Source organism: Leifsonia sp. NPDC056824 (assembly GCF_042789575.1).
Lineage (GTDB): Bacteria > Actinomycetota > Actinomycetes > Actinomycetales > Microbacteriaceae > Leifsonia.
Window position 1 is genome coordinate 1623190 of record NZ_JBHUAV010000001.1, and the last position, 43465, is coordinate 1666654.

The 43465-nt window shown below is 71.7% G+C and carries 54 protein-coding genes and 1 tRNA gene (1 of these 55 cut by a window edge); 33 read left to right on the forward strand and 22 right to left on the reverse strand.

Annotated features, from left to right (window positions below; all coding sequences use genetic code 11):
* Together treZ and treY are read right to left on the reverse strand one after the other, a co-directional pair.
* Positions 1-466: the beginning of a malto-oligosyltrehalose trehalohydrolase gene (gene treZ / locus ACFRFH_RS08130; RefSeq protein WP_382462476.1), read on the reverse strand. 1214 nt of this gene lie to the left of the window's left edge; the window shows 466 of its 1680 coding nt (coding positions 1-466); its start codon is at positions 464-466; the stop codon falls past the left edge of the window.
* On the reverse strand, positions 463-2775 hold the full coding sequence (treY, locus tag ACFRFH_RS08135; protein ID WP_382462477.1) for a malto-oligosyltrehalose synthase: 2313 nt from the start codon (positions 2773-2775) through the stop codon (positions 463-465). Before treY ends, treZ begins: the two co-directional genes overlap by 4 nt.
* Before the next feature lie 183 nt (positions 2776-2958).
* Between treY and ACFRFH_RS08140 the strand changes: the two genes are divergently transcribed.
* Complete coding sequence (locus ACFRFH_RS08140) at positions 2959-3132, forward strand: CsbD family protein (protein ID WP_382458322.1); 174 nt, start codon at positions 2959-2961, stop codon at positions 3130-3132.
* 60 nt (positions 3133-3192) lie between these two features.
* On the opposite strand, the gene ACFRFH_RS08145 is transcribed toward ACFRFH_RS08140, so the two are convergent.
* Positions 3193-3591, reverse strand: coding sequence for a RidA family protein (locus ACFRFH_RS08145; protein WP_382462478.1), 399 nt, complete (start codon positions 3589-3591; stop codon positions 3193-3195).
* A 164-nt stretch (positions 3592-3755) separates the two neighbouring features.
* Between ACFRFH_RS08145 and ACFRFH_RS08150 the strand changes: the two genes are divergently transcribed.
* From ACFRFH_RS08150 to ACFRFH_RS08160, 3 genes are all read left to right on the forward strand, one after another.
* A complete protein-coding gene (locus ACFRFH_RS08150) occupies positions 3756-3929 on the forward strand; it encodes a hypothetical protein (RefSeq protein WP_382462479.1) in 174 nt (57 codons plus the stop codon).
* A 108-nt stretch (positions 3930-4037) separates the two neighbouring features.
* A complete protein-coding gene (locus ACFRFH_RS08155) occupies positions 4038-4574 on the forward strand; it encodes a DUF6611 family protein (RefSeq protein WP_382462480.1) in 537 nt (178 codons plus the stop codon).
* 10 nt (positions 4575-4584) lie between these two features.
* On the forward strand, positions 4585-4857 hold the full coding sequence (locus ACFRFH_RS08160) for a hypothetical protein (protein WP_382462481.1): 273 nt from the start codon (positions 4585-4587) through the stop codon (positions 4855-4857).
* 10 nt (positions 4858-4867) lie between these two features.
* Here ACFRFH_RS08160 and ACFRFH_RS08165 read toward each other — a convergent pair whose 3' ends face one another.
* The gene (locus ACFRFH_RS08165; RefSeq protein ID WP_382462482.1) at positions 4868-5812 is read right to left on the reverse strand and encodes an NADP-dependent oxidoreductase; all 945 of its coding nucleotides are present in this window, start codon (positions 5810-5812) and stop codon (positions 4868-4870) included.
* 72 nt (positions 5813-5884) lie between these two features.
* Positions 5885-6835: a helix-turn-helix domain-containing protein gene (locus tag ACFRFH_RS08170; RefSeq protein ID WP_382462483.1), complete on the reverse strand. Its 951-nt coding sequence runs from the start codon at positions 6833-6835 to the stop codon at positions 5885-5887.
* Positions 6836-6921: 86 nt separating this feature from the next.
* On the opposite strand from ACFRFH_RS08170, the gene ACFRFH_RS08175 reads away from it, so the two are divergent.
* The 5 genes from ACFRFH_RS08175 (at position 6922) to ACFRFH_RS08195 (ending at position 9438) form a co-directional block, all read left to right on the forward strand.
* Positions 6922-7143 (forward strand): hypothetical protein, encoded by a 222-nt coding sequence (locus ACFRFH_RS08175; protein WP_382462484.1) that lies wholly within the window; start codon positions 6922-6924, stop codon positions 7141-7143.
* Between the two features lie 50 nt (positions 7144-7193).
* Positions 7194-7838, forward strand: coding sequence for an HAD-IA family hydrolase (locus ACFRFH_RS08180; protein WP_382462485.1), 645 nt, complete (start codon positions 7194-7196; stop codon positions 7836-7838).
* A gap of 144 nt (positions 7839-7982) precedes the next feature.
* Positions 7983-8345, forward strand: a complete 363-nt coding sequence (locus ACFRFH_RS08185; RefSeq protein ID WP_382462486.1) for an ArsR/SmtB family transcription factor — start codon at positions 7983-7985, stop codon at positions 8343-8345.
* Positions 8342-8818 (forward strand): SRPBCC family protein, encoded by a 477-nt coding sequence (locus ACFRFH_RS08190; RefSeq protein WP_382462487.1) that lies wholly within the window; start codon positions 8342-8344, stop codon positions 8816-8818. The genes ACFRFH_RS08185 and ACFRFH_RS08190 overlap by 4 nt, the downstream gene beginning before the upstream one ends.
* 5 nt (positions 8819-8823) lie before the next feature.
* Positions 8824-9438: a dihydrofolate reductase family protein gene (locus tag ACFRFH_RS08195; RefSeq protein WP_382462488.1), complete on the forward strand. Its 615-nt coding sequence runs from the start codon at positions 8824-8826 to the stop codon at positions 9436-9438.
* Positions 9439-9448: 10 nt separating this feature from the next.
* On the opposite strand, the gene ACFRFH_RS08200 is transcribed toward ACFRFH_RS08195, so the two are convergent.
* The 3 genes from ACFRFH_RS08200 to ACFRFH_RS08210 form a co-directional block, all read right to left on the reverse strand.
* Positions 9449-9766, reverse strand: coding sequence for a DUF4190 domain-containing protein (locus tag ACFRFH_RS08200; protein ID WP_382462489.1), 318 nt, complete (start codon positions 9764-9766; stop codon positions 9449-9451).
* A gap of 341 nt (positions 9767-10107) precedes the next feature.
* Positions 10108-10180, reverse strand: a tRNA-Arg gene (locus ACFRFH_RS08205).
* Between the two features lie 70 nt (positions 10181-10250).
* Positions 10251-11030: a dienelactone hydrolase family protein gene (locus tag ACFRFH_RS08210; protein WP_382462490.1), complete on the reverse strand. Its 780-nt coding sequence runs from the start codon at positions 11028-11030 to the stop codon at positions 10251-10253.
* Between the two features lie 171 nt (positions 11031-11201).
* Here ACFRFH_RS08210 and ACFRFH_RS08215 point away from each other — a divergent pair, with 171 nt between their 5' ends.
* The 4 genes from ACFRFH_RS08215 (at position 11202) to ACFRFH_RS08230 (ending at position 13623) form a co-directional block, all read left to right on the forward strand.
* A complete protein-coding gene (locus tag ACFRFH_RS08215; RefSeq protein WP_382462491.1) occupies positions 11202-11495 on the forward strand; it encodes a GNAT family N-acetyltransferase in 294 nt (97 codons plus the stop codon).
* Between the two features lie 38 nt (positions 11496-11533).
* Complete coding sequence (locus ACFRFH_RS08220) at positions 11534-12508, forward strand: zinc-binding alcohol dehydrogenase family protein (RefSeq protein ID WP_382462744.1); 975 nt, start codon at positions 11534-11536, stop codon at positions 12506-12508.
* 82 nt (positions 12509-12590) lie between these two features.
* A complete protein-coding gene (locus tag ACFRFH_RS08225; protein WP_382462492.1) occupies positions 12591-13028 on the forward strand; it encodes a hypothetical protein in 438 nt (145 codons plus the stop codon).
* A gap of 229 nt (positions 13029-13257) precedes the next feature.
* Positions 13258-13623: a hypothetical protein gene (locus ACFRFH_RS08230; protein ID WP_382462493.1), complete on the forward strand. Its 366-nt coding sequence runs from the start codon at positions 13258-13260 to the stop codon at positions 13621-13623.
* Between the two features lie 22 nt (positions 13624-13645).
* Here the strand turns inward: ACFRFH_RS08230 and ACFRFH_RS08235 are convergent, their stop codons facing one another.
* The 4 genes from ACFRFH_RS08235 to ACFRFH_RS08250 form a co-directional block, all read right to left on the reverse strand.
* Positions 13646-13900 (reverse strand): hypothetical protein, encoded by a 255-nt coding sequence (locus ACFRFH_RS08235; protein WP_370055887.1) that lies wholly within the window; start codon positions 13898-13900, stop codon positions 13646-13648.
* A 62-nt stretch (positions 13901-13962) separates the two neighbouring features.
* Positions 13963-14595: a response regulator gene (locus ACFRFH_RS08240; protein WP_382462494.1), complete on the reverse strand. Its 633-nt coding sequence runs from the start codon at positions 14593-14595 to the stop codon at positions 13963-13965.
* On the reverse strand, positions 14592-15707 hold the full coding sequence (locus tag ACFRFH_RS08245; RefSeq protein WP_382462495.1) for a sensor histidine kinase: 1116 nt from the start codon (positions 15705-15707) through the stop codon (positions 14592-14594). The genes ACFRFH_RS08240 and ACFRFH_RS08245 overlap by 4 nt, the downstream gene beginning before the upstream one ends.
* 9 nt (positions 15708-15716) lie before the next feature.
* Positions 15717-16157, reverse strand: coding sequence for a hypothetical protein (locus ACFRFH_RS08250; RefSeq protein ID WP_382462496.1), 441 nt, complete (start codon positions 16155-16157; stop codon positions 15717-15719).
* 146 nt (positions 16158-16303) lie between these two features.
* On the opposite strand from ACFRFH_RS08250, the gene ACFRFH_RS08255 reads away from it, so the two are divergent.
* The 3 genes from ACFRFH_RS08255 to ACFRFH_RS08265 all read left to right on the forward strand — a co-directional run bounded on the left by ACFRFH_RS08255 (position 16304) and on the right by ACFRFH_RS08265 (position 17513).
* Positions 16304-16567: a type II toxin-antitoxin system Phd/YefM family antitoxin gene (locus tag ACFRFH_RS08255; protein WP_382462497.1), complete on the forward strand. Its 264-nt coding sequence runs from the start codon at positions 16304-16306 to the stop codon at positions 16565-16567.
* Entirely contained in the window at positions 16564-16824 is a 261-nt protein-coding gene (locus ACFRFH_RS08260) for a type II toxin-antitoxin system RelE/ParE family toxin (RefSeq protein WP_382462498.1), read from the forward strand. The genes ACFRFH_RS08255 and ACFRFH_RS08260 overlap by 4 nt, the downstream gene beginning before the upstream one ends.
* A gap of 80 nt (positions 16825-16904) precedes the next feature.
* Positions 16905-17513 (forward strand): dihydrofolate reductase family protein, encoded by a 609-nt coding sequence (locus ACFRFH_RS08265; RefSeq protein ID WP_382462499.1) that lies wholly within the window; start codon positions 16905-16907, stop codon positions 17511-17513.
* A gap of 10 nt (positions 17514-17523) precedes the next feature.
* Here ACFRFH_RS08265 and ACFRFH_RS08270 read toward each other — a convergent pair whose 3' ends face one another.
* Genes ACFRFH_RS08270 through ACFRFH_RS08280 form a run of 3 tightly spaced genes read right to left on the reverse strand, consistent with a single transcriptional unit; the run spans position 17524 to position 18711 of the window.
* Positions 17524-17961, reverse strand: a complete 438-nt coding sequence (locus ACFRFH_RS08270; RefSeq protein WP_382462500.1) for an SRPBCC domain-containing protein — start codon at positions 17959-17961, stop codon at positions 17524-17526.
* Positions 17958-18332, reverse strand: a complete 375-nt coding sequence (locus tag ACFRFH_RS08275) for an ArsR/SmtB family transcription factor (RefSeq protein ID WP_382462501.1) — start codon at positions 18330-18332, stop codon at positions 17958-17960. The genes ACFRFH_RS08270 and ACFRFH_RS08275 overlap by 4 nt, the downstream gene beginning before the upstream one ends.
* Before the next feature lies 1 nt (position 18333).
* Positions 18334-18711: a VOC family protein gene (locus ACFRFH_RS08280; protein WP_382462502.1), complete on the reverse strand. Its 378-nt coding sequence runs from the start codon at positions 18709-18711 to the stop codon at positions 18334-18336.
* Between the two features lie 80 nt (positions 18712-18791).
* On the opposite strand from ACFRFH_RS08280, the gene ACFRFH_RS08285 reads away from it, so the two are divergent.
* The 16 genes from ACFRFH_RS08285 to ACFRFH_RS08360 all read left to right on the forward strand — a co-directional run bounded on the left by ACFRFH_RS08285 (position 18792) and on the right by ACFRFH_RS08360 (position 34955).
* On the forward strand, positions 18792-19562 hold the full coding sequence (locus tag ACFRFH_RS08285; protein ID WP_382462503.1) for an IclR family transcriptional regulator: 771 nt from the start codon (positions 18792-18794) through the stop codon (positions 19560-19562).
* A 103-nt stretch (positions 19563-19665) separates the two neighbouring features.
* Positions 19666-20841: a 4-hydroxybenzoate 3-monooxygenase gene (locus tag ACFRFH_RS08290; RefSeq protein ID WP_382462504.1), complete on the forward strand. Its 1176-nt coding sequence runs from the start codon at positions 19666-19668 to the stop codon at positions 20839-20841.
* Between the two features lie 8 nt (positions 20842-20849).
* Complete coding sequence (gene pcaH / locus ACFRFH_RS08295; protein ID WP_382462505.1) at positions 20850-21611, forward strand: protocatechuate 3,4-dioxygenase subunit beta; 762 nt, start codon at positions 20850-20852, stop codon at positions 21609-21611.
* The gene (gene pcaG, locus ACFRFH_RS08300; RefSeq protein WP_382462506.1) at positions 21604-22167 is read left to right on the forward strand and encodes a protocatechuate 3,4-dioxygenase subunit alpha; all 564 of its coding nucleotides are present in this window, start codon (positions 21604-21606) and stop codon (positions 22165-22167) included. Before pcaH ends, pcaG begins: the two co-directional genes overlap by 8 nt.
* Positions 22160-23323: a lyase family protein gene (locus ACFRFH_RS08305; protein ID WP_382462507.1), complete on the forward strand. Its 1164-nt coding sequence runs from the start codon at positions 22160-22162 to the stop codon at positions 23321-23323. The genes pcaG and ACFRFH_RS08305 overlap by 8 nt, the downstream gene beginning before the upstream one ends.
* Positions 23320-24498, forward strand: a complete 1179-nt coding sequence (gene pcaC, locus ACFRFH_RS08310; protein ID WP_382462508.1) for a 4-carboxymuconolactone decarboxylase — start codon at positions 23320-23322, stop codon at positions 24496-24498. Before ACFRFH_RS08305 ends, pcaC begins: the two co-directional genes overlap by 4 nt.
* Positions 24491-25273 carry a CoA transferase subunit A gene (locus ACFRFH_RS08315; protein ID WP_382462509.1) on the forward strand — a complete coding sequence of 261 codons (783 nt, stop codon included), beginning with the start codon at positions 24491-24493 and terminating at the stop codon, positions 25271-25273. The genes pcaC and ACFRFH_RS08315 overlap by 8 nt, the downstream gene beginning before the upstream one ends.
* Before the next feature lies 1 nt (position 25274).
* Positions 25275-25943, forward strand: coding sequence for a CoA transferase subunit B (locus tag ACFRFH_RS08320; RefSeq protein ID WP_382462510.1), 669 nt, complete (start codon positions 25275-25277; stop codon positions 25941-25943).
* Complete coding sequence (locus tag ACFRFH_RS08325) at positions 25936-27150, forward strand: acetyl-CoA C-acetyltransferase (protein WP_382462511.1); 1215 nt, start codon at positions 25936-25938, stop codon at positions 27148-27150. The genes ACFRFH_RS08320 and ACFRFH_RS08325 overlap by 8 nt, the downstream gene beginning before the upstream one ends.
* 170 nt (positions 27151-27320) lie before the next feature.
* Positions 27321-28088: an ABC transporter ATP-binding protein gene (locus ACFRFH_RS08330; RefSeq protein WP_382462512.1), complete on the forward strand. Its 768-nt coding sequence runs from the start codon at positions 27321-27323 to the stop codon at positions 28086-28088.
* Entirely contained in the window at positions 28070-29641 is a 1572-nt protein-coding gene (locus tag ACFRFH_RS08335; RefSeq protein WP_382462513.1) for a transporter, read from the forward strand. Before ACFRFH_RS08330 ends, ACFRFH_RS08335 begins: the two co-directional genes overlap by 19 nt.
* Positions 29642-29643: 2 nt before the next feature.
* Entirely contained in the window at positions 29644-30045 is a 402-nt protein-coding gene (locus ACFRFH_RS08340) for an SRPBCC domain-containing protein (RefSeq protein ID WP_382462514.1), read from the forward strand.
* Positions 30046-30067: 22 nt separating this feature from the next.
* Positions 30068-30625, forward strand: a complete 558-nt coding sequence (locus ACFRFH_RS08345) for a dihydrofolate reductase family protein (protein ID WP_382462515.1) — start codon at positions 30068-30070, stop codon at positions 30623-30625.
* Between the two features lie 211 nt (positions 30626-30836).
* A complete protein-coding gene (locus tag ACFRFH_RS08350; protein ID WP_382462516.1) occupies positions 30837-32567 on the forward strand; it encodes an ABC transporter ATP-binding protein in 1731 nt (576 codons plus the stop codon).
* 1 nt (position 32568) lies between these two features.
* Positions 32569-34581, forward strand: coding sequence for an ABC transporter ATP-binding protein (locus tag ACFRFH_RS08355; protein WP_382462517.1), 2013 nt, complete (start codon positions 32569-32571; stop codon positions 34579-34581).
* Between the two features lie 77 nt (positions 34582-34658).
* A complete protein-coding gene (locus ACFRFH_RS08360; RefSeq protein ID WP_382462518.1) occupies positions 34659-34955 on the forward strand; it encodes a hypothetical protein in 297 nt (98 codons plus the stop codon).
* Between the two features lie 227 nt (positions 34956-35182).
* On the opposite strand, the gene ACFRFH_RS08365 is transcribed toward ACFRFH_RS08360, so the two are convergent.
* Complete coding sequence (locus tag ACFRFH_RS08365; protein WP_382462519.1) at positions 35183-35464, reverse strand: Fe-S cluster assembly protein HesB; 282 nt, start codon at positions 35462-35464, stop codon at positions 35183-35185.
* 137 nt (positions 35465-35601) lie between these two features.
* Between ACFRFH_RS08365 and ACFRFH_RS08370 the strand changes: the two genes are divergently transcribed.
* The gene (locus ACFRFH_RS08370; protein WP_382462520.1) at positions 35602-36426 is read left to right on the forward strand and encodes an aldo/keto reductase; all 825 of its coding nucleotides are present in this window, start codon (positions 35602-35604) and stop codon (positions 36424-36426) included.
* A 368-nt stretch (positions 36427-36794) separates the two neighbouring features.
* Here ACFRFH_RS08370 and ACFRFH_RS08375 read toward each other — a convergent pair whose 3' ends face one another.
* The 6 genes from ACFRFH_RS08375 to ACFRFH_RS08400 form a co-directional block, all read right to left on the reverse strand.
* A complete protein-coding gene (locus ACFRFH_RS08375) occupies positions 36795-38942 on the reverse strand; it encodes a S9 family peptidase (protein WP_382462521.1) in 2148 nt (715 codons plus the stop codon).
* A gap of 114 nt (positions 38943-39056) precedes the next feature.
* The gene (locus ACFRFH_RS08380) at positions 39057-40022 is read right to left on the reverse strand and encodes an ROK family protein (RefSeq protein ID WP_382462522.1); all 966 of its coding nucleotides are present in this window, start codon (positions 40020-40022) and stop codon (positions 39057-39059) included.
* Entirely contained in the window at positions 40019-40765 is a 747-nt protein-coding gene (locus ACFRFH_RS08385) for a copper homeostasis protein CutC (protein ID WP_382462523.1), read from the reverse strand. Before ACFRFH_RS08385 ends, ACFRFH_RS08380 begins: the two co-directional genes overlap by 4 nt.
* Positions 40762-41751, reverse strand: a complete 990-nt coding sequence (locus tag ACFRFH_RS08390; RefSeq protein WP_382462524.1) for an asparaginase — start codon at positions 41749-41751, stop codon at positions 40762-40764. The genes ACFRFH_RS08385 and ACFRFH_RS08390 overlap by 4 nt, the downstream gene beginning before the upstream one ends.
* On the reverse strand, positions 41744-42676 hold the full coding sequence (locus tag ACFRFH_RS08395; RefSeq protein WP_382462525.1) for an amino acid ABC transporter permease: 933 nt from the start codon (positions 42674-42676) through the stop codon (positions 41744-41746). The genes ACFRFH_RS08390 and ACFRFH_RS08395 overlap by 8 nt, the downstream gene beginning before the upstream one ends.
* Positions 42673-43317 (reverse strand): amino acid ABC transporter permease, encoded by a 645-nt coding sequence (locus tag ACFRFH_RS08400; protein WP_382458369.1) that lies wholly within the window; start codon positions 43315-43317, stop codon positions 42673-42675. Before ACFRFH_RS08400 ends, ACFRFH_RS08395 begins: the two co-directional genes overlap by 4 nt.
* Between the last annotated feature and the right edge of the window lie 148 nt (positions 43318-43465).

Here is a 43465-nt window from a genome sequence, read left to right on the forward strand (position 1 = left end):
CCGCGAACCAGAGCACCCCGTCGTAACCCCAGCCGTGCGGCCCGTTGAACGCGTTGACCGGCAGCAGTTCGACGGCCTCCACGCCGAGGTCCACGAGGTGGTCGAGCCGAGAGGCTGCGGCGTCCAGTGTGCCCTCGGGGGTGAAGGTGCCGAGGTGGAGCTCGTAGATCACGCGACCGCTCAGCGTGCCGGGCCGCCAGTCGTCGTCGGTCCAGGCGAAGGCGTCGGGGTCCCAGGTGCGACTCAGTGCGTGCACGCCGTCGGGCTGCCGCCGCGAGCGCGGGTCGGGGAACGGGCCGGCTCCGTCGACCACGAACCCGTAGTCGAGAGCGGCTGTGTCGTCGAACGGAGCGGGCAGGCTCCACCAGCCGTGCTCGTCCTTCTGGAGTGGATGCCTCCCGGCGCCCGCGACCTCGACCTCGACCGCATCCGCGCCCGGTGCCCACACCGGGAAGGTGGCGCTCATCGGACCACCGCCAGCAACGCGACCGGGTAGCGATCGAACAACTCGGCGAGCCGTACCCTGCCGCTCACCTCGCGTCCGGTCAGCTCGTCCCGATAGGCCGCCGTTCCCACGTCGACCGTGGTGTCGCCCCACCCTCCCGCGTGAGCCAACCCGACCGGGAGCCGGGTGGCCAGCGTGACGGCGCCGCCGCGTTCGAACGCGACGAGGTGCTCCGCGCGCTCGCCCTCCGCGGTCAGGGGCCGATACTCCGCGAAGAGCTCCGGCCGTTCGCGGCGCAGCCGCAGCGCCCGGGAGGTCACGAGCAGTTTCGCCGCTCCCGACGAGTCGATGGGCGGCAGCCAGCCGTCGTCGAGGTGGGCGAGCAGCCCGCCTGCGGCGTCGAACTCCACCGGGCGGCGGTTGTCCGGGTCGACCAGCGACCGCTCCCAGCGCTCCGAGCCCTGGTAGACATCGGGGATGCCCGGCATGGTGAGCTGGACCAGCTTGGCGCCGAGGCCGTTGCTCGCACCCGGCCCTTCGACGATCGCGGCGATCGCCGCGACCTCCGCCGCCACGCGCGGGTCGTCGAACGCCGCGTCCACCAGTTCGCCTATCGCGTCCTCGAATGCCGCATCGGGGTCGGTCCAGCTCGTGTTCGCGCCGGCCTCCCGCGCGGCCTTGAGCGCGTAGGCCTGGAGGCGCTCCCGGGAGGCGGGCCACGCTCCGACGATCGACTGCCAGAGCAGGTTCTCGAGCGACCCGTCGCCGATCGACACGCGGTTCCGGACCGCCGCGAGGAACCGGCCCCAACGCTCCGGCAGTTCCGCGAGCACGGCGATGCGCGCCCGGGTGTCCTCGCTGCGCTTGGTGTCGTGCGTGCTCAGCGTCGTCAGCGAGTACGGGAGGTCGGCCAGGCGCCGCTGCTGCACGCGGTGGAAGTCGGCCACGTCCATGGCGAAGTCCGACGGGTCGCCGCCGACTTCCGTCAGCGACACCAGCCGGGTGTACCGGTAGAAGGCGTTGTCCTCCACGCCTTTGGCCATGATCGCGCCGCTGGTCTGCTGGAAGCGCGCGGAGGCCGGCGCCAGGATGCCGTCGGAGTCGGGCGCGAACGCCGTGCCGAGTGCCTCCAGCGCGTCGGCGAGGTCCGGTCGCGTGGCGGACGCGGCGTCGAGCGCGGCCCGCAGCTGGTCGTCGCCGAACGGGAGGTAGCTCCGGTAGACCGGGAAGCCTGCGGCCAGTTCGGCCACGGCGTCGGCGAGGGAGTCGGAGTCGGCTCCCTCCTGGCCCAGGTCGCGCACGACCCGCAGCACCTCCGACCGCAGCAGGCCGTCGGCCGCCGCCCGCTTGCGGCGGTGCACCAGCCCCGACCAGTCCCTGCTCTCCTCGCGTGCGTCGTGCTCCTCCGCCAGCGCCGTCAGCGGCTCGTCGCCCGCCGGGTCCACGAACACGCGATCCACGAGCCCGAGCGCGTCGTACCCGGTGGTGCCGGCGATCGGCCAGCTCGGGATGCGCTCGTCGCCCTCCAGGATCTTCTCCACCCAGACCGGGCGCCCGTCGGCCAGATCGGTGAGCCGATGCAGGTAGTCGCCGGGGTCGCGGAGGCCGTCCGGGTGGTCGACGCGCAGGCCGTCCACCAGCCCGTCGCGCAGCCAGCGACCGATCTCGGCATGCGTGTCGTCGAAGACCTGTGGGTCCTCCACCCGCACGCCGGCCAGCGAGTTCACCGCGAAGAACCGGCGGTAGTTCAGCTCGGCGTCGGCCCGCCGCCACGAGACCAGCTCGTAGTGCTGGCGGGCGTGCACCTCCCGTGGCGACGCGAACTCGGTCCCGGGAGCGATCGGGAACCGGTGATCGTAGTAGCGCAGCTCGCCGTCCACGACGCGCAGCGCGTCCTCCTCGTCCGGTCCGTCGCCGAGCACCGGGAGGCGCAGCCGGCCGCCGCCGAAAGCCCAGTCGATGTCGAAGTGCCCGGCGTACGCGGACTCCTGACCGAACCGGAGGACATCCCACCACCACGGGTTCTCGTGCGGCACGGCGACGCCGAGATGGTTGGGCACGATGTCGACGATCACCTGGAGGCCGCGGAGGTGGGCGGCGTCCGCGAACTCCCGCAACGCCTCCGGGCCGCCGCGCGCCTCGTCCACCCGCGTCGGGTCGACCACGTCGTAGCCGTGCGCGGACCCCGCGGCCGACTGGAGCAGCGGCGACAGGTAGACGGCGCCGACGCCCAGACGGCGCAGGTAGTCGAGGACCTGCGCGGCGTCCCTCAGCGTGAAGTCGGGAGTGATCTGGAGGCGGTAGGTGCTTTTCGGTACGTCGTGGCTCACAGCAAGGATTCTTTCGCGCAGCGCACCCCGCAGGAAGGGGCTGGACTTTTCTGTGGAGAACTCGCGCTTGCGCACGCTCTGTGGAGGAGTGAGGGGATTGAAAAACCCGTCCGGGTGTGCACCCTGGACCGCTCCACGACACCGTGGGAACGTCGTGGCGACCTGATCGAAAGGGGACAACCAATGGGACTCGACGACAAGATGCAGAACGCCGCGGAGAACGCGGGCGGCAAGGCCAAGGAGGCCACCGGCAAGGCGACCGGCAACGAGCGCCTGGAGGCCGAGGGCAAGGGTGACCAGGCCAAAGCCGACCTCAAGAACGCCGGCGAGAAGGTGAAGGACGCCTTCAAGCACTGACGTCCTCCACGAGAGCCCCCGCCCCCGTCCATGGGGGCGGGGGCTCTCGCGTTCAACAGGTCAGGAGGAGACCGCCGCGATCGCGCTGATCTCGATCAGCGCTCCCGGCACCCCGAGCCCCGCGACGCGCGACCCGGTCACGAGCGGCGGCGCTCCCTCCCGGCCGAGCTGGGGTGCGATGGCCCCGTACGCCGCGCGGAGGTCGGCCGAGGCATCGATGAGGACGAACCACTGCACCACATCGTCGAGTGTCGCTCCCGCCGCCGCGAGGGCGACCTTCGCGTTCTCGAGGGCACGCGCGGCCTGTGCGCCGACCTCCGGCGACACGAGCGCGCCGGTCTCGTCGACACCGTTCTGGCCGCCGAGGTAGACGGTCGCCGATCCGGCGGGGACGACGGCGACGTGGCTGAAGGCGGGACTGCGGACGAGCCCGTCCGGCTGGAGGAAGGTGACGGCCATGGCCTCATCCTGCCAGCGACCACCGACCGCCGTACAGGAGTCCGCCGTTGCCGCCCCAGGCGAAGTCGAAGCGCGATAGCGGAGGTGAAATCCTGCATGTTTGTTCACGTCCGACCGCGGATGTGACTGCACAGGGACGGCGCCGGCACCCGATACTCGCATCCATGAAACCGCAGCCTCGTGACGCCTCGTCCGCCGGGCCGACCGTGCCGCACGTCGAGCGCGCGACCAGCGTGGTGACCGGTCAGCCGATCCTCATCCGCTGCGAATGCCCGCTGGGACGCGACCACACCTATGCCGAATGGCAGGAGCGATTCGGCGGCGGTACGACCGAATGACGGCGGAAGGCTCGGAGCCGTCAGTGGATCGTCTGGTTCCTGCCGCATCGCGCATGGATTCCGTGAGGATGCGCGCCACCGCGCCCGAGCCGGCGTAGACCGATATCCGTGACGACGATCGAGCGACCTCCCGCGCGCGGCAGGGCGAGGCGATTCTTCGAAGGCGCCCACCGCTGGGGCTGGTTCGAGGAGACCTCCGCCCTGTACACCGCGCGCACCGGGGTGTGCGCGCGCCGGCTGTTCGTCTACCCGCCGGGAACGACCTCCGCCGAGCGCCGCGCCATCGTCTTCCGGCGGCGCTGGCCGACCGTCGGCGGCCTGCTCGCCCTCATCCCTGCGCTCGTGCTCGCGCCCGCTCCTGCGGTGACGGCGATCGGCGCGCTGGTGGGGGTCTATGTCGCGGGCTTCGTCCTGGCCGCGGTCGCGACGCGCCGGGTGTGGAGGGAGTGCCGCGTGATCCGCTGCTCCACCGTCGCGGTCGGCGACCAGTACGAGGCGTACGGCGACGAACGGCTGGTCACGGCCTCCCTCGCGTCGTTGCTGGCACTGGAGCGCGCACGGGACGAGGGCCGGATCGACGAGGTCGGATTCGAGCTCGGCTGGAGCCGCGTCTACGATCTGGCGCAGGCCCGTCGCGCGGAGTAGCTTGCGCTGCATGGGCGACCGTGTCGAGCGCGCCCGGGCGCTGCGTCGCGTCGGGCTGGGAGTGCTCTTCGCCGTCCTCGCCCTGGTCTTCACGGTCGCGGTCACGGTGCTCATCCCGACGGAGGGCGAGAACCCGCGTGCGTGGGGGATCGTCGTGTGCGGTGTCGTGACGGTGGCGGTCTTCACCCGGCTGGCACTGCGAAACTGGAGGCTGCTCCAGCACTACCGCGGGGAGGACCTCCCTGTCGCGCACGCCGGCCATCGTCGGCTGCTCCACCACTGACCCTGTCGCGTTACGGCAGCAGGATCACCTTGCCGCCGGGATGCCCCGACTCCACCAGCCGCGCGGCGTCGGCGGCCTCCGCCAGCGGGAAGGTCCGCGCGATGTCCACCTCCAGCTCGCCCTCGGCTATGAGGTCGAGCGCGAGCGCGTAGGCGTCGTCGCGCAGCCGCAGCTCGTCGGCCGTCAGCGGAACGGGGTTCCCGCCTCCCCACGCGCGGATGCCCAGCGCGGCCGCGCGCGGCCCGACCACGATCGTGCCGATCCGCGAGCGGTCGTCGACGAGCGCGAAGGAGGCCTCCAGCGCCTCGTCGGAGCCGATCGCGTCGAGGATGAGGTCGTAGCCGTCCGGCGCGGCGGCGCGCAGGCGGTCCAGCAGCCCGTCACCGTACGCCACCGGTGTCGCCCCGAGCTCGAGCAGCCGTGCGTGGCTCGCCGGCGATCCGGTCGCGACCACCGTGGCGCCCATCCGCCGGGCGAGCTGGATCGCCACCCTCCCGACGCTGCCGGAGCCGCCGTGGATGAGCAGCGTCGTGCCTGGCCCGACGCCCAGCGACACCAGCACCTGGTGTGCGGTGCTCACGGGGACGCCGATCGCTGCAGCCTGCTCCCAGCTCACCGCGGCCGGCTTGCGCACGAGGTGTGAGGCCGGGGCGACCAGGTGCGTCGTGTAGGCGCCGCGCGCGTTGCGGACGACCACCTCGTCGCCGGGCGCCCAGCCGTCCACGTCATCCCCGACCGAGAGCACGACCCCCGCCGCATCGCTTCCCGGCACGCGGGGCGCGGTGATCGGGGCACTGGGCCGGCCGCCGCTGCGCAGCTTGCCGTCGATCGGGTTCACGCCGACGGCGCGCACCTCCACCACCACGGCGTCGTCGGGAGCGACCGGGTCCGGGACCGTGGCCACCTCGAGCACCTCGGGATCGCCGAGCCGGTCGTACTGGATCTGCGTGGCCATGCGGGGGTCCTTCCGTCGCGGGTGGTCGTCCTCCGAGTCAACCAGCGCGGCGGCGGATTGTTTCCCCGCGCGTCACTGTCGCGCGAACGCCGCCCGGTACCGCGTCGGCGGCACGCCGACCTCCGAGTCGAAGTGGTGGCGCAGCAGCGTGGCGCTCGCGAACCCGCTGCGGCGGGCGACCTCCTCGACGGGGATGTCCGTGGTCTCCAGCAGCAGCCGGGCGTGGAGGACGCGCTGCGTCGTCAGCCACTGCATCGGGGGCACCCCGGTCTCGGCGACGAAGCGGCGCGAGAAGCTCCTGGTCGACATGTGGGTCCTGGCGGCGAGGCCGGACACGGTGTGGTTCTCGTCCAGCGTGGTGCTCAGGTGGTCCAGCAGCTCGCTGAAGGTGTCGTCCTCGCAGTCGGACACCGGCCGCTCGATGTACTGCCGCTGGCCGCCGTCGCGCTGCGGCGGAACGACCATGTTGCGCGCGATCGTGTTGGCGACCGCGCTGCCGAGCTCGCGGCGCACCAGGTGGAGGCACGCGTCGATGCCGGCGGAGGTGCCGGCGCTGGTGATGATCGTGCCGTCGTCGATGAAGAGCACATCCGGGTTGACCCGCGCGAGGGGGAAGCGGCGCTGGAGGGCGTCGGCGTGGCGCCAGTGCGTCGTGACTTCACGGCCGTCGAGGAGGCCGGCCGCGCCGAGCACGAACGCGCCGGAGCAGACGCTGAGCAGGATGGCGCCGCGGGCGTGCGCGCGCCGGAGCCCGTCGAGCAGTTCCTCCGGATACTCGTCGCGGATGGTGGCGGCCGGCACCGCGATGAGGTCGGCGTCCTCCATCGCCTCCAGCCCATATGGCGCGATGAGTTGCACGCCGGTCTCGTTCCGGATTGCTTCGCCGGGGGTGAGCGAGCAGACCCGGAAGTCGAACGGCTCGAGGCTCGCATAGCTGCGGTCGAGCCCGAACACCTCGCAGATGACGCCGAACTCGAACATCGCGAACTCGTCGATGACGGGCACGGCCACGCGCTTCAACATGCTCCCGAGTGTACTGGCCGTATCTTTGCGAAGATAGACCTGAAGCCATATGGTGGCCGAATATTTTCGCTCGTAACGTTGAAGACATGGCAAACGGAACCTGGGCACAAGGAATCGAACACAGCTGGGTGGCCCGCCCGGCCAGGACCAACGGCGGCGAGCCGATCGCGTCGCGCCGTCGCCGCTTCGTGCTGAGCGACTGGCTCCCAGCGGCGGTCGCCGCGCGCGGCGGTCGCGTCACCCGCGAGACCGAGCGCGGGCTGGCTGACCTGCGGGCCGCGCAGGACGCGCGCACGACCGGACGCTGATCGCCTGCGGCCCGCGGCCTCCCGCCGCGGGCGCCGCCTAGGCTGGTCCGATGGAGATCAGCGCATCCGGATTCCTCTTCGACATGGACGGCACGCTCGTCGACTCGCACGCCGTGGTCGAAGCCGTCTGGAGCGAGTTCGGCATGCGTCACGGCCTGGACCCCGCAGAGCTCCTCGCGTACGCGCACGGCAGGCAGGCCGTCGACACCGTCGCGCACGTCCTCCCCGACCTCCCTGCCGAGCGGCGGGCCGAACTGGTCGCCGCGCTCGTCGCCGAGGAGCTCACGCGCACCGACGGCATCGTGGAGGTGCCGGGAGCTGCCGCACTGCTAACGGCGCTCGCCGAGGCGGCCGTGCCGGTCGCGATCGTCACGAGTGCGCCGCGCGAGCTCGCCGTCGTGCGGCTGGGGGCGGCCGGCGTCCCCGTCCCCGCCGTGCTGGTGGCCGCGGAGGACGTGTCGCGCGGCAAGCCCGACCCGCAGGGCTACCTGCTCGCCGCCGAGCGTCTCGGCGTGCCGATCGGGCAGTGCGTCGTGTTCGAGGACGCCGAGGCCGGCCTGGCCGCCGCCGTCGCGTCGGGAGGCCGGGTCGTCGTGGTCGGCGGCCATTCGTCGGCCACCACCGCGGGCCTCGACCGTCTCCATGATTACCTCGGCCCCGTGCCCGGCAGAGCGAGCGCACCCCTCACCTCCTGACCTCCTCCGCCGAAGGGCACGTCGTTGTCACTTTTCGCGGCCGGAAACGACAACAATGTGCCCCTCGGGGCAGGGTTGACGGGGGAGGGCGGCGGCGTTACTCTTTATCAATCGATTGATTGATAAAGGATCAGGTTGATAACGATGGATGACCAGCTCGACCGGGCCTTCGCGGCCCTGTCCGACCCGGTGCGACGCGCGATGGTCGCGCGGCTCAGCCGGGGGCCGGCGACGGTCAACGAGCTGGCCGAGCCGTTCGAGATCACCCTGCAGGCGGTGTCCAAGCACATCAGCGTGCTCGAGTCCGCCGGGCTCGTGTGGCGCACCCGCGAGGCGCAGCGCCGCCCCGTGCACCTCGACGCCGCCGCGCTGGAGCGCCTGACCTCCTGGATCGATCGGTACCGCCTGGAGGCCGAGCAGCAGTACCGCAGGCTCGACGCCCTGCTCGCCGCGCCCCCGGCATCCTCACCAGAACAAAGCAAGCGAATGAAGGAGAAGGAATCATGACCAACCCTGTCGTCATCGATGCCGTACCCGGCACCTCGTACGCCGACATCACACGGGAGTTCGAGGCTCCCGTCGAGGCGGTCTTCCGCGCCCACGCCGATCCCGACCTGTACGTGCAGTGGATCGGCCCGCGCAGCCTCGACAACGCGATCACCCATTGGGACTTCCGCACAGGAGGTGGCTACGCGTTCGAGCAGAAGGACGCGAGCGGTGCCGTCTACGCCTTCCGCGGCGTCATCCACACGGTCGTCGAGAACGAGCTCATCATCCAGACCTTCGAGTTCCTCGGCGCACCCGACCAGGTGAGTCTCGACCTCCTGCGCTTCGAGCCGCTCCCCGGCGGCCGCACCCGGCTCGCGGGCCACTCGGTCTTCCCGTCCAAGGAGGCACTGGAGGCGATGATCTCCTCGGGCATGGAGTACGGGATGCGCGAAGGCTACGAGAAGCTCGACGAACTGCTGGCGCGGGGCTGATCCCGATGACCAGGGTCGTCGCCGACATCACCGTCTCGTTGGACGGTTACGTCACCGGTCCGGACGCCGGCCCCGGCAACGGGCTCGGAACGGGGGGAGAGCCGCTGCACCGCTGGGTGTTCTCCGACGACCCCGACGACAAGCGCATCCTCGCCGCCGCGACGGCACGCTCCGGCGCCGTGGTCATGGGCCGCAACCTCTTCGACGTCGTGGACGCCCCGGGAGGCTGGAGCGATGACCTCGGCTACGGCGCCACGGAGGTCGGCAAGCCGGACTTCCTGGTGGTCACGAGCTCGGCTCCACCGACGGTGCGCCTCACGGGCCTGGACTGGACGTTCGTCACCACCGGTCTGGAGGACGCCGTCGCCGCCGCCCGCTCGCGCGCCGAAGCGGTGTCCGCAGAGCGCGGCGCCGACCTGGACGCGGTCCTCATGGGCGGCGGCGCCCTCGTCGGCTCGGCGCTCGCCGCGGGTCTGGTCGACACGCTGGTCCTGCACCTGTCGCCGATCATCCTCGGCGCGGGCACGCCGCTGTTCACCGGTACGGGGCCGCGCGAGCTCGTGCAGCGGGAGGTGGTGGTCACCACGACGGCGACGCACCTGACCTACGACGTGAGGTGAGCCGCCGGCCTCAACCGTTGGTGAAGGCGCGGTCGCCGGTCGGCGTGCATGTGTAGGTGGTGTTCCCGACCACATGCGTGCCGGTGCCGAGGCGGTTGCACTCGTCGACGAGCTGCGTGATCGGCGGGATCAGGACGGCGAGGAAGAGCGCGGTCATCAGGATGGTGAACGAGGCGACGGCGATCCCGGCGACCGCGAACCCGTTGCGCTCGCGCGCCCGCCGCGACTTCACCAGCGCCACGATGCTCAGCACCAGGCCGGCCACGTCGAGGAACCCGATGAACGAGAGCACGAAGCCGACGATCCCGAGCACGCGAGCGGTGCTCATGGGCACCCGGGAGGGGGAAGCGGGAGGGTATGGCAGCTCGTACGGCTGGGGCTGGGGCGTGGCTGCGTCGCAGATCGTGCGCTCCTTCGGTCGAGCCGAGTGTAGGGCACGGCGGCGCGTTTTCGTGCTCGTTCGAGCAGAGCGCGTTGCGAGGCGCCCGTCATGACCGCGACGTGGCAAGCTCTGGAATAGTGAGGCGGGCCGCGACTGGCGACAACGGCCGGCGGCCCGCCCATCACTTCCGCTCCGCCCGCCGAAAGGTGGAGTCGCCGGCGGCTCCGTGCAGGAAACGAAAAAGCCCCGGCTCTCCGCCGGGGCTTTCTCTACTGTCTCAACCAGTGTGCGCCACGAGGGATTCGAACCCCCAACCTTCTGATCCGTAGTCAGATGCTCTATCCGTTGAGCTAGTGGCGCATGACCCAATCGCGTTCTCCGCGCGGGCCTGTTAGAGCTTACATGACCGCCTCGCAGACCGCCAATCAGCTCAGGCGAACACCTCGTCCAGGAAGCAGACCAGCGCCCGCCAGCTCCGCGCGTCGGCCAGCGGACGGTAGCGGTCGCCTCCCGGGATGGTGAACGCGTGCGGCGCTCCCGAGTACGTCGTGAGCTGCCAGTCGACGTGCGGCGCGGCGCGCAGCTCGTCCTGGAACGCGGCGACCGCCGTGTCGGGGACGACCGGGTCCGCGCCCCCGTTCAGCACCAGGAGGGAGGCCGCGATCGCCGCCGCGTCGGACGGGTCGTGGGCGATCAGGCCGCCGTGGAACGACACCACCCCCCGCGCGGGCGCCCCCGTGCGGGCGAATTCCAGGGCGGCCGTCCCACCGAAGCAGTAGCCGATGACCGCGAGCCGGGCCGGGTCGACGGCGGGGTGCTGCTGCAGCCAGCTGAAGCCGGCCGCGACGCGCGAGCGCAGCAGCGGGAGGTCCCGGTAGTACTGTCCAGCGACCGCAGACGCCTCCTCGCCGCTGGGCCGCACGTCGGCGCCGTACAGGTCGGCGGCGAACGCGACGTAGCCGCGGCGGGCCAGCATCTGCGCGCGCATCCGCACGTTGTCGCCGACTCCGTGCCAGTCGTGGAGGATCAGCACAGCCGGGCGGCGATCGTCGGCCTGCACGTCCCTGGCGAGGTAGCCCTCCAAAGGGAGTCCCTCGTGCTCGTACGGAACGGCCTCCGCGTCGATCACGGAGTGCTCGCCGATCGGGACCTGCTCGAGCAGGGCCTCGTGGGCAGGCGAGAGGGCGGGCGACGGAGTGTCGGTCGGCACGGGTGCGGCTCCAGCTTCGGGTGCGCGACGCGGGCGACGGTCGTCGCACGCGGCCTGGCCTGCTGTGGCTGGATCGCGGAGTGCGCGCGGGCCCGAACGGTGCGGGTCGGGTCCCAACTCGTTCACGATACCTCTCCTGACGGGGAGGCGCGACGGACGTACGATGGGCGCATGTCCACGGAGTTCAGCAACGAGACGGACGCGAACCGCTACGCCATGCGGATCGACGGCGAGCTCGTCGGCGTCCTCGACTACAGCGTGCTCGGCGCGTCCATCTCGCTGACCAGGGCGTTCACGGTCCCCGCCCACCGCGGCCACGGCTACGCGGCCGACCTGGTCGCCTACGCGGTCGACGACATCGAGCGCACCTCCGACCGGAGGATCGTGCCGATGTGCTGGTACGTGGCGGAATGGTTCGACGCGCACCCCGAGCGCGCGGGCCTGCTGCAGCGCCGCGCCGGCTGACGGCGATGGGAGGCCAAGCGGAGCGCGGCGTGGAACGCATGGCGGCGCGCGTGGTCCGCTTCGGCGACCCGTCCGCGATGGGGCTCGCCCGCGAGACGCTGCGCCCGCCGCGCGGCAACGACGTCCTCGTCCGCGTCACCCACGCGGCGCTCGGCTCGACGGACGTGCTGGCCCGGCGCGGCGGCTACGCGCTCCAGCCGATCCCGGGTTTCGTCCCCGGCTACGACTTCGTCGGCGTGCTGGAGACGGAGTCCGCGGTGTCGGCGGCGCTCGGCCTCCGCGCCGGCACGCGCGTCGCGGGGGTACTCCCGCGGATGGGCGCCCACGCGACCCGGCTCGTGGTGTCGCCGACGTTCCTGGTCGCCGTCCCCGACGCGTTGACATCGGAGGCTGCCGCCGTCCTCCCGCTCAACGGCGTGACCGCCGCGCTCGCCCTCCGCTACGCCGGGCCCGCGCGAAGTGTCCTCATCCAGGGCATCACCGGCGCTGTCGGGTCGCTCGTCGCCCAACTCGCGCTGCGCGACGGGCGCACGGTGCTCGGGACGGGGACGACTCCACCGCCCGGCCTGTCCGCGCCGGACGTGACCCTCGTCGACTACCGCGACCCCCGCTGGCCCGCGGCGGTCCGCGAGCAGACCGGAGGCGGGGTGGAGGCCGCGATCGACCACACCGGTTCGCCGCTGGTCCGCGAGGCGGTCGCCCCGTCCGGTGTCGTCGTCCGCACGGCGTTCGCGGGACGCGCGGGCCACGAGCGTGACGATGCGGTGCGCGGGTCGGCGACGGCCGTGCTGCGGCGGTACGGTCACCCGCGGGAAGTCGTGTGCTCTGTGCCGTTCTGGGTGCTGCGGAAGCGGCCCGAGTACCGGCGGATGCTGACCGGGCTGCTGGCGGATGTGGTGGAGGGGCGGCTGCGGGTGTTCGAGCCGGAGGTGATCCCGTTCGACGCGGTGTGGGCGGCGCACCGGGCGGCGGATGCGCGGGTCGTGGGGCGGACGGTTGTGTTGGGGATGTGAATTGCCGTCTAGTGTGGGATTGACTTGAAAGTCAAGATGACACTAGACCTGCCAACGAGTTCGGAAAGGGATGGTGGCGCTGATGAGCACATTCACGGTCACCGCCGAACGCACCGCTAAGTGGTGGGTTCTCCAGGCGGTTGAGGCGCCTGGGGCGATCAGTCAGGTCGCGCGACTCGACCAAGTCGAGCAGATCAAGGAGGCCTTGGCGTTCGTCACCGGGGAGTCGGAAGAAGACATCGTGATCGACGTGCGCCTTTCCCTTCCTGCCGCCGCGGAGGTGGCGCATCGACTGGCGGTGGAACGCCGAGCGGAGGCGGCGCAGGCCAATCGTGAGGCCGCGTACTACGCCCGGCTCACCGCGCGCGAGCTCGCATCGAGTGGTCTCAGTGTCCGTGACATCGGCACGATCCTGGGCGTCTCGTACCAGCGCGCGCACCAGTTGGTGACGGCGGAACTCGATCCGCCGGAGACGCTTTCTGTTCCGCAGCAGCCTGGCGCCGACTCCGCGCTGGCCTGATCCCCCGGCCGTATGGGAGCGGACATCCCCACTCCCACACGACATTCGGGTAAGACCCCGGCGCGTTCGAGACGCCCCCTAATTGCGTGCGCAGCGCCGGTGACTCCTCCAGAGTAACCGCGGAATAGACCGTACAGTTGACCCTGTTTCGGCGCGGCGGACCCGGCCGCGGGAGCGCCCGCAGGACGGGACTGCCCCGCGCACCGACCCGCTGGCTATCATGTGCGCCATGAGCACCAAGAGCAGGCAGGCGCCGCATCAGGAGGAGACGCTGCACCTCGGTGCCCATCGTGGGATGTGGGGTGCGTTCGCCGGGCTGATCACGGCGGTCCTGATCGCCTACCCGTTGTCGGCGAGCGTCGCCTTCGCCACGCATCCGGCGACGCAGAAGCTGTTCGGGGAGCGGCTGGCGTCCGCGTCGCAGGCCGGCTTCCAGGCGTTCTGGTGGATCATCGCGATCGGCTGCCTGGCGCTGCCCTTCATCGTCGGGTTCGGGATCGCGCGGATGTCGGGGCGGACGCTCGTCATCATCGGCGGCGTGGTCGTCGTGTTCCTCATCCTCGTGCTCGTGATGGGGCAGTTGTTCCTGTTCTGAGCCGGGAGTCCCGCCGCCGAGCTCAGAGGTCGACTTCGCCCAGGTCCTCCGCGTTGAGGTCGTCCGGTGAGCCCATGACGGCGGGCACGCACTCCGAGAACGCGTAGCGCAGCAGCACAGGCCATTCGCTCGCGTCGACCAGGTCGAAGACGTCGACCACCGCCGCGCCTCCGATGTGGGAGGGCACGCGCAGCTCGAACGGAGGCTCGCTCGTGCGCTCGAACTCGATCTCGTACGCGATGTCGCCGCGCTCGAGGACCGCCAGCACGATGTCCATGCCTCCCGTCCTACTCGTTTCGGCGCGACGGCAGAACCCCTGCGGGCCAAGAGGTGGCCGGCCTACAGGTCGAGCAAGCCCCGCCGGAACCCCTCCGCAACGGCCGCAGCCCGGTCGCCGACCCCGAGCTTCGCATAGATGCTGAGCAGGTGCGTCTTCACCGTCGCCTCGCTGAGGTGCAGGCGCTCCCCGGCGACGCGGTTCGTCGCGCCGTCGGCGACCAGGGCCAGCACCTCCAGTTCGCGCGGCGACAGCAGGTTCGCCTCCGGCGTCCGCACCCGGCCGACCAGCCGGGATGCGACGGACGGCGCGAGCACCGCGTCGCCGACCGCCGCGGCGCGGATCGCACGCAGCAGGTCCTCCCGCGGCGCGTCCTTGAGCAGGTAACCGGTCGCGCCGGCCTCGATCGCGGGCAGCACGTCCGAGTCGGCGTCGAAGGTCGTGAGGACCACCACCCGGCTCGGCAGCCCGAGCTGGGTCAGCTCGCGGATCGCAGCGACGCCGTCCATGCCGCGCATCCGCAGGTCCATGAGCACCACGTCCGGGAGGAGCACCCGGGCGAGCCGCACCGCTTCGGCTCCGTCTGACGCCTCGCCCACGACCTCCACTCCCGGGTCGGAGGCCACCATGCCGACGATGCCGTCGCGGACGACGGGATGGTCGTCGACGACCAGCAACCGCACGGGCGCGCTCACGCGGGCACCTCTGCGCGGATCGCCGTGCCGTGCCCCGGCCGCGACTCCACCACGAGGCCGCCCGCCACGGACTCGATGCGCTCGCGCATGGCGAGGAGGCCATACCCGCCGTCCTCCGCCCGGTCGGGGCCGACCGTGCGCGTGGCCGGGTCGAAGCCGCGGCCGTCGTCGCGGACCTCCAGCCGGGTTCCTCTGCCGTCTGTACGGAGCGTCAGCCGCACGCGGTGCGCCCCGGCGTGCCGCTCGACGTTGGCGAGGGCCTCCTGCGCGGTCCGCAGCAGCGCGACCTCCACGTCGGTGGACAGGCCGCTCGCGTCGCCGCTCGTCGCGACTTCTGCCGGGATGCCGGTGCGCTCGGACCAGGTGTGCGCGAGCTGCCCGATCGCCTCCGGCAGCCGCATCGTGTCGAGTGCCGCGGGTCGGAGCGCACGGACCGAACGGCGTGCCTCGGCGAGGCCGTCGCGGGCGAGCGCGAGGGCGGCGTCCGTGTGACGGGTGCGGCCGGCATCGTCCGGCGCCTGCTCCGCCGCTTGGAGCTGGGTCACGATGCCCGCGAAGCCCTGGGCGAGCGTGTCGTGGATCTCGCGCGCGAGCCGCGACCGCTCGACCTCCGTCGCGGTCAGGTTCACCTGGCGCTCTGCGAGCCGCAGCGACCAGGACAACCCGCACATGGCGACGACGTTGAGCAGCAGGATCCCGGTCATCCCCACGATCCCGGCGAGGTCGAATTGCAGGGTGGAGCTCTGTGCGAGCCCCGCGACGACGGCGGTCGCGCCGACCGCGAGCAGCTCCCACGGCCACGGCACGATCGAGTACGCGAAGGTGAAGGTGGCGATCGTCAGGAACCCGAACCAGCTCTCCTGGAGCACGAGCGCCAGGTTGAGCGCGATGAGCCCGGTCATGAACACGGCGACGACGAGCGGCCGCTCACGGACCCGGGACGGCAGCCGCCGCATGACGATGATCCACACTGCCGTCACCGCGGAGAGGACGAGCGTGGGCACGAGTGCCGCCCAGTCGCCCCACCGCACCCCGAGCGTGAAGGCGACGAGAACCGCCAGCACGACGTACGGCGTGACCGTGAGGACAGTCCTCCAGCGCGAATCGATCACGTTCAGACCCTACGCGTTCGCCGCTTTCGCGGGGAACAGCGCTCGCGTCCGCGGCAGGTTGACGATGATGGCGACCGGCAGGACGAGCGCGCCGCAGACGGCCTGCTCGAGTCGCACCCAGTCCGGCAGGAAGCCGGGGATGGACACGATGACGACGATCGCGGCCAGCACGATCGGCGAGATGATCCGCAGCCGCAGCAGTGCGCTGCGGGAGCCGCGGGCGGCGGAGACTGCGAAGAGGAGCAGCAGCACGGCGCTCGCGAGGACGAACGAGCCGCGGATCCAGATGGCGATGTCAGCGCCGATGCCGACGGCGGCGAGAACCGCGAGGAAGCCCAGCAGGGCGGCACTGAGCGCGACGAAGCAGCCCAGGAGGACGAGCACCGGGCGGAGGGCCGCGCGGCGGGCCGTGTCGAGCGCGGCGGCGGGGGAGGTGGTGGTCTCGGTCATGGATCCAGCCTCGCTGCGAGGCGCCTGGCGCCGGATCGACCGAACGGCTGGACACGGTCATCGAACGGTTGATCGCGACAAGGTACAAAAAGTACGCAATGCATATAATTGCAAATGTGTACGCAGAAATCGAGTAAGATGTGGGCATGGCCCTTCTCGATGCTTCGATCAGCGCGCGCGACCTCCGCCAGGATCTCGCGGCCGTCGTCGGTCGCGCCGAGTACGGTCACGAGCGGCTGGGGATCACCCGTCACGGCAAGCTCGCCGCCGTCATGATCAGCGTCGAAGACCTCGAACTGCTCGAGCAGCTCGAACTGGAGCGCGACCGGCGTGAGCTGCGCGCCGCCAAGCGCGCCGACACCGGCGAGCGCATCTCCCTCAACGACCTCCGGGCCGAGTTCGACGGGTGACGTACACCGTCGAGTTCACCGCAGCCTCGGCTCGGGAGCTCCGCAAGCTCGACCCCACGGCACGAAACCGCGTGCTCTCGGCCGTCGCACGACTGGAGACCGACCCGCGGCCCGGCGGAGCGCGCCGGCTCGTCGGTTTCCCCGACGCCTGGCGGCTGCGCGTGGGCGACTATCGAGTCCTCTACGAGGTCGTCAACGACACGGTCCTGGTGACCGTCTTCCGCGTCGGGCATCGCCGCAGCGTCTACGCGCACTGATCGCCCGGACGCCCCTGTTGCCTCCGCCCTCCCCGGGGTGTTAATGGGTGCGACACCCTCACCGACAGGAGGAGCCAGGCATGTCTTCGATCGTGGTTCAGTCGTTCGTCACCCTCGACGGCGTCGTCCAGGGGCCGGGCGGTCCCGAGGAGGACACGGAGGGGGGTTTCCAGCACGGCGGCTGGCAGTTCGACTACGACGACGACGGCACCGTCGTGGAGTGGGAGAAGAGAACAGAGGCGCTGCTGCTCGGCCGGAGGACGTACGAGCTCTTCGCGGGCTCGTGGGGTGTCTGGCCGGAGGACGCCGAGGGGTTCCAGGGCGAGCTCACCCGGCGGTACAACCGCATCCCCAAATACGTCGCCTCGCGCTCGCTGACGGAGGTCGGCTGGACGAACTCCTACCTGCTCGGCCCGGACGTGGTGGGCGCCGTGGAGCGGCTGCGCGGCGAGCCGGGCGTGGAGCCGGACGGCGAGATCCGGGTGTGGGGCAGCACGGAGCTGATCCGCACGCTCGCCGAGCACGACCAGATCGACGAGTACCGGCTGCTGGTGCACCCGCTCGTCCTCGGCGTCGGAAAGAAGCTGTTCGGCGACGGCTTCCCTTACACCCGCTTCGCGCTCGTGGAGTCGCGCTCGACGGCCTCCGGCATCGTGATCAACGTGTACCGTCGCGCGGCGGAGGGTTGAACGACCCCCCTCACAGCGCGTCGAGCGTCGCCGTCATCCGACGGAACACATGGGACCGCCAGCCGCCGTTCATGATCTGGAACGCGCGCACCTGGGCCGGATCGTCGAGGTCGAAGCCGGACTGGGTGAGCAGGAGGCGCGTGCCGTCGCCCTCCGGGACCAGTTCCCAGGTGACGACCGTCTCGAGCGCAGTGCCTGGGCTGGCCCACGACATCCGCAGGCGTCGGCCGGGGTCGACCTCCAGCACCTCGCAGTCCACGACGCCGGAGAAGCCGGTCTGCGGCACCGGATCGGTGGTGAACGCGAACCGCGTGCCGGCGACGGGCGCGAACCCGTTGTGGGGCATGAGCCAGTCGGCGAGGAGGTCGGGCTCGCTCAGCACCCGCCAGACGGTCGTGGGCGGGTGGGGGAGGAACTCGTCGAACTCGAAGGTGGTGAGGTCGGTCATGGCTTTCCGCTTTCGTCAGGGGTCGGTTCGGCGGCCCCGTCCGCCAGCGCGTCGAGCGTCGCGTGCAGGCGGCGCATCCTGCCGCGCCAGAACCGCTCATGCGGCGCCAGCCAGTCGCGCAGCTCCGTCCAGGGCTCGGCCGTCAGCGCGTAGAACACCTGCCGCCCCGCGGTCCGCTCGGCCACCAGGCCGGCGTCCCGCAGCGCCCGCAGATGTTCGGACACCGACGGCCGGCTCATGGCGAACCGGGCGGCGATGTCGCCCGCGCTGAGCTCGCCGTCGAGGAGGAGGTCGAGGATGTCGCGCCGGGTGGGGTTCGCGAGCGCGCCGAAGAGGCGGTCGGCCGCCGAGTCCTTCGCGCGGGGCGGCATGTCAGCCCTGCTGGAGGAGCACGAACCCGTTTCCGTCGGGGTCCGCGAACTGGGACTGCACGCCCCAGCCGACGGTCTCCGGCTCGGTGACCTCCACCGAGGCGGCGCGGAGGGCGGCGACCACGCCGGCGATGTCGTCGGTGTGCAGCACGATGCCGTGCTGCCAGCCCGGGCCGGCCTGACCCGGGAAGGGAAGGTGCAGGGTGAAGTCGACGCCGCTGCCCTCCGGGGCGACCGAGAGCCAGCGGGCGCCGCCGTACGCGACGTCGGCGCGCACCTCGAAGCCGAGCACGTCGCGGTAGAAGGCCAGCGAGCGCTCCTGGTCGGCGACGGGGATGGTGACGGTCTGGATGCGGATGGTGGGAATGGCGGAGGTCATGCGACGAGTATAGGTAGGAAAAAACCTACATATCAACCACGGCCCCGATCCGCCCGCGGCAGCGGCCCTAAGCTGACCGCATGGCCGGTGGAGCTCAGGACGACCGCAGTGTTGCGGAACGCGTCTTCGCGATCGCCGACGCCTTCGAACGCGGCGACGAGCTGACCCTGAGCGAAATCGCCCGACGCGCAGGCCTCCCGGTCTCGACCACGCACCGGCTCCTCGCCGAGTGGGTCTCGTGGGGCGGCCTGGTCCGCGGGGAGGACGGCCGCTACCGCGTAGGCATCAAGCTCTGGCGGCTCGGGGTCAGGCAGCCGACCGCGCGCCGCCTCAGGCAGGCCGCGCGGCCCTACCTCGATGACCTCCTCGAAGCCACGGGTGAGCATGTGCACCTCGCAGTGCGCGACGGGCTGGGTGCGGTCTACCTGGAGCGGTTGTCGGGCCCGGGCGCCGTGCGCGTCATCAGCGACGTCGGGTCGCGGCTCCCGCTGCACGCCACCGGCGTCGGGCTGGTGCTGTTGGCATACGCGCCGGAGGGCACGCTCGCGGAGGTGCTCGCCGACCACCCGCGCAAGTTCCAGCCCAACACGCTGACCGGCGAGACGGAGCTGCGCGCGCGCCTGGCGGGCATCCGCGCGACCGGGGTCTCGCATTCGGTCGAGGAGCTCACGCAGGGCGCATTCTCCGTCGCCGCGCCGGTGCGGGACGCCACGGGCGAGGTGGTGGCCGCGGTCTCGATCATCGCCCACGCCGAACGGGAGGCCGAGCCGCAGTTCACGCTCGGCGTCCGGATGGCCGCGCGCGGCATCTCCGGGGTCCTCGGGCTCGACTACGAGCAGCCGCAGGGGTGATCCTCGGGAGGAAACTCTTCCGCTGAGTGGAAACTGCCATCGGGTGGCCGCCGGATTCGCGCAGGATGGGACGACCTTCCCATCGAAGCGAAAGGCGGAACACATGCGCACCCAGGTCGCCATCATCGGGGCCGGGCCCGCCGGACTCCTGCTCGGGCACATCCTCCGGCGAGCGGGGGTCGATTTCGTCATCCTCGAGCAGAAGAGCCGGGAGTACGTGCTCGGCCGGGTGCGCGCCGGCGTCCTGGAGCAGGGCTCCGTCGACGTGCTGCGCGACCTCGGCCTCGACGCCGACCTCGCCGCGCGCGGGCTGACGCACCACGGCATCTACCTGCAGTACGAGGGCGAGCGTCACCACCTCGACTTCGTCGACCTCATCGGCCGCACCGTCACCGTATACGGCCAGCAGGCGCTGGTGCGACACCTGCTCGCCGAGCACGACCGCCTCGGCTCCAACGTCCGGTTCGAGGTGGAGGGCGTCGCGCCGCATGCCGTCGACACGGACGCGCCGTACGTCACCATCGGCGGCACGGACGGCGACGCCGAGCGCATCGACTGCGACATCGTCGTCGGCGCCGACGGGTACCACGGCGTCTGCCGCCCGGCCATCCCGGGCATCCAGGCCCTCGAGCGCAGCTACCCCTACGCCTGGCTCGGCATCCTCGCCGACGTCGCCCCCTCCACCGACGACCTCATCTACGCGCTGCACCCCGACGGCTTCGCGATGCACTCGATGCGCTCGCTGGAGGTCTCCCGGCTCTACCTCCAGGTCGATCCGGGCGAGTCGGTCGACGACTGGTCGGACGAGCGGATCTGGGAGGCGCTGCAGACCCGCCTCGGCGTCCCCGGCTGGACGCTGAGCGAGGGGACGATCACCGAGAAGTCGATCACGCCGATGCGCAGCTTCGTGGCCTCCACGCTGGAGCACGGACGGCTGTTCCTCGCCGGCGACGCCGGTCACATCGTCCCGCCGACCGGCGCGAAGGGCCTCAACTCGGCCATCGCCGACGTCGCCCTGCTCGGCCGCTCGCTCGCCGCGCACTTCGGCGGCGACGACGCCCTCCTGAAGCGCTACAGCGGCGCCGCCCTCGCCCGGCAGTGGAAGGTGCAGCAGTTCTCCCAGTGGATGACGGAGATGCTGCACGTCCACCGGGAGGTCCCCGACGAGGCGGCCCGCGCCTTCCGTTACCGCAGCCAGCTCGGTCAGCTGGATTACACCACCGGATCGCGTCACGCGCAGGCGGCCCTCGCCGAGCAGTACGCGGGACTCCCCTTCTGAGGCATGCCATGAATGACGAGCAGAACCAGATCAACGCGGAGATCGCCGCCGCGCACGCGGCTGCGGCGGCCGCCGGGCCACTACCCCCTCATCCGCTGCGCGACTTCGGGCCGTACCGCAGCTCCCGGCTGCGTCACCCCACCCACGAGCTGGTGCGCGCCGACCCGGAGGAGATCGAGCTCGTTTCGCCGGCGTTCGGGCATACCGACGTCGCGGCGGAGGAGAGCGACCTCACCATCCAGCACAGTGGAGAGCCGCTCGGCGAGCGCATCATCGTGACCGGTCGCGTGCTCGACGGCGAGGGCCGGCCGGTGCGCAACCAACTCGTGGAGGTCTGGCAGGCCAACTCCTCCGGCCGCTACGTCCACAAGCGCGATCAGCATCCCGCGCCGCTCGACCCCAACTTCACCGGGGTGGGTCGCGCGATCACGGGCGAGGACGGCTCGTACCGGTTCGTCACCATCAAGCCGGGCCCCTATCCGTGGCGGAACCACCGCAACGCGTGGCGGCCGGCGCACATCCACTTCTCGCTGTTCGGGTCGGCGTTCACGCAGCGGCTCGTGACGCAGATGTACTTCCCGAGCGACCCGCTGTTCGCGCTCGACCCGATCTATCAGTCGATCGCCGACCCGGCCGCGCGCCAACGGCTGATCGCCACGTACGATCACGACGTGAGCGAGCCGGAATGGGCGCTCGGCTACCGATGGGACATCGTCCTCACCGGCGGTAAGGCGACCTGGATGGAGCCGGAGGAGGGCGAGCATGCCTGAGACGAACGAGCAGTACCTGCAGACCCCGTCGCAGACGGTCGGGCCGTTCTTCGGCTACGCGCTGCCGTACGAGGGCGGCCCGGAGGTCGCACCTCCGTGGCAGGACGGCGCGATCCGCCTGCACGGCACCGTCTTCGACGGCGACGGTGTGCCGGTCCCCGACGCGATCCTCGAGGTCTGGGGCGCCGACGCCGACGGAGCGCCGATCTCCCGGCAGGGCAGCCTCCACCGCGACGCGCACACCGTCACCGGCTTCGGGCGCGCCGCCGTCGACCGGGCCGGCCACTACTCCTTCACGACGGTCCGTCCGGGCGCGACCGCGCCGGGCCGTGCCCCGTACCTGCTGGTGACCGTGTTCGCGCGCGGTCTGCTGCACCACCTCTTCACGCGCGCCTACCTCGAAGACGGCGACCCGTTCCTGGCCACCGTGCCGGAGGAGCGGCGGAGCACGCTGCTCGCCACCCCGGACGGCGAGGGCAGCTACCGCTTCGACATCCGCCTCCAGGGCGAGGGCGAGACCGTCTTCCTCGATTTCGTGGGGGACGGGCGTGGCTGAACCCTTCGACTGGGGTCTCCTCGAGCCGGCCGGTGCAGTGGGTGTTCCGGCCGACGACGATCGTGTGCTGGCCGCCATGATCGAAGTCGAGGAGGCCCTGGCCGGAGCCTGGGATGAGCTCGACGGCTCGGCTGCCAGGCCTGGATACGAACCGCTCGCATTCGATGCCGCCGCGATCGACCGCGGGCGGCTGGTGGCGGGCGCGCGGGAGGCTGGAGTGCCCGTCATCGCGCTGATCGAGCAGCTCCGCGCGCAGGCGGGAGCGCACGCGGGACGGGTGCATCGTGGCGCGACCAGTCAGGACATCGTGGACTCGGCGCTCGTGCTTGTGTCCCTGCAGTCCCTGTCGCGTGCGCGGGCCGCCCTGGCGGTCGCAGCCGCGGAGCTCGCGGCCCGGGCCGTCGGCTCGCGCGCGACGCCGCTGCTGGCGCGCACCCTGACGCAGCAGGCCGAGCCGACGACGCTCGGTGCCTCCCTGGCCTCCTGGCTGGACGCCGTGGTGTCGGCGCAGGATGTCCTCGACCGGCTCGACTATCCCGTCCAGCTCGGCGGTGCCGTGGGCACGGGAGCGGCGTTCGCGCGGCTCGCGGGCCGCGCGGACGCCCCGCAGTCCCTCCGTGCCGGCGTCGCCGCCCGCCTCGGGCTGAGCGACCCTGGCCGGGCCTGGCACACCGACCGCGGGCCGGTGCTGGCGATCGCCGACGCAGCGGCCCGGGTCGCCGCGGTGGCCGGCCGGATCGGCCGCGACCTCGGTCTGGCGGCGCGCGACGGCGTGCTCCTGCCCGCCACCGGGGGCGGCTCGTCCGCGATGCCGCACAAGCAGAACCCGGTCGACGCCGTGCTGCTCACCGCGAACGGCCACCGCGCCCCCGGCCTCCTCGCCACCATCCACACCGCCGCGCTCAGCTACGACGCGCGGCCGGCGGGGGAGTGGCACGCCGAATGGCAGGCCTGGCGCGGGCTGCTGCGCATCGCGGTCGAGAGCGCGGAGATGCTCGCGCACGCGGTCGCCGACCTGGTGGTGGCGGACGGCGCGACGAGTGCCTCCGCCGTCAAGGCCGCCGCCGCCGACCTGGCCTCCGCGGGCGCCGTCGTCGACGCCGCCGTCGCCCGCTACCGAGCACATGCCGAACCCGATCGAGAGGCGGACTCATGACCATCCCGCGACTGCGCGGCTCGATGACCGCGGCCTCCCCGTCCGCCGCTGCGCCGCGCCTCCTGGTGCTGCTGCCGTCCCTCGGCACGACAACCGAGCTGTGGGACGGCGTCGTCGCGCGGCTGGCCGCCGCCCCGGACTCCCCGCGAATCCTGCGCGTCGACCTCCCCGGTCACGGCGCGTCGCCCGCCGCGCGCGAGCCCTTCACGATCTCCGAGCTCGCGGCAGCGGTGCTGGCTCTCGTGGATGACGTCGGCGGCGGCGCCTTCGACATCGCCGGCGACTCGCTCGGCGGAGCGGTCGCCCTGGAGGTGGCGCTCGCCGCGCCGGAGCGCGCGCGCAGCCTGGCGATGTTCTGCTCCGGCGCGCGCATCGGCACGACGGAGGGCTGGGCCGACCGCGCCGCGCAGGTGCGCGCCTCCGGCACGGCGTCCGTGGTGGCGGGGAGTGCGCAGCGTTGGTTCGCGCCCGGATACCTGGCCGCGCATCCCGACGGCCCCGGCGGCCACGCGCTGAAGAGACTGCTCGACGTCGACGACGAGTCGTACGCGCTGTGCTGCGAGGCGCTCGGAGCGTTCGACCGCCGCGACGCCCTCCCGAGCCTGAACGTGCCGTCGCTGCTCGTCGCCGGCGCGCACGACCAGGTGACCACCGCTGCTCTGATGGCGGAGGACGCCGCGGCGCTCCCCGGCGCGCGCTTCGTGGAATTGGCGCACGCTGCCCACCTCGTCCCGTTGGAGGACCCGGCCGAGACCGCCGCGCTCCTGACGGCGCTGTTCGCGGGCCGCGAGGTCGACGTCGTCGCGGCCTTCGAGCGCGGCATGGCCGTCCGGCGGGCGGTGCTCGGCGACGCCCATGTCGACCGCGCGACCGCGGCGATCACCGCGGAGACCGCGGACTTCCAGGACTTCATCACCCGCTACGCGTGGGGCGAGGTCTGGGCCCGGCCGCAGCTCACCCGTCCGGAGCGGTCGATCGCGACCCTCGCGAGCCTGGTCACCGGCGGCCACGAGAACGAGCTGCGTATGCATGTGCGCGCCGCCCTGCGCAACGGTCTGACCCGCGCGCAGATCGCTGAGGTCATCCACCACACGGCGCTGTACGCGGGGCTGCCCGCCGCCAACGGGGCGCTCGCGATCATGCGTGAAGTGTTCACGGAGGAGACAGATGGATAAGACGTACGAGTCGGCGGCTGAGGCCGTGGCCGACATCCCGGACGGCGCCTCGCTCGCGGTCGGCGGGTTCGGCCTGTCCGGCGTGCCGATCGTGACGATCCGCGCGCTGCTCGCCCGCGGGGTCGGCGGCCTGGAGGTCGTGTCGAATAACTGCGGCGTGGACGGGTGGGGCCTGGGCGAGCTGCTGGCCGCCGGCCGGATCCGCCGGGTGATCGCGAGCTACATCGGCGAGAACAAGGAGTTCGCCCGCCAGTACCTCGGCGGCGAGGTGGAGGTCGAGCTCACCCCGCAGGGCACGCTGGCCGAGCGGCTGCGCGCCGGCGGCGTCGGCATCCCGGCCTTCTACACGGCGACCGGCGCCGGCACCGCGGTCTCAGACGGCGGCATGCCGATCCGCTACGCCGCCGACGGCTCGGTGGCGGAGGAGAGCGCGCCGAAGGAGCTGCGCCCGTTCGACGTGTTCGGCCGCGCCCGCGAGTACGTCCTGGAGACCGCCATCCGCACCGACTTCGGGCTCGTACGCGCGGCGGTCGGCGACCGGCACGGCAACCTGCGTTTCGAGAAGTCGACCCGCAACTTCAACCCGCTGGCGGGCATGGCCGGCCGCATCACCATCGCCGAGGTGGACGAGCTGGTCGAGCCGGGCGTGCTCGGCCCCGACGACATCCACCTGCCCGGCATCTACGTGGACCGCGTGATCGCGCTGACCCCCGAGCAGTCGGCGGACCTGCCGATCGAGAAGGTCACCGTGCGCGCCCGACCGGAAGGGAACTGAGATGCCCCGCACCCGCGACGAGATGGCCGCCCGCGCCGCCCTCGAACTGGAGGACGGCTCGTACGTGAACCTGGGCATCGGCCTGCCGACGCTCATCCCGAATCACCTCCCGGAGGGGGTGCACGTCGTGCTGCATTCCGAGAACGGCATATTGGGCGTCGGGCCCTACCCGTGGGAGGGCGAGCAGGACCCGAAGCTGATCAACGCGGGCAAGGAGACGGTCACCGTCCTGCCCGGCGCGAGCTACTTCGACTCGGCCGCGAGCTTCGGGATGATCCGCGGCGGCCGGATCAGCACCGCCGTCCTCGGGGCCATGCAGGTCTCGGCCTCCGGCGACATCGCCAACTGGGCCGTTCCGGGCAAGATGGTGAAAGGGATGGGTGGCGCGATGGACCTCGTCAACGGCGCCGAGCGCGTCATCGTGGTCATGGAGCACGTCGCCAAGGACGGCTCGGCCAAGCTGGTCGAGCAGTGCACCCTCCCGCTGACCGGCCGCGCCTGCGTCGACCGGATCATCACCGACCTCGCCGTGATCGACGTGACCGACGACGGCCTGGTGCTGCAGGAGGTGGCGCCGGGCGTGACCGTCGACGACGTGGTGGCCGCCACGGGCGCACCGCTGACCATCCCGGCCGCGGTGACGGCGGGGACGGAGGCCGCGCATGCCTGAGCTGCGCGAGGTCGTCGTCTGCTCGCCGCTGCGCACGCCGGTCGGCCGGATGGGCGGCGCGCTGGCCCCGGTCTCCGCGCTTTCGCTCGCCGAGACCGTGCTGCGCGCCCTCCTCGAACGCACCGGGCTCGACCCGGCCGCGGTGGAGGGTGTGATCGGCTCGCAGGGCTACCCCACGATGGAGGCGCCGGCCTTCGGTCGCGTCGCCGCGCTCAACGCGGGCTTCCCAGTCACGACGACGGGCTACCAGCTCGACCGGCGGTGCGGCTCCGGCCTCCAGGCCGTGATCAACGCGGCGATGGAGGTGCAGACCGGCGCCAGCGACGTGCTGGTCGCGCTCGGCGCCGAGTCGATGTCGAACGCACCTCTTTATACGGAGCAGGGTCGCCGCGGCCTCCCGCCCGGCGGTCTGATGCTGCACGACGCGCTGGCGCGCGGCCGCGAGACGGTCGGCGGAAGGAACTTCCCGACGCCGGAGGGCAACGTCGGCTCGGCGGAGACGCTGCGCCGCGAGTACGGCATCCCGCGCGAAGCGCAGGACGCGCTGGCGCTGCGCTCGCACCAGCGCGCGGTCGCCGCGCAGGAGTCCGGCGCGTTCGCCGCCGAGCTGGTCCCCGTGACCGTGCCGGGACGCAAGGGCGACGTCGTGGTCGACCGCGACGAGCATCCCCGCGCCGACACGACGCTGGAGGCGCTGGCCGGCCTCCGCCCGATCCTCGGTCGTAGCGACCCCGCCGCGACCGTCACCGCCGGCAACTCCAGCGGTCAGAACGACGCGGCGGCCGCTGCGATCGTCACGACGCCCGAGCGCGCCGCCGCGCTGGGGCTGGTGCCGGTGCTGCGGCTGCGGTCGTGGGCGGTCGCGGGCAACGACCCTGCGGTGTTCGGCGTCGCGCCCGTCCCTGCCGCGAACAAGGCACTCGACCGCGCCGGCGTCACCTGGGGCGACATCGACCTGATCGAGCTGAACGAGGCGTTCGCGGTCCAGGTGCTCGCGTGCCTGGCCGACTGGGGGATCGACGCGGAGGACCCGCGGCTCAACCCGCGCGGCAGCGGCATCTCCATCGGGCATCCCATCGGCGCCACCGGCCTCCGGATGCTGGCGACGCTCGCCCACGAGCTCCCGGCTCTCGACGGCACGCTCGCGGTCGAGACCATGTGCATCGGTGGAGGCCAGGGCCTCGCCGCCGTCTTCGAGCGCGTCTGACCCCTGTCGAAGGGCACGTAAACGCCCCTAAAAGTGCGTTTTAGGGGCGTTTACGTGCCCTTCGGCGCCAGGGTGGTGCCCCTCGACGGGGGCGGTGTGTGCGCGGGGGTCAGCGCGTAGGGTGAGGTGGGCGTGCCGGACGGATTCCGGGAGCGCCCAGGGGAGGTGCGATGACGCAGGACGATGCGGTCGCGGTGGCGATCCGTGGTCTGCACAAGCGGTTCGGGGCGAAGGTGGCGGTCGACGGGATCGACCTCGACGTGCCCTCCGGCAGCTTCTACGGGCTGGTCGGCCCGAACGGCGCGGGCAAGACCACGACGCTCAACATGGTCACCGGCCTGCTGCGGCCCGACGCCGGCCAGGTGCTCATCCACGGCGCCGACATGTGGCGCGACCCGCTGGCCGGCAAGGCCCTTGTCGGGGTGCTCTCCGACGGCGTCCGGCTGTTCGACCGGCTCACCGGCGAGCAGCTCGTCGAGTACGCGGGCCTGCTGAGCGGCATGGACCGGCCGACCGCGATCGAGCGCACCCACGACCTCCTGAACCTCCTCGACCTCGCGTCAGCCGGCGGGACCCTCGTGGTCGACTACTCGGCCGGTATGACGAAGAAGATCGCACTGGCCGCTGCGATGGTGCACGCACCGCGCGTGCTCGTGCTGGACGAGCCGTTCGAATCCGTCGACCCGGTCTCCGCGGCGAACATCCGCGACATCCTGCACGGCTACGTCCAGAGCGGCGGCACCGTCATCGTCTCGTCGCACGTCATGGACCTGGTGGAGCGGATGTGCGACCACGTCGCCGTCATCAACGACGGCCGTGTGCTCGTCGCCGGCACCGTGGACGAGGTGCGCGCGGGCTCCACACTGGAGGACCGCTTCGTGGAGCTGGTCGGCGGTCGCCGCGTCGGGGAGGGGCCGGAGTGGTTGCGACACTCGTAAGGCTGCGCCTGCTCGTCCTCCGCAACTCGTTCCGCCGCAGCACCTCGCAGCTCGTCGCGGTCATCCTGGGCGGCGTCTACGCGCTCATCGCGCTCGTCATCATCCTCGGCGGCCTGGTGCTGCTGGGCTTCGCGCCGATCGGGCTGGCGCGCACGGTCGTCGTCATCGGCGGTTCGGCCGCCGTGCTCGGCTGGGCGGTCTTCCCGCTGCTGCTGTCCGGCATCGAGCAGACCCTCGACCCGGCAAAGCTCGCCGTCTACCCGATCCCGCTGCGCCCGCTCATGCTCGGGATGCTGCTGAGTGCGGTCGTCGGAGTCGCGGGGGCGGCGACCACGCTCGCGTCGCTCGCGACCTCGCTGAGCTGGCTCCGGCTCCCCGGCGTCGCGGTGGTCGCCCTCGTGACGGGCGCGCTGGGGGCCGCGACCTGCGTCGTCGTGTCGCGGGCCGTCACCTCCGTGTCGAGCGGGCTGTCCGGCGGCCGGCGCTTCCGGGAGGCCAGCGGGCTGCTCATCCTCATCCCGCTCATCCTCGCCGGGCCGATCGTGATCGGCATCACGCGCGGCCTCCGCTCGTCCTCCGACGCGCTGCCCGCCATCGCGGACGGGCTGTCCTGGTCGCCGCTCGGCGCCGTCTGGGCGGTGCCGTCGCAGCTCGCGCTTGGCGACCCGCTCGGTGCGCTGGCGCGGTTCCTGATCGCGGTCGCGACGTTCGTCGTGCTGTGGCTGGTGTGGCGCTGGGGGCTCGCCCGGTCGCTGACGACCCCGGCGCGCGCGTCGTCGCGGGTCAGGGCCCAGGGCAAGCTCGGCTGGTTCGGCATCCTGCCCGGCACGCAGTCCGGGGCGATCGCGGCCCGCTGTCTGACGTACTGGTTCCGCGACCCGCGCTACCTGCGGCAGCTCCTCGTGATCCCGCTGATGCCTGTGCTGTTCTGGTTCTACTCGAGCCTCAACCACTCGTCGGCGCTGCCGTTGATCGGGGCTCCTGTCGTGGCGTTCTCGCTCGGCATCGGGATGATCGCCGACGTCTCGTACGACTCGACCGCGTTCGCCCTGCACGTCGCGAAGGCCGTGCCTGGCCGCGCGGACCGCTGGGGCCGGGCGTCGGCGCTGCTCTCGTTCGCCGTGCCGGCGATCGTGCTCATCGCGGTCTTCGGCGCGGCCGTGGGCGGCGATTGGCACATCCTCCCCGGCCTGATCGGCCTCTCGCTCGGGATCCTGCTCACCGGGGCGGCGGTGTGCGCCGTGACCTCGGCGCGGCTGGTGTTCCCCGTGCCCGAGCCGGGCGACAACCCGTTCCGGTCGCGGCCGGGCGCCAACATCTCGCTGCTCGGCCCGACCTTCGCCGCGTGGGGCGTGATCGCGGTGCTGTGCCTGCCCGAGATCGTCCTGTTCATCGTCGGCCTGGTGACCGGCGACGCGCTCTGGCTGTGGGCGGCGCTCGTCGTCGGCGTGGCACTGGGCGGCGTGCTGGTGGGCGTCGGGGTGCGGATCGGCGGCAACATCCTCGACGCCAAGGCGCCGGAGCTGCTGCTGCAGTTGCGGAAGGACGCCTGATCGTGGCCGGGCTCACCGTCGAGCGGGTCGTCCAGGCGCCTCCCGAGCAGGTCTGGCGCTCGATCGCCGACCCGGTCGAGCTCTCCGCGTGGTTCTGGCCGCCGCGGCTGCAGCCGCAGGCGCGCATCGACGCGACGCCGGGAGGCGCCTTGCGCATCCGCTCGGACGTCGCCGACCTCGGGATCACCGGCACGGTGACCGCGGCCGAGGAAGGCCGGCTGCTGGCCACGACCTGGCGCTGGGACGGCGAGGACGACGAGACGGCCGTCACGATCGAACTCGCTCCCGAGGCGGACGGCACCCGCGTCACCGTCCGCCACGAGGGCTTCGCCACCGAGCACGCCGTCCAGGAGCACATCACCGGATGGAACGACTGCCTCGACCGGCTGGTGGCGACGGCCTGAGCCCGGCCCCTAAGCTGGCCGCATGGGCAGCATCGCAGTGCACGAGTTCGTTTCCCTCGACGGCGTCTTCGAAGACCCGAGCTGGACGGCAGAGTACGGGCTCGACTCCGAGATGGGCGACGACCTCGCGCGCATCACGGGCGCGTCGGAGCGCATCCTCCTCGGGCGCCGCACGTTCGAGATGTTCGCACCGGCCTGGTCGGCGCGCACGTCCTCCGACGACCCGGGAGCGCCCTTCTTCAACGACACCGAGAAGCTCGTCGTCAGTTCGACGCTCGATGACGCAGCCGCGGAGGCGACCTGGGCGAACTCGCGTTCGCTCGGCGGCTACGACGCCGACCGGGTGCGGGAGGCCAAGGACAGCGTGAGCGGCAGCCTCTACATCAGCGGCAGCGGCTCGCTCGTGCGTGCCCTCATCGCCGACGGACTGGTCGACGCCCTCCATCTCTTCGTCTACCCGGTCATCCGCGGCACGGGCGCGCGGCTGTTCCCGGAGGGCACGCCCGAGGCGAAGCTACGGCTGCGGCAGTACGACGCCTACGCCAACGGTGTCCTCCACCTCCTCTACTCGCCGGCCTGATCTCCACAGATCTCGAATGCGGTCACGAGCTGACCGCTGTGCCGGATAGCGTCATATCCGACGGTGGACAGCGTCTCCTCACGGGGGCGGATGTCACCGGTCCGCGCTAGCGTTAGTGCTGTACGGGGTCTTCGCACAGCGCCCGTGCCGGCGGGGGCCGGCGGCAGTGTGCGCCCGACATCACTCCACCAGAGCAGAACCAGGAATCACCGTGACTCTTCTTCGTTTGGCGATGCGGTTCATCCGCCCGTACTGGGGCTCGGTCGCGGCCGTGGTCGGGCTGCAGCTCATCGCGACCATCGCCGCCCTCTACCTGCCCACGCTCAACGCCGACATCATCGACAAGGGCGTCGTCAAGGGCGACACGAACTTCATCTGGTCGACCGGCGGCACGATGCTCATCGTCTGCTTCGTGCAGGTCGCCGCGGCCATCACGGCGACGTACTTCGGCGCCCGCTCGTCGATGTCGCTGGGGCGCGACATCCGCCGCTCCTTCTACCGCAAGGTCGACTCGCTCCCGGCGCTCGACCTCGCGCGCTGGGGCATGCCGACCCTCATCACGCGCAACACCAACGACGTCCAGCAGGTGCAGATGCTCGTGCTGATGACGCTCAACTTCATGGTGTCGACGCCGATCATGTGCGTCGCGGGCATCGTCCTCGCCGTGCGGGTGGACGCCGGGCTCTCCTGGCTCGTCTGGGTGTCCGTCGCCGTGCTGTTCGTCGTGGTCGGCATCCTGGTCTGGCTGCTGCTGCCGATGTTCCGCGTGATGCAGGAGCGCATCGACGGCGTCAACGGTGTCATCCGCGAGCAGATCGTCGGCATCCGCGTCATCCGCGCGTTCGTCCGCGAGAAGTTCGAGACCGCGCGCTACGACGACGCGAACGCCGCGCTCACCCGCATCTCGGTCAAGGTCGGCAACGTCTTCGTGCTGATGTTCCCGCTCATCATGCTCATCCTGAACGCCGCGACCGTCGCCGTGCTCTGGTTCGGCGGCCACCGCGTCGGCGCCGGGGATATCCAGGTCGGGGCGCTCACGGCGTTCCTGCAGTACCTGCTGCAGATCCTGGTCGCGGTCATGATGGGCGTCTTCATGGCCATGATGATCCCGCGCGCGATGGTCTGCGCCGAGCGCATCGACGAGGTGCTGAGCGCGTCGCCGTCCACCGGCGCGGGTGCCGGCGCAGGCCGCGTCCCCGCCGATGGCCGCGTGGAGGTCGCCGGAGTCACCTTCGGGTATCCCGGCGCAGAGAAGCCGGTGCTCAGCGACGTCCGGTTCACCGCAGAGCCCGGGCAGGTGACCGCGATCGTCGGCTCGACCGGATCGGGCAAGTCGACGCTGGTCTCGGTCATCGCCGACCTGTTCACCCCGCAGAGCGGGCAGGTGCGCATCGGCGGCGTCCCTGTCGACTCGCTGAGCCGGGAGCAGCTCTCCGGCGTGCTCGGCCTGGTGCCGCAGAAGCCGTACCTCTTCTCCGGAACGGTCGCCAGCAACCTCCGGTTCGGCCGGCCCGACGCCACGGACGACGAGCTCTGGGAGGCGCTGCGCGTCGCCCAGGCCGAAGACTTCGTGCGCGCCAAGGAGCACGGCCTCGACGAGCGCATCGCCCAGGGCGGCACCAACGTCTCCGGCGGTCAGCGCCAGCGGCTCTGCATCGCCCGAGCGCTGGTGGCGGAGCCAAAGGTCCTGCTGTTCGACGACTCGTTCTCGGCGCTCGACGTCGCGACCGACGCCCGCCTGCGGAGCGCCCTGGCGCAGTCCACTGGCGACGCCACCGTCATCGTGGTGGCGCAGCGCGTCTCCACGATCCGGGAGGCCGATCAGATCATCGTGCTCGACGACGGCAGAGTCGTCGGACGCGGCACCCACGACGAACTGCTGGAGACGAGCGAGACGTATCGCGAGATCGTCGAGTCCCAGCTGAGCCTGGAGGTGGCCTGAGATGGCGCGCCAGAAGAAGAACCGCACCACCTCCGACCGCCGCGCCGGCGCCCCCGAGCAGGACGGCCTCCTCACCGAGGCCGGCGTCGAGACGGCGATCGAGGAGCTCGAGCTCGAGTACGAGTACGAGCCCACCGAGGGCGACGGCGACATGTTCGGCGGCACGCCCGCCAAGAAGGCCGAGCACTTCTGGCCGTCGTTCAAACGCCTGATGGGGCTGCTCAAGTCCGAGTGGCTCGCCATGTCGTTCGTGACCCTGCTGGTCGTCATCTCGGTGGCGCTCATCGTGATCGCGCCGAAGATCCTCGGTAACGCCACGGACGTGATCTTCAAGGGCGCTGTCGGGACGATCACCCCGACCGGCCTGGTGCCCGGTCACGGGATCGACTTCGTCGAGCTCGGCCGGCTGCTCACGATCGTGCTCGCGATGTACATCGCCGCATCGCTGCTGCAGTGGTGGCAGGGTTACCTGCTGAACGCGCTCGTGATGCGGGTGATCTACCGCCTGCGCGCCGAGGTGGAGAGCAAGCTCAACCGGCTCCCGCTCAGCTACTTCGACACCCGGCAGCGCGGCGACCTGATGTCGCGCGTGACCAACGACGTCGACAACATCCAGACGGCGTTGCAGCAGGCGTTCTCGCAGCTCATCCAGTCGGTGCTGACGGTGATCGGCATCGGCATCATGATGTTCATCGTCTCGTGGCAGCTCGCGCTCATCGCGCTCATCTCCATCCCGCTCTCCGGGGTGATCGCGGGTGTTATCGGCACACGGTCGCAGAAGCTGTTCAAGCAGCAGTGGAACTCGACCGGTGCGCTCAACGGGCACATCGAGGAGTCGTACTCGGGGCTCGATCTGGTGCGCGCCTTCGGTCGCGACGCGGTGATGCTCGAGGAGTTCGACCAGCGCAACGACAAGCTGTGGAAGTCGACCGTCGGGGCCCAGTTCGTGTCCGGCATGATCATGCCGGCGATGAACTTCGTCTCCTACCTGTCGTACGTGCTGATCGCGGTCGTCGGCGGCCTTCGCGTCGCCTCCGGTCAGATGACGATCGGCGACGCGACCGCGTTCATCCAGTACTCGCGGGAGTTCTCGCAGCCGATCGGCCAGATCGCGGGCATGGCGAACATGCTCCAGTCCGGTGTCGCCTCGGCCGAGCGCACGTTCGAGTTCCTCGACGCGGAGGAGCAGTCGGCCGATGTCGAGACGCAGCACCTGCCCGAGCGGGCCGACGGCCGCGTCGAGCTCGAGGGCGTGGACTTCTCGTACGAGCCCGAGACCGAGCTGATCCGCGACCTGTCGCTGTCGGTCGCGCCCGGCCACACGGTCGCGATCGTGGGGCCGACAGGAGCAGGCAAGACCACGCTGGTCAACCTCATCATGCGGTTCTACGAGCTGAACGGCGGCACCATCCGCCTCGACGGCATCGACACGACGGATCTGTCCCGCGCCGAGCTGCGCGGTCAGGTCGGCATGGTGCTGCAGGATGCGTGGCTGTTCTCGGGCACGATCCGCGAGAACATCCGCTACGGCCGGCTCGACGCGACGGACGAGGAGGTCGTGGAGGCGGCCAAGGCGACGATGGTCGACCGGTTCGTCCGCCAACTCCCGGACGGGTACGACACGAAGATCGAGGCCGACGGCAGCAACGTGTCCGCCGGCGAGCGCCAGCTGCTCACGATCGCGCGGGCGTTCATCGCGAACCCGTCGCTGCTGATCCTCGACGAGGCCACCTCGTCGGTGGACACCCGCACCGAGCTCCTGGTGCAGCACGCGATGGCCGCGTTGCGGAGCGACCGCACGTCGTTCGTGATCGCGCACCGGCTCTCCACGATCCGCGACGCGCACACCATCCTGGTGATGGAGCACGGCCGCATCGTGGAGCAGGGCGACCATGCGACCCTCCTCGCGAAGAAGGGCGCGTACTACGACCTGTACATGACGCAGTTCCGGGGCGCCGCCGCCGAGCAGGAGACCGAGGCGGACGCGGAGGCAGAAGAGGTCCCGACCGCGTAGCACGCGAGACGCGTACACCGAATCGTTCGAAATGTGAACGAGTTGAGCGGTGCGGGAGCAGGCCGTAGAACATCAGTATGACGATCGACTCCCGTGCCGCGCTCCCGCCCGGCCCCACCTACGACTACGGCGGCCACAGTGTGCAGATCACGCCCGAGCCGGGGTCCGGCACTCGCTGGCGGGTGATGGAGGACGACGGTTACCTGGGGATGATCGCCACGGCCGACCCGGTCAAGGGCGAGCCGGAAGTCCACTTCGCCGTGCACTTCGCGGGCGAGGAGGACATCCCGCCCATCAAGATCACTCCGTTGTGGACGACCGCTGTCGAGTTCCTCATCGACGCGGGCGAGCCGCAGAGTCCGCCGAAGGGCTGACGCGGCGGCCTGAATGGGTGTGCGGGCGGTGTCAGGGTTGAGCGGCCCGCCCGCACCTCACCAGCAAAACACCGGGAGAAATTCCGGTCGACGCGATTGACAACGGCGGACCGCCGTGCACGGACGCGACTGTGATCAGACGCGACTCGGCCCCGGCGCGCTGGCACCGGGGCCGGGGAGGCGGACGTCGCGTGGACGCCGGCTTCTGGTCGTCGCGTCTGCTCTCGCTAGGCGAGGGCGCCGATCGCGAAGCTCACAGCGCCCTGCTCGTCGACCTGGGCGTCGAGCACCTTGTCGTCGAGGGCGACGGCCGCGCCCGGCTCCAGGAACAGCCGTGCCCCGGCGGACTCGACCACCTGGTCGGCGGGCTCCGGCTCGGGAGTGACGGCCGCGGCGAACGCGGTGTTCTGCGGGTTGCTGCTGCTGATGCGCAGCCCGGCGTCGTCCTGCGGCGCCTGCTCCGTGAGGGTCTTGACGATCGTGCTGGCGTTCTCGGTCAGGGTGAGCATGTGCTCTCCTTTCGTTGTTCCTGCAGGAGTCGCCCACGGTCCCGCGGTCCGCTCGAGAGCGCAACCCCGCCCGCCGCCATTGCCAGGAAACGTCCACGCAGCGGTGAGCGGGATGCCAGCCGGGAGAGAATGAACCCATGCCGAACATCCCCCAGGTCCCGCTCAACGACGGCCATCGCATCCCGCAGCTCGGCTTCGGCGTCTACAAGATCCCGGAGGCCGAGACGGTGGACGCGGTGCTGACCGCGCTGGAGGCCGGGTACCGGCACATCGACACGGCGGCGTTCTACGAGAACGAGCACGCTGTCGGCGAGGCCGTGCGGCGCAGCGGGCTGCCGCGCGACGACGTGTTCGTGACGACGAAGGTGTGGTGGACCGACAACGGCTACGACTCGACGCTGCGCGCGTTCGACGCGAGCCTGGAGCGCCTCGGCTTCGACGCGGTCGACCTGTTCCTCATCCACTGGCCGGCGCCCCAGCGCGACGAGTACGTGGAGACGTGGCGCGCGCTGGAGCATCTGAAAGCGGAGGGCCGCGCCCGCTCGATCGGCGTCGCCAACTTCCACACCCACCACCTCGACCGCCTCGCCGCCGAGACCGAGACCGTGCCCGCGGTGAACCAGGTGGAGCTGCACCCGTGGCTGCCGCAGCGGGAGGTTCGCGCGTACGACGAGGCGCGCGGGATCGTGACGGAGTCGTGGTCGCCGCTCGCCCGCGGCCGCGTGCTGGACGACCCGCTGCTCGCCGGCCTCGCCGCGAAGCACGGGGTGACCCCGGCGCAGGTGGTCATCCGCTGGCAGCTCCAGCTCGGCAACGTGGTCATCCCCAAGTCGTCGACGCCGGAGCGCATCCGCTCCAACCTGGACGTCTTCGGCTTCACCCTCGACGCCGACGACCTCACCGCGATCGACACCCTCGAGTCCGGCGAGCGCACCGGCAAAGACCCCGACCACCTCGGCTGACGCCCGCACCCACCGGAGCCCACCCGCCCCCTCCCCACCCGCCCGCTGCCCACCGCCCGCTGCCCACCCCGATCGCAGCCAACGGAGGACATCCCCCGTTCCGGTCCCCGTTCTCCTCCGTTAGCTGCGGCTCGCCGTCGTGTCAGCCCTGATCTCCTCCGCGACCAACACCGCACCCACCGGAGGAGATCAGCCCGCTACGCACCCCGAATCGCGGCCAACGGAGGACATCCGCCCCGGCCGGCCCCGATTCTCCTCCGTTGCCAACGCCGCAGCTAACGGAGGACATCCGCACGTTCGCGGCCGTGGTCTCCTCCGTTAGCTGCGGTCGTGCGGGGTGGCGGCGCCGGTCTCCTCCGCTGCCGCCGTCACTCGCCGGTCGGGTGGGCCCCCACCACATCCAGCAGCCACGCCAGCGAGAACGCGCGCTCGCGCCACGCCGCGTACCGCCCGGACACCCCGCCGTGGCCCGCAGCCATCTCGGTCTTGAGCAGAGCGTCCGCGCCGACCTCCCGCAGCTTCGCCACCCACTTCGCCGGCTCCACGTACAGCACGCGCGTGTCGTTGAGGCTCGTGACGGCGAGGATGCGCGGGTACGCGGTGCGGTGGATGTTCTCCACCGGCGCGTACGACTTCATGTAGTAGTACACGTCCTCGTCGTGCAGCGGGTCGCCCCACTCGTCCCACTCGATCACCGTGAGCGGGAGCGACGGGTCGAGGATCGTGGTCAGCGGGTCCACGAACGGCACCTCCGCCAGCACGCCGGCGAACAGCCGCGGCGCGAGGTTGGCGACCGCGCCCATCAACAGGCCTCCGGCACTCCCTCCCTGCGCGGCGAGCTGCGACGGCGTCGTCCAGCCCTGGTCGACAAGGTGCTTCCCGGCCGCCACGAAGTCGGTGAACGTGTTCTTCTTGTGCAGCTTCTTGCCGTGCTCGTACCACAGCCTCCCGAGCTCGCCGCCGCCGCGCACATGCGCGATCGCGAACACGACGCCGCGGTCGAGCAGGCTGAGCCGCGGGATGCCGAACGACGGGTCCATGCTCGCCTCGTACGAGCCGTACCCGTAGAGCACGAGCGGCGCCGGCTCGCCCGGAGTCACCAGGTCGCGGCGGTAGACGAGCGAGATCGGGACGCGCGTGCCGTCCTCCGCGGTCGCCCACTCCCTGCGCTGCTCGAACAGGTCCGGCTCGAACTCGCCGAGCACCGGCTGCTGCTTGCGCAGGGTGAGCTGGCGCGTGCGCACGTCGTAGTCGTAGACGCTCGACGGGGTGACGAAGCTGCCGTAGCCGAGGCGCAGGAACGGCTGCGTCCACTCGGGGTTGCCGCCCGCGCCGACGGTGAACAGCTCCTCGTCGAAGTGCAGCTCGTGGAGGATGTCGTCCACGTCGCCGACCGCGCCCTCCGTCTGCGCAGGGAGGCAGGCGACCGCGAGACGGGTCATCCCCTCCCGCCGGTACTCGAGCGCGACGAAGTCGCGGAACGCGTCCACCCCTTCGATGCGCACGGCCGGGTCGTGCGGGAGCAGCGTCCGGCGCGGCCCCTGCGGGTCGTCGGCCGCGACGCTCACCAGCTCGAAGTTGACGGCGCCGTCGTTGTGCACGATGAGCAGCCGGTCGCGTCCGCCCGCCACGACGTGCTCGATGTCGTACTCGACGCCCTCCGTGCGCGGCCACACGACACGGAACTCGCCCGTCGGGTCACCCGCGTCCAGCAGCCAGCTCTCGCTCGTGATGTTGGAGCCGGCCTCGATGACCAGGTACCGGCGGCTGCGGGTGAGACCCACGCCGATCCAGTACTTCTCGTCCGGCTCGTGGAAGACCTCCGCGTCGGCGTCGCCGTCCGGCCCCTGTCCGATCCGGTGCCGCCACACGGTGTCCGGCCGCCAGGCGTCGTCGACGGTCGTGTAGAACAGGTACTCGCCGCTCGGGTCGAAGAGCGCGCCGGCGCCCGTGCCCGCGATCTCGTCGGGGAACGACGCACCATCGCCGGCCAGCGACCGCACCCGGATCGTGTACCGCTCGTCGCCCTCGGTGTCGACGCCGTAGAGCAGCCTGCTGCCGTCGGTGCTGACGTCGAAGCTGCCGAGCGCGTAGAAGTCGTGCCCTTCGGCCTCCGCGTTGTCGTCGAGCAGGATCTGCTCGCCCGGGAGTCCGTGCTGCTGCGCGTGCTCGTCCAGCGCCGGCGGCTCCCAGTCGTCCGGTCCGGCGATCGGCGCGCGGCAGTGGATGCCATACTGCTTGCCCTCGACCGTGCGCGTGTAGTACCACCAGTCGCCCTCGCGGGTGGGGACGCTCAGGTCGGTCTCCCGGGTGCGCGACTTGATCTCGTCGAAGATCTGCTCGCGCAGCATGGCGAGCTTCTCGGTGCGCGCGTTCGTGTACGCGTTCTCCTCGTGGAGGTGGGCGACGACCGCGGGATCGTCCTTGTCGCGCAGCCACTCGTAGTCGTCCACGACCACGTCCCCGTGGTGGCTGCGCTCGGTCGGCTTCTTCGCGGTGATCGGCGGCGTGAGCATCCCCCCAGGCTACCCAACGCGGGTGACAGCGGCAGGGTCGCCGCCGCCGCGCGATTCGGCACGAATGTCGCGTTCGGCGGCGCGATTCGCGCGATTCGGCACGAATGTGGGTGGTTAGCGCGCCGCGGTGAAGGCGAGGAGGCCGGCGCCGGCCCGCCCGGCGTCGCCACCGAGGCCGCTGCGGACGATCGCCGGCCGCTCCCGCCAGGCCAGCCCGGCCGACACGTCGCGCTCCAGCGGGCTGAACAGCGCGTCGCCCGCGTGCGAGACGCCGCCGCCCAGCACGATCACCTTCGGGTCGAGCAGCAGGGTGAGGATGGTGAGGCCCTGCGCGAGCACGTCGACGGCCTCGCCCCAGATGCGGTCGGCTAGCGGGTCGCTGCCGAGGCGGGCGACGATCCGGCGCGTGCTGAGCGCGTCGCCTCCGGCCTCCCGGTAGCGTCGCGCGACGCCGGCCCCGGACATGTACACCTCCAGGCAGCCGCGCTGGCCGCAGGTGCACGGCTCCCCGCCGGCGATCACGGGAATGTGGCCGAACTCGCCCGCCGCGCCGGTCGCGCCGGTGATGGTCCCGCCCGCGGTCACGAGCGCCGCGGCGACGCCGGTGCCGATCGGGACGAGGACGAAGTCGTCCGAGCCCTGGGCCGCGCCGAAGGTGCGTTCGGCCAGCCCGGCGGCGCGGACGTCGTGCCCGACCGCGACCGGGAGGTCGAGCTCGCCTTGCAGGATGTCGAGCAGCGGCACGTCGCGCCAGTCCAGGTTGGACGCGTAGTGGACGATGCCGCGCTGCTCGTCGAGCATGCCGGGGGTGGCGACGCCCGCGCCGACGACGTCGAGCTCCCCAGCGCCGGCGACTCCACGGAGGTCGTGGAACAGCGTCACGAGCGCGCCGAGGATGTCGCTCCCCGGCGTGGGACGGGTCAGTTCGGCGACAACGGCGCCCCCCTCGCCCACCACGGCGCCCTTCATGGCCGTCCCGCCGAGGTCGACAGCGAGGACGACCGGGGCCCCGGAGCCCGGGGCCGCGCCGCTGTCGCCCTGTTCGTCGGCGAGCGCTGTCGCCACCGTCGTCCCGCTCATGCCGCCGCCTCCCGCACCGCCGCCGCGACGGCCGCGACGATCGCTCCCGAGGTCACCTGTCGGTGGCCCGGGTCGTACTGGCTTGTCGCGAGCGAACCGCTCTGCGCCGTGGTGGCCGCCCGCAGGTGCACCTCCCGCACACCCGTCCGGCTGACCAGCTCGGCCACGTTCCCGGGGCGGACTCCGCCGCCGGCGAGCACCACGATCCGCTCGCCCGCCTGCGCGACCAACGCGGCGAGCTCGTCGGCGCCCTCCAGTGTGGAGGCCGCACCGCCCGAGGTGAGGATGCGCGCCACTCCGAGTCCGACCAGCTCCTCCAGGGCCTCTGCGCGGTCCGGCACCTGATCGAAGGCCTTGTGGAAGGTGACCGGCGCGTCCCCGCAGGCCGCCACCAGCATGTCGGTCGAGTCCACATCCACCGATCCGTCGGGCCGGAGTGCGCCCACCACGAAGCCGACCACCACACCGTGCGGGTTCGGCAGCGCCCGCACCGCCCGGATGTCGGCCGCCATCGCGGCGAGCTCGTCCGCGTCGTACACGAAGTCGCCGGCCCGCTGGCGCACCAGGACGTTGACGCCCATTCGCCCGACCGACCGGAGTGCGGTCGCCACGGTGCCGATCGACGGGGTCAGGCCGCCGTCGGACAGCGCGCTGCACAGCTCGATGCGGTCGGCGCCCGCGTCCTCGGCGAGGCGCACGCCGGCGAGATCCTCGAGGCAGATCTCGACCAGGACACCGCTCACGCGACGCGCTCCAGTGCCGCGGCCAGGTCCGCCCCGACCTCGATCCGCCCGACCGGCACGCCGCCGCCGAGCACCGGGAGGTCCACGAGGGCGCCCGCGCGGGAGATGTCCGTGCCGAGCGCCTCCAGCACCCGGAGGGCGATCAGGGTCGTCGCGCGCGGGCTGCCGTCGACGATCTTCATCGACACGGCGGTCCCATCCGGCGCCGCGACGCCGATGACGCCCTCGGCGCCACCCTTGGCGAGGGCGCCGGGGACGGTCTCCATCAGCGTCGAGTTCTGGTGTCCGCTGCCGCCGACGTAGAAGGGGTGCTCGCGCATCGCGTCGGCGACCGCGCGCTCGGGCGTGCCGGGTGCGGCTGTCACGAGCCGGCCGAACGAGCGGGCGACACCGCGCACGGTCGTGCCGAACAGCGGGGCGCCGCAGCCGTCGATCGCGTCGTGCCCGACGGGGACGCCGGTGAGCGCGGCCATCGTCTCGCGAACGTGCTGCTGCACGGGATGGGCCGGGTCGAGGTAGCCGTCGGTCGGCCAGCCGTTCGCGGCGGCGGCCAGCAGCATCGCGGCGTGCTTGCCGGAGCAGTTCATCCGGATGCGGCTGCGCGGCTCCCCGGCGCGGATCATCCGCTCGAAGGTGCCCTCGTCCTCCGGCCGGTCGACCGGGCAGCCCAGGGCCGACTCGTCGACGCCGGCTGCCGTCAGGATGCCGCGGACGACGCGCACATGCTCGTCCTCGCCGGTGTGGCTCCCCGCTGCGATGGCCAACGACGGTCCGGAGAGGGATGCGCCGGCTGTGAGGCACGCGAGCGCCTGCAGCGGCTTGACCGTGCTGCGCGGCAGCACGACCGCGTCCGGGTCGCCGAGCTCGATCAGGGTCCGGCCGTCCGGGTCGAGGGCGACGAGGCTGCCGAAGTGGCGGCTCTCGATCATCCCGGAGCGTCGCACGGCGGCGAGCTCGGCGAGTCCTTCGACGGTAGTGCTAGACATGGGTCTCTTCCTGATGCGGGGCAGCCGGCAGGGCCGGAAGCACGGGTTGCGCGGAGGGGCGACGCCGGGGACCGCGCTGCAGGCGGGAGGCGAGCGCCGAGAGGCTGCCGTTGACGACCAGGTAGATGACCGTCACGGCGACGTAGGTCGGGATGAGCAGGTGCAGGTACGACGCCAGCACCTGACCGCGGTAGAGCAGTTCGGTGAACGCCACGATGTAGCCGAGCGACGTGTCCTTCAGGAGGCTCACGAACTGCGTGACCAGCGACGGCGCGACGTTCCGCGCGGCCTGGGGCAGCACGACGAAGCGCATCGCCTGACCGGGCCGCATCCCGAGGCTGAGCGCCGCCTCGCGCTGACCGCGGGGGAGGCTCAGGATGCCGGCGCGCACGATCTCGGCGAACACGGCCGAGTTGGCGATCGTCAGCGGGACGACCAGCTTCCACAGCACCGGCAGGTTGATCCCGAGCTGCGGGAGGCCGAACAGCATCAGGTAGATCACCAGCAGCACGGGCACTGTGCGCGCGATCTCGATGTAGAGCCCGCACAGGAATCGCACCGCTCGCAGCCGGCTGATCCGGCCGAGAGCGAGCAGCACGCCGAGCAGGCCGCCGAGCACGGCGACGATCGCGGCGGCCTCCAGCGTCCCGAGCAGCCCGACGAGGAGGTAGTTCCAGATCGGCCACTCGGTGAACGGAGCCCAGCGCTCGGGCGCGAGCTGCCCGTGCGAGGCGAACTGCCACAGCCCGTAGCCGAGCAGCCCGGCGATGACGAGGCAGCTGAGGACGGTGCCGAGCAGGATGTTGCGACGCCCGCGCGGTCCGGGCACGTCGTACATGAACGCGGCGGCATATGCCCGGCGAGGACGCTTCGCGCGTGCGGCGCGCACCGGCGCGGGACGGTCGGGGATGAGTTGTGCGGTCATCGTGCGATCGCCACCTTCCGCTCGACCCAGCCGGCGGTGAGGCCGATGGCGAGCGCGACGGCCATGTAGAGGATGCCGGCGCTGGAGAAGATCAGGATGGGCTGCGCCGCGACGAGGTTGATCTTGTTGACCTCGGCGGTCAGCTCTACGACGCCGACGGCGGCAGCGAGGGCGGTGTTCATCGCGAGTGCGATCATCACGTTTCCGATCGGCTGCACGACGGCACGGAGCGCCTGCGGGATCACGACGAGACGCAGCGACTGGCCGAGCGTGAAGCCGAGCGCGCGGGAGGCCTCCACCTGCCCGACCGGGACGGTGTTGACGCCCGAGCGCACAGCCTCCGCGACGTAGGCGGCCTCGTAGACGGTGAGGACGATGATCGCGGTCGGCGTCAGCGGCAGCAGGAGGCCGGCGTCCGGGAGGGCGAACACGGCGAGCAGCAGCAGCGCCAGCAGCGGCACGTTGATGAAGAACTGCACGTAGAGGAAGGCCGCCGTGCGCAGCACCGGGATCGGGCTCACGCGCGCGATCGTGACCAGCACGCCGAGCACGATCGAGCCGACGCCGGCCACGACCGCCATCATCAGCGTCGTGCCGAGGGCCTGCAGCAGCGGCCCGAGGTTGTCGATCAGGGGGTTCATCGCTCGCTCACTCGTGAGGAATGTCTGAGGGGGGCGGGGGGGGGCGGGGGGGCCGCGCCCCCCCCCCGGGGGGGCCCCCCCCCAGCCCGGGGAGAGAAGGTGGGTGGTATTCACAGCGTCCGGCCAGGCATGCCGGGGCGGGGGGGGT

What these genes read in the sequence shown, in the direction of transcription:
- pcaC (WP_382462508.1), top strand. Translation starts at nt 23,320, where the DNA reads ATGACCATCCCGCGACTGCGCGGCTCGATGACCGCGGCCTCCCCGTCC.
- ACFRFH_RS08320 (WP_382462510.1), top strand. Translation starts at nt 25,275, where the DNA reads ATGCCCCGCACCCGCGACGAGATGGCCGCCCGCGCCGCCCTCGAACTG.
- ACFRFH_RS08160 (WP_382462481.1), top strand. Translation starts at nt 4,585, where the DNA reads ATGGGCGACCGTGTCGAGCGCGCCCGGGCGCTGCGTCGCGTCGGGCTG.
- ACFRFH_RS08230 (WP_382462493.1), top strand. Translation starts at nt 13,258, where the DNA reads ATGAGCACCAAGAGCAGGCAGGCGCCGCATCAGGAGGAGACGCTGCAC.
- ACFRFH_RS08330 (WP_382462512.1), top strand. Translation starts at nt 27,321, where the DNA reads ATGACGCAGGACGATGCGGTCGCGGTGGCGATCCGTGGTCTGCACAAG.
- ACFRFH_RS08215 (WP_382462491.1), top strand. Translation starts at nt 11,202, where the DNA reads ATGTCCACGGAGTTCAGCAACGAGACGGACGCGAACCGCTACGCCATG.
- ACFRFH_RS08265 (WP_382462499.1), top strand. Translation starts at nt 16,905, where the DNA reads ATGTCTTCGATCGTGGTTCAGTCGTTCGTCACCCTCGACGGCGTCGTC.
- ACFRFH_RS08170 (WP_382462483.1), bottom strand. Translation starts at nt 6,835, where the DNA reads ATGTTGAAGCGCGTGGCCGTGCCCGTCATCGACGAGTTCGCGATGTTC.
- ACFRFH_RS08180 (WP_382462485.1), top strand. Translation starts at nt 7,194, where the DNA reads ATGGAGATCAGCGCATCCGGATTCCTCTTCGACATGGACGGCACGCTC.
- ACFRFH_RS08365 (WP_382462519.1), bottom strand. Translation starts at nt 35,464, where the DNA reads ATGCTCACCCTGACCGAGAACGCCAGCACGATCGTCAAGACCCTCACG.
- ACFRFH_RS08235 (WP_370055887.1), bottom strand. Translation starts at nt 13,900, where the DNA reads ATGGACATCGTGCTGGCGGTCCTCGAGCGCGGCGACATCGCGTACGAG.
- ACFRFH_RS08225 (WP_382462492.1), top strand. Translation starts at nt 12,591, where the DNA reads ATGAGCACATTCACGGTCACCGCCGAACGCACCGCTAAGTGGTGGGTT.
- ACFRFH_RS08345 (WP_382462515.1), top strand. Translation starts at nt 30,068, where the DNA reads ATGGGCAGCATCGCAGTGCACGAGTTCGTTTCCCTCGACGGCGTCTTC.
- ACFRFH_RS08290 (WP_382462504.1), top strand. Translation starts at nt 19,666, where the DNA reads ATGCGCACCCAGGTCGCCATCATCGGGGCCGGGCCCGCCGGACTCCTG.
- ACFRFH_RS08255 (WP_382462497.1), top strand. Translation starts at nt 16,304, where the DNA reads ATGGCCCTTCTCGATGCTTCGATCAGCGCGCGCGACCTCCGCCAGGAT.
- ACFRFH_RS08200 (WP_382462489.1), bottom strand. Translation starts at nt 9,766, where the DNA reads ATGAGCACCGCTCGCGTGCTCGGGATCGTCGGCTTCGTGCTCTCGTTC.
- pcaH (WP_382462505.1), top strand. Translation starts at nt 20,850, where the DNA reads ATGAATGACGAGCAGAACCAGATCAACGCGGAGATCGCCGCCGCGCAC.
- ACFRFH_RS08400 (WP_382458369.1), bottom strand. Translation starts at nt 43,317, where the DNA reads ATGAACCCCCTGATCGACAACCTCGGGCCGCTGCTGCAGGCCCTCGGC.
- ACFRFH_RS08270 (WP_382462500.1), bottom strand. Translation starts at nt 17,961, where the DNA reads ATGACCGACCTCACCACCTTCGAGTTCGACGAGTTCCTCCCCCACCCG.
- ACFRFH_RS08280 (WP_382462502.1), bottom strand. Translation starts at nt 18,711, where the DNA reads ATGACCTCCGCCATTCCCACCATCCGCATCCAGACCGTCACCATCCCC.
- ACFRFH_RS08140 (WP_382458322.1), top strand. Translation starts at nt 2,959, where the DNA reads ATGGGACTCGACGACAAGATGCAGAACGCCGCGGAGAACGCGGGCGGC.
- ACFRFH_RS08165 (WP_382462482.1), bottom strand. Translation starts at nt 5,812, where the DNA reads ATGGCCACGCAGATCCAGTACGACCGGCTCGGCGATCCCGAGGTGCTC.
- ACFRFH_RS08370 (WP_382462520.1), top strand. Translation starts at nt 35,602, where the DNA reads ATGCCGAACATCCCCCAGGTCCCGCTCAACGACGGCCATCGCATCCCG.
- ACFRFH_RS08325 (WP_382462511.1), top strand. Translation starts at nt 25,936, where the DNA reads ATGCCTGAGCTGCGCGAGGTCGTCGTCTGCTCGCCGCTGCGCACGCCG.
- pcaG (WP_382462506.1), top strand. Translation starts at nt 21,604, where the DNA reads ATGCCTGAGACGAACGAGCAGTACCTGCAGACCCCGTCGCAGACGGTC.
- ACFRFH_RS08275 (WP_382462501.1), bottom strand. Translation starts at nt 18,332, where the DNA reads ATGCCGCCCCGCGCGAAGGACTCGGCGGCCGACCGCCTCTTCGGCGCG.
- ACFRFH_RS08375 (WP_382462521.1), bottom strand. Translation starts at nt 38,942, where the DNA reads ATGCTCACGCCGCCGATCACCGCGAAGAAGCCGACCGAGCGCAGCCAC.
- ACFRFH_RS08195 (WP_382462488.1), top strand. Translation starts at nt 8,824, where the DNA reads ATGACCAGGGTCGTCGCCGACATCACCGTCTCGTTGGACGGTTACGTC.
- ACFRFH_RS08395 (WP_382462525.1), bottom strand. Translation starts at nt 42,676, where the DNA reads ATGACCGCACAACTCATCCCCGACCGTCCCGCGCCGGTGCGCGCCGCA.
- ACFRFH_RS08250 (WP_382462496.1), bottom strand. Translation starts at nt 16,157, where the DNA reads ATGACCGAGACCACCACCTCCCCCGCCGCCGCGCTCGACACGGCCCGC.
- ACFRFH_RS08190 (WP_382462487.1), top strand. Translation starts at nt 8,342, where the DNA reads ATGACCAACCCTGTCGTCATCGATGCCGTACCCGGCACCTCGTACGCC.
- ACFRFH_RS08220 (WP_382462744.1), top strand. Translation starts at nt 11,534, where the DNA reads ATGGCGGCGCGCGTGGTCCGCTTCGGCGACCCGTCCGCGATGGGGCTC.
- ACFRFH_RS08185 (WP_382462486.1), top strand. Translation starts at nt 7,983, where the DNA reads ATGGATGACCAGCTCGACCGGGCCTTCGCGGCCCTGTCCGACCCGGTG.
- ACFRFH_RS08285 (WP_382462503.1), top strand. Translation starts at nt 18,792, where the DNA reads ATGGCCGGTGGAGCTCAGGACGACCGCAGTGTTGCGGAACGCGTCTTC.
- ACFRFH_RS08175 (WP_382462484.1), top strand. Translation starts at nt 6,922, where the DNA reads ATGGCAAACGGAACCTGGGCACAAGGAATCGAACACAGCTGGGTGGCC.
- ACFRFH_RS08150 (WP_382462479.1), top strand. Translation starts at nt 3,756, where the DNA reads ATGAAACCGCAGCCTCGTGACGCCTCGTCCGCCGGGCCGACCGTGCCG.
- ACFRFH_RS08380 (WP_382462522.1), bottom strand. Translation starts at nt 40,022, where the DNA reads ATGAGCGGGACGACGGTGGCGACAGCGCTCGCCGACGAACAGGGCGAC.
- ACFRFH_RS08360 (WP_382462518.1), top strand. Translation starts at nt 34,659, where the DNA reads ATGACGATCGACTCCCGTGCCGCGCTCCCGCCCGGCCCCACCTACGAC.
- ACFRFH_RS08390 (WP_382462524.1), bottom strand. Translation starts at nt 41,751, where the DNA reads ATGTCTAGCACTACCGTCGAAGGACTCGCCGAGCTCGCCGCCGTGCGA.
- ACFRFH_RS08145 (WP_382462478.1), bottom strand. Translation starts at nt 3,591, where the DNA reads ATGGCCGTCACCTTCCTCCAGCCGGACGGGCTCGTCCGCAGTCCCGCC.
- ACFRFH_RS08315 (WP_382462509.1), top strand. Translation starts at nt 24,491, where the DNA reads ATGGATAAGACGTACGAGTCGGCGGCTGAGGCCGTGGCCGACATCCCG.
- ACFRFH_RS08355 (WP_382462517.1), top strand. Translation starts at nt 32,569, where the DNA reads ATGGCGCGCCAGAAGAAGAACCGCACCACCTCCGACCGCCGCGCCGGC.